The sequence below is a fragment of the Vallitalea okinawensis genome, assembly GCF_002964605.1.
Taxonomy (GTDB): domain Bacteria; phylum Bacillota; class Clostridia; order Lachnospirales; family PQDH01; genus Vallitalea_A; species Vallitalea_A okinawensis.
The window spans coordinates 576713-634383 of record NZ_PQDH01000003.1 but is presented as its reverse complement, the minus strand read 5'-3'; the positions used below and the strand labels follow the sequence as shown (position 1 = coordinate 634383).

Below are 57671 nucleotides of genomic sequence, written 5' to 3'. Positions count from 1 at the left end.
GAATATTGGAAAGGTATCAATGATGATATATTGCCAGAAGTCCTAGTGAATGGAAGGATAAAGGTTTTAGAAATTGTGGAAGACTTTACTGATAATTCGTCAAGCAAGAGATCCGTAGACACCATCTAACAATGTGTGTTTTCATGTAGTACATATCAAGGATCCAATGAATCATGAATATGGTAGTTATTATCTTGAAAAAGATATGGAGTGATAATATGGAATGGTCAGAACTGTACAATAGAAAAAGCAAGCCTCGGATAGCTGAGATAAAAGCTTACATGTCACCTGATGCCTTTGAAGCATTTGAAAGATTTAATGAAAAGCTTCTTAATGATTATAATCTTGGGTATGTCTTACCACGCTACAACAAGCAAAAGGGTTGGTTTTACTCATATGGACGCAGCGGATATATATTAATTAAGGAAGTTACTTTTAATAGCGATTATTTCTCTGTAGAAGATATACATATACATAATGTTGATAATTTGTCCAAGGCAATTGATTTAGTTGATACTAAGTTTCATGATGGTTTTCTTGTGAGATATGCAGAGTTTTGTGAAGCGCGTAGAAAGCGCATGAAAGAAAATAGGTTACAAAAATCAAAATCAACAGAATTGAAATACAAAAGGAATTGCAAATGGTGTCCAAAAGTATCTCGTTCAGATATTAAAAGGTTATACAATAGTGATACAAAAGGTATGCTTGACCAAGAATTATTAGAAGAAGTGGGACTAGCTATTTATGTTAGATGCAAAACTTCAAAAGAAATTTTCGACCTCATGGAGCAAGGGAAGATTAAGTGTTTGGCATGTGGTGAAATACTGAGTGGAGAAGGTGAGCTTACATGTAAATGTGGGCTAAAGTATACATATCATGCTTACAGAAAGTCATATAGAGAGAATAATATGCCAAGTGGTGCCGCTACACCAATATTCAATAAGTTTGTTAAAAATTGGGACATAGCAAGATCTTCGCAAGTCAAAATGTTATTAATAGATAATCTTATTCACGAATTTCATGTGTCTGAGATATCTGGAACTCGTGGCAGACCTGTAGGTGTTAATTTAATTCAAGGTACAAAATCGCAAATTGTGAAGTTGCTTTGTGATCTAGCTTCAGGAAATGTTTGAATTAGAGGTGACGTTGGGATATGAATAATACTCCAAAAACATCGAGGACATCTAAGGATGGGAAACGTCGCAAGTTATAAACATTAGAACAGACTATGTTAGAGATTTGATGAAATGAGGTTGTACATGAGAAAAATTAGATTGATGATAGTTTCAGCGATTTTAAATTTTGCTTTAGGATTTCTATTACTATTCGTTGCATTTTATTCCTTCATATTTATCACTGGTTATGGAGTTGATGTTGGCGAAGAAATGACTTACCTTTATATTCCATTGGGTATCTTAATCATAATAATATATATGCTTTTATTTATTTCATCAAACTATTATCTTATACGAAAATTACCAAAAATAAAAAACATATACATAATTATAAATCTAGTTAGCTTTTGTATTGGAGTTCTTTGGACTTTCATTATCTTTAAAAATTGGAATTAGAGGAATTAGCCATGAAAAACTTGAGAGTTATAAAGATATTTATACTAATGATTTTTATAGTATTAAGTGTAGTATGTCATAGTAAAGAAGCGTTGTACTCACAAATTGACGATACTAAATTGATAGAGGATGAGCAAAGCACTTACCCATAAGTGGTCCATCAAGATATTCATGTTTACTAGAGGTTGACGAAAATGGTTCTACTTATTATGAGTACTATGATAATTCAAAGTCTGAACAAATAAGGATGAATTTGATTTTTGAAGAGGGAACAGTAATTAAAGAGTATGTAGAATCAAAAAAATTGAATTAAAAGGACTATAAGTGCAACACTTCAGTAGGGTTATAAAGAAGGAGATAGTTATGAAGAGTTTTACTTTTAAAAAGATTGATGCATTTGCTACCAATAATTCAGATGGTAATCCAGCAGGATATATATCATTAAATTCATTTAATGATATTAATGATAATGAAATGTTAAAGATTGCTAGTCAATTAAGAGGATATGTTAATGAAGTAGGATATATCACTAAAAGTGATAATAGAAAATATACGTTACGATATTTTTCTGCTGAAAGAGAAGTAGAATTTTGTGGACATGCAACAATTGCAATCATGTATGACATAATAAAAAATGACAAAGAACTAATCAATACTTATGAGATTAATATTACTACTAATAAGGGGCAATTGATTGTTCAAAATAGAATCAAAGAAGAGAATGCAGTATTTATAATGTCACCTATTCCAAAATTTAATAAGACACAAATACCAATTGAGAAAATTGCAGAGGTTCTGAAAATCAAAATATCAGATATAAATATTAAACCTGAAATAATTAATGCGGGTTTGGAAACGTTAATTATTTCAATAAATTCTTTAGAAACAATATTAAGCATGAAACCTAATCTTGAAGAACTAAGAGAGTTTTGTTTTGGTTATAACATTGATATTATCGAGGTATTTTGTAATGAGGTTGAAAGTTCAGACACTGCTTATAGAACTAGGGTTTTTGCTCCCAAGTTTGGATATCTTGAAGATCCTGCAACGGGTTCAGGAAATTCAGCTTTAGGTTATTACTTGTTAAATCATAAAAGATGGGATGGAAATATTATATCAATTGAACAGAATGGATTTAAAGATAGGTATAATGTTGTTAAACTTAAAACTCAAGTAGATTCTAATGATGTCAATAGAGTCTTGTTTGGTGGTGGAGCAGTAACTAGAATTGAAGGGAAGTATAATTTATTATAAGAATCATAAGAGGGGGGAAGAGATTGGATTCTACTTTATTAGCAGGTATAATAATATTCAATTTGTTATATAGTTTTCTTCAAATTAAAAGAGCACATGAAAGTAATTATACTAATTGGGTTAAGTTTACAGGTGATAGCAGTACAAAAAAAGACAAACTATTAAGTTTTCTTTCTGTAGTGATGATAGTTCTTATAAGTGAAATTAAAATAAGGATTTATGCATTAGGTTTTCTATTTTTTATAACAATCGCTGGTATAAGTTATATAAATATTCAGTGTTATAAGAGGCTTAAAGAGATTAAAATTATTAGACATACCATATATAACGTTATACTCTGTACTGTGCTTATGATTTTGGTATACTTCATTACATATCCAAAGTAAGTATTATTAAGGTGCTATTTACGACTTATCCACATATCAAGTATAATTTGTAATAAGTGTAACGAGGCAATACCTAACCAAAGTGAGGTTCCCAATGGATATAAACTTAAGTAAAGATTGTACAAATGATTAAGGAGGAAAAAGTATATGGAAAACATTGTAAAAGAGAGTGTCGAACTTATTAATAATGTACCAAGTGTAATAATAAGCTCAATAGATGAGGATGGTTATCCTAATACAAAAGCGATGCTACCTCCACGTAAGAAGGATGGAATAAAACATATCTATTTTTCAACCAATACATCATCTATGAGAGTGGAGCAATATATCAAGAACCCTAAGGCATGTTTATATTTTTATGATAATAAACTTTTTAAAGGAGTAATGTTAAAAGGGGTTATGAAGGTTATACATGATGATAACATAAGAGAGATGATTTGGCTTGATGGGGATGAAAGATACTATCCTAAGGGTATTCACGATCCAGACTATTGTGTTCTTATGTTTACTGCTGAAAAAGGAAGATATTATCATAAGTTTAATTCTAATGACTTTATTATCAAGTAATATACATAACTTTATAGGTAATGATGAATTCGGTGATATTTAGAGGAGCTATTAAAAGACATTATAAAATATAGAGAGGATGGAAAACGACCAAAAGGAGAAAGGATTATGAATAAAAAATCAAATGTCTGGATATCTGAAAATTAAAAACGATGGAATCTAGGCGTTTATATTGTCCTATGTTCTTATTGCTAATTTTATTAGCTTGATTTTGGGAGGATATCTGATTTCAATTTTACCAGTCTAAGCCAAACAGATACATAAGGAAAAAATGAATAATCAGAAGTTTTCAAAGATTAATTGCTGAGTTATAAAGAGGAGAAAGAGTAGGGTTAAGGAGGGGTGAGTACATGCAACTTATAAAAGTAAAAAGTAATGTAGTACGATATATAATTTTTACGTATGTTTTATGTTGGCTAATGATATTTTCGTTAGGAGGTATAGCAACACTAGTATTGGATGGAACACCATTGGTTATGCAGTTCTTGACAGCTATAGTCTCATGGTCTCCTACTATAGTACTTCTAGTTATGTTTAAAAAGCTCTACCCAAATAGTTCTGTAAATAATTTTTATAGAAAATGTTTTAGTGAGAAACTTAATCTTAGACTATTGCTGGTGACATTCCTTATTCAATTATTAATATTTATGTTCAGTATATACATTATAGCTATTCAACTAGATTTTACTGTTATGAGTTTATTGGATTTATCTATTTCTACAATCTTACCAGCTATTTTTTTTACTTTAATACAAGGAGCAGTTGGAGAAGAAAGTGGTTGGAGAGGATATTTGCAACCAGCTATTGAAGAAAAGTTTGGTGTAATTATCGGATCATTAGTAGTTGGTTTAATCTGGACCTTTTTTCATGCACCTTTGTGGTTTTTAACTACAGGGTATAATGGCGTTGAACTCATAAAGTATATAGTAATGTTTAGTATATGTATTACTTCAGTTGGGGTAATAATTGGTATTTGTTATCATCATTGCAAAAATTTATTTGTCCCTATTTGGATTCACTTTATGTTAAACTTCTATACAGAACTGTTTAAAGGTAACTTAATAGACCTAGTTTCAATATTTGCATTATGCTATTTGATTACAGCATTCGCATTATTATACTGGCATATAATATCACTTAGAAAACAACACAAATCAAGTAGATTATATAAAAGAAAAAGTTGAAGAGATTGAGGGAAGGGCTGTTTAGTACATCCAAAATGGAGGAAAAATATGAAGGATTTATTTTTAGTCAAGCCTAATAAAAGATATCAAAAAAGTTTTGAAAATTATGTCCTAGCATACAGAAAAATAGATGATGAACATTATTTTAATAAGTATAAAAAAGCATTAAAAAATTTCCAAGATTATTTAAACGACTTAAACAATTATTCAAAGGGAAACGACCTACCTCAAGGAGAAGTTATAACTTCAACATTCTGGTTAATTGATGAAAAAGAAACAGTTGTAGGTGTAGTGAGAATTAGACAACAAGAGGTAGAATGTGCTGGACATATAGGTTATGATATTTCACCAAATTGTAGAAATAAAGGATATGGCTATCAAATTTTAAAATTGGCATTGAGAAAGGTCATGAAATTAGGAATAGAAGAAGTAATTTTAACTTGTAACATAGACAATACTGCCTCAAAGAAAATTATAGAAAAGAACAACGGTGAATTTTTAGAAACCATTTTTGATAAGGAAGAAAATGAATATCTACATAAATATAGGATTACATTAACAACTAACTAACTTTCATTGGCAGAAATCATAAACATAATATTTGTTGAGGTCATGAATATGAATAATGATGGGTGATTCAGAGAAAAAAATCTAAAAATAGATGGATTTATACATAGTTCATCAGTTGAGTATTATTGTAAATTAAAATCAGAAAAGATAGGACGAGGTTCAATTATGAGTCAATTAAGGGTGGGTATAGCAACTAGTTTATTTTTCATTACTGTGATACTGGTAATAAATGTACTAGATATAGGGTGGCTGTGGGTTAATGGAAGTATTGCTTATGCAGCGGAAAAAGAAATTGAGTTTATTGATGAAGAGTTTAAAAAATCTATAATACTTCAGAGAAACATTGATTTACCACTTGATTCCGAACGAATTTGGGAACCGCTGAGTCAAGAAGATATTAATAATATGGAAACCGTAGTTATACATGAAGATTTTAACCCAGATACCTATGAGGATATATATTTGTTTCCTAACGTTAGAAGGTTTGTTTCTTGGGATTTAGATATGACTATGCAACAAATCATAGAAGTAGATAGGTATGTGAAGTCCATAAATCTAAAAGGAACTGTTGAATTTAGTTTAGAATCTATGATATCAAATAAGGAGCAATCAGTTATTTTTAGCAATTCATTAACAGAAGAAATACTAAAAGAATTAGATGGTACAGGAAACCTTAATGTAGAAGGGATGGCGAATTTACTATTTGAAGGCATAAAGCTTAAAGACTCTCATTTTAAAGGTGAATCCCAAGATCAAATGGTAAATGTTATTTGTGATTTAATAAGCAATGACTATGTAAATTTAATTGATTATTCAGAGCTTAATATAGACCCTATTCATATTGAACAACTTGAAAGTATCGATTTAGTGATAGGTAACGGAATAATTAGAAAAAGGGCTAAATATGAAAATGAAACTCAGATATCAGATATGGATTTAACCGACTCCACTAAGTGGTATAATAATGGCGTAATGTTCCTAACAGAAAATGAAGATGGAGAAGTTATCGATAATGATAAATCGACACATACAATGAGAATAGTAGCCACATTTATTCAAACATTAATACATGCAATAACAAAGTAATATTTTTGATTATATGTTTTACAAATTTAGTGAAAGGTTTAAGGAGGAGTATGTCGTGAAAACGCTTGATACTGACCGTTTAATACTTCGGGAATGGCATGAAAATGATGCTGTCGATTTGTTTGAGTTTGCTAAGAGTCCTAATGTAGTAGGTGCCAGTTGGCAACCCCATGAAAGTATCGATGAAAGTCTTGAAGCTATCCGCAGTTGGATTGAGTATCAAGAGATATGGGCGATTGTTTTAAAAGATAACAATAAACCAATTGGTACAATATCCTTAACTGATATAAACAGACATGACCGTTATAAAGAAATAGAATATGTTTTATCAGAGGATTACCAGAATAAAGGATATACATCTGAAGCTACAAAACGAGTGCTTGAATACGCTTTCCGCGAGCTTGATCTAATGGTTGTGGCAGTTTGCCATTATCCGTATAACATACAATCTAAACGTGTTATTGAAAAATGTGGTTTCACTTATGAAGGAACACTGCGTAAATACAGTAGGAATTTATGTGATAGTGTGCGGTATTCTATGACTAAAGAGGAATGGGAATGCAAATATGCTTAACGCACTAGATCATCCGACTACAGCTGAAAAAGCATATACGCATGTTCGGGTCTATATGAAATAGTTTTTAGGGACTGGAAATATCAACCTACAGTAGAATTATTCTTTGAAAAAATATACTCCGTTATATGGTTCAGAGTCTTGCTAGTGGTACTATAAAAAAAGATTGGAGAGATACTATATGAAGTATCAATTTTACAACCTTTAATTCATAGAGGCGATATAGAATATAACAAGACCAAGATTCAGAAATTGATACTGGAATCAGCAGGTGAACTCCTATTATTACCAGAGTATGCCTTGACAGGTTCGCTGATTTTAGAAAAAGAAGTGGATTTGGGTCTGTGGATTGAGGCAATAAAGATGGCTATAGGTGAATTAAGAATACCTGAAGGTAAAGAACTCTTGTTAAATTATATTATTAAACTAGAAGGTAATATGTATAATTGTAGCCAACTATTTCCGTCTGAAAAGAGGCAGTGTAAATTGCATCCTGATTCCATAGAATTAGAAAATGGATTAATTCCAGGTATGGTAGAAGAAGTCTTTGAACATAATGATAAAAATTACAAGGTGATAATATGTACGGATATGCGGTATATCGATTCATTTAATCTAATAGATGTTAAGTTTTTAGTTTTTGTCTATCATTTCTCAGAATACAGTCTAGAGCGAGTTTTGACAGATCTAAAGCAAATATCAAAAAAGTATAACATTCCAATTCTAGTGAGTAGTATTCTTAGTGATAAAAACGTAGGTTACAGCTCATATATTTACAAAGATACAGTAATTAGTTTACCAAAGATAGAAGGTGTACTTGAGATAGAATTTTAGTAAGTAAAGGAGATATGTATATGTTATATCATAAAGGAACACAAACGATAGAGACAGAAAGACTTAAACTCAGAAGGTTTACTGTGAAAGATGCAGAGGATATGTATAATAATTGGGCTAATGATGACAAAGTAACTGAATGCTTGTCTTGGCCAACACATAAGAGTATTGACACTACTAGAAAGATTTTAGAATCTTGGATGGAGAGTTACGATAAAGATGATACATATTCCTGGGCTATTACCTATAAAGAAGATAACATAGTTATTGGCTCTATTGGAGTAGTAAGTTTAAATAATCAACATGAGTCATGTAGTATTGGTTATTGTATTGGGAGGAATTTCTGGGGAAGAGGGATAACTACAGAAGCTTTTAAGGAAATTATCCAATTCCTTCTCTATGAAGTTGGATTTGAAAGAATTGAAGCATATCATCATACTGATAATCCGGCATCAGGAAACGTTATGAAAAAAGCTGGTTTGCTTTTTGAAGGAACATTACGCCATTATCGTAAGAATATTAGGGGAAAATTTGTAGATTGTGATCTATATGGAATAATCAAAAAATAGTTGTAAGATAAAAGATGGAGAAGGTCTGTTGACAGATTAAGATTTATAGTCTGAAACAAAAAAGGGCTATTTTATATAAAGTTGCAGCTATTACTATCTTGTCCCGGAGTTTAAAACTAAATTATGCAATAATAAGATATTGAATATATTATAAGATATGAAGTATAGTTGTTTCATAACTTTTGAGTTCTAAAGACATAAGTTGGAGGGATTTCTAATGAAAAAGAGAAATTTATTTATAGGTTTGACTATTTCACTTATGATATTAACAATAATAATCATGAAATACCTATATATATTTACACCATTTGATTATCCAAAAGGTAATTTGGAAATGTATGGTTATAAATGGTATGATTTTAAGAAACCTATAGATGTAGAATGCTTAAGCTGGTATAGAGATGAGCAAGTGATTTATGTTCCACAGATGAATAATGATAAAGAAACAAAGTACATACTAAATGAGTTTGCCTCATTAAGCCATCTAGAAAATTATACATATGAGCAATATATCGCTGACTTACCTAACGATCGTGGTAAAGAGTATAGAGTTAATTTAAGGTTAGTAAGGCATAGAGACGAAGGTTATGCTGTAGGGAGTATATTACTGCCTTTTAGTTTCTTTGAAAACGATAATAAGGCAAATATTGATGGTGCTAACTTCTTTATAATAACTCAAGATTTTAAGGAACATATAATAAGGACTTATAGCAATGAGTTTGATCTGATAAGTAAATAAGATTAAAGCCTTAAGAAATATTGAGGATTAATTTAGTTAAAAAGGAGGATTAAGAAATGAAGAAGATATTGAATCTCTTTGTAATTTGTTTAGTGAGTTTGTCTTTTGTTTCGTGCACACAATCTGATATAGAAAGTAGTAAAGAAGATTTGCTTATCGGGCACATAAGCATAGAGAGCCATACACTTTACTTAGATGAGATTGAATGGATAACAGATGAAGACAAAGACAGAATTGAAGAATTAGAATTATCTCAACAAAATGATATGCCGAATGGGTACTATATTCATAATCCAAGTACAGATACAGTTTCATTTGAGATAACTGATGAAACGATATACAATTTTATTGACTGGGGTAATGACTTTACTAGCCAAGAAGCTGATAGAAATTATAGTACAACTAATAAAAGTGATTTTATTAAGTATTTGAATACCTATTCCGATGATGCTGCAAAAGTACCTTTTTGGGTAGAGGTTAAAGATGGTTATATAATAAGCATTACTGAGCAATTTGTCAATTAATAACACTAGGTTACTAATTTCATAAATAGGTTTGAAGAATCAAATGAATTTATATAATGCATAGGAGGTAGATTTTGAATGGACATAATATTGAGCGAAGCAATAAGAATAGCGAAACTTGCTGGAACGAAAATTAAGGAATTACGAAAAGCAAAACAATACACTGAATCAGTAAAAAATGGCTATGAACTAGTTACAACCGCAGATTTAGTCTCAAATGATATCATTAAAGCAGAGATTAATAAGATATTTTGTAATCATGAAATTATATCCGAAGAAGATAATGGGAATAAAAATCAATCTTTGCAGCAGCCTACATGGATTATTGACCCTATCGATGGTACTGTTGGATATGCAAACGACCACTATCAAGTTGCTGTATCAATTGCTTATGCAGTTGATTGCAAAGTCCGCTATGGAGTTGTTTATAATCCATTCCTTGATGAGATGTATTATGCTTCAGAAAATTCAGGGGCGTTTCTCAATGGTAATAAGATTAGTGTTAAAGACGTTTCAGAATTAAAAAGTTGTGTGATTGGTACTGGTTTTCCACATAGGAAAGATGATATTCAAGATATAATAAGCAGATTAGGGCGTGTTCTACCTCATATAAGAGATTTGAGAAGATTAGGTTCACCTGCTTTAGATATATGTTGGGTAGCATGTGGAAGAATGCAAGGATTTTATGAGGGGAAATTATCTCCTTGGGATGTTGCTGCTGCAAAATTAATTGCTATTGAAGCTGGAGCTGAGGTAGGCTACTATAAAAAAGAAGATAATTACCCTGTTCTTGAATGTATTAATGGAAACAATATAATCGTATCAAGTCCTAAAGTGTTCGATGAACTGAAACACATTCTCGCATAACTCTCAGTATAATCATAGTATGATATTGTACTACTTCGTCATATTCATATTATGCTCATATAACAACGTTAGTTTAAAACGAGCCTAATATTTAATTGTGAAAAGGTGATATTATGAAGTCAATTGCCAATTACATAACAATGATAAGAATAATTCTATCGCTAACCTTATTTTTTATTGAGCCACTGAGTCAAGCATTTATCATAATATACCTTATTTGTGGAATTAGTGATATCCTCGATGGCTACATAGCAAGAAAGACCAATACCGTAAGTGAAGTTGGAGGAAAGCTTGATTCATTAGCAGATTTGATAATGTTTACAGTATTGATTATTCTATTTTATCCGATAATTCTTATACATTTTAATATAATTGTCTGGATTATAATTGTTACTACGATAAGATTGATATCAATGGTTATAGTATATATAAAATATAGAAAATTTGGTGTGATACATACATATGGAAATAAATTAACTGGCTTTGCTTTGTTTATGTTCCCGCTACTATTAGCATTTAACTTTAACGGATATGTACCTATAATGCTAATTTGCTTGATTGCATGCATCTCTTCAATTGAGGAACTTCTTATTCATTTGACCTCAACCGAATTGAAAATAAATAGAAGAAGTATCTTCGATAATTAGAAAATTTGACTATTAAATTATAGTATGAGATTAAGTTTGTAAATAAAGAAAAGTGAACATAGCGTGTTAAGTTGAAGGATGGAGAATACTTATGCCTTTATTATCTATAGGAGCAGTATGTTTTGTAGTTGGATTAATATTCAAGTTATTACCACCGAAAAAAATAAACTATATTTATGGATGGCGATCAAGGCTGGCAATGAAAAATAAAGAGACATGGGATGAAGCACAGAGATATGGAGCTAACCTACTTATTTTTGGAGGTATAATAGCTGTAGTCTCAGGTTATTTTATAACACTACTATTTCCTAAGATGCATTCAGTTGCTGGGAGTATATGTGCTTTTGTCTTACTAGTTGTTATCTTAATTCTTGGTGAAGTACATTTACGTAAAGTTTTTGATGAGGAAGGTAATAGAAAGAATATCTAATTAAGGGTTATGGTGTAATTTGAGTATGAGATAATGATATTATATTTGGAAGGAGCCGAATAGTTGAGAAAACATACGTTGCAGATATGTATATTTTTATGTGCTCTATTTTTAACAGGCTGCAGTTCTGACGAAGTTATAGATGCTGAAATGTTACTTAGTATGCAAAAAGAGAATGAGTCTTTGATACAGGAAAAAAAAGAGCTTGAAAATCAATTAAAGGAATTATCTAATAGTTATACTGAAATAAAGTTAGCAAATGAACGATTTGTAGAAGAAATAGAAAAATTGGAAGTAAAAATCGACGAAGAAAATAATATTATTTTAGAAATACGAAATGAAAATTTTATAATGCAAGAGCAATTAGCCGCAAAAAACTTAGTTGATAATTATGATAGTGCAGATAATACGGAAAATGAAGATAAATTAGTAAACGAAAAGTGGGAAGCAGTAACTAATGAACGCGTAAAATTGAGACTAGAACCTACTCAGGAGGCAGTGACAATAGATGTGAATTATTTGAATTTACATTTTAGTTCTTTTCTTAAAGGAACCAAACTTATGGTTTTAGGTAGAAGCCCACAGAAGGACAAGTTTAATAATATAGAGAACTATTGGTATTATGTCCAATATTCAAATGGTATAGTGACTCAATATGGCTGGGTATATGGTGAATTTATTCAGGAATTAAATATTGAATCTAATTATGTTAGTGATTTCAAGGAAGAAATCAATTGGCTTATAACTATTGGTGAGTTAAATGATGTTTCGTCGAGTGAAAATTTAGCTGACCTAGAAGAAGAGGTAAACAAACTAATTAAACGTAATGCAGAAGCTATTGATATTTTTAAAACTTCAACACTTATTTTCGATCCAGAACTACCTGATAGTGATGGTGTTAAACTAACTGGACCAGAATATCCAGTTATATCAAATAGATTTAAGTCGTTTGAAGATTTAGAGACTTTTCTTTACAGTACATATGTAAAAGAATATGCTGATCACATGTTATATACCTGGGAACAGGGGAATGAACCTTTGTATTTAAATGTAGATGGGCAGTTATATATTGATTCAACCTATGCAGGTGCTAGAGGTTATTATGTTGATTGGAATAATTACACTATTGAGATATCAAACATTAGTGAAAATCAGGTTGATGTAAAAATATTCTTAGTAAATTATGATCCAGGTTCATATGATTATTTAACTATAGAAGTGAAACTTATTAAGCAAAGTGGGGAATGGTTATTAGAAGAGATGGTATGGTAACTATTTTAATAATTAGTATTCTATACTGATACGCTCGCAACGAGATACTTGAGCTAAATCTTGAGCTAGACAAATAGGCTGGGAAATTAGTAATTCCTATTTGTCCAGCTCAAAGAAGTCTCAAAGACAAAAACATTATAAAATAAGCACTCTAGTTAGGAGCAAGAAATTGGGTTATAATACTTCAATAAGGGCGAAATGTATATGGTCAAATGAGTGGTATCCGCTATCGCAATTTAAGAAGAAGCGCTTTTCAATATCTACAGGTGTGAGTATCTCTTTTACTTTTAATCCTATTTGAGAGAGGGTATCTGGCAATTTTTTTGAGTCAATTCCAGAATTGATCGAATGTCCAGAACGTTCGGCTAATTTTATTAAATGTTGTACATTACTTGTAGTTTGAGAATCATTAAATGCATCTAAATCTAAATAATCGAAAATAATCAAACTGCCTGGAGCAGAAATGGTTGCAATGGATTGTAGAACTGTCAATATAGTTTCGTCTGATAAGTACATTGCTACACCTAACCAACTGAATAGACTCTGAGAATCCGTCTTAAAGTTTGAACCGCTTAATATTGTGTAAAGATTTTCTTTAGTAAAATCGATAGGTAAAAAGCATAAATTATTTGGGGTAGACCATCCTAATTCTTTTATTCGATTAAGTTTGTAAGATTGAGTTTGGGGTTGATCCAGTTCATAAATTTGAAGATTATTTGGTTGAGCAGGTTGTCGAAAGGCGTATGTATCAAGACCGGCACCAAGTATAACGTATTGAATAGACTCATTTTTTATAATGGAGTTTAAACAGTCTTCTGTATATTGGGAACGGCTGAGAGTAATAGGCGAGCTCTGGTTTTTCATAACCCAATCCAATTTCTTATTCTTATCATAAATAGGTACATTAGGATTGAGTAAATTGTATAGATTTGATAAACTATCTCTTAGAAACAAAAATGATTCTTCGCCTAATATATCATAAGCTAAGTAATCATCAAAAATTTTATTGACGCAATTAATTGAATGATATGCACGAGCGAAAGTAGTTATTAATGCTGTTAAATCTGGCTGATTAGTGTTCATTAAAAAACCTCCTAATTTTGATATGGCTGCTAGTTTTTAGCCTATATACAATTTATCATAATTAAGAATGGAATTAAACATAAACTTTTATTATATCATAAATCTCAATAAAAGTCAAGAAAAGCATGATAAATTGTGAGTGTTGTATAAAATTGGTTAGTTGGATTATAAAATACTTACCACAATAACAAAGTATATAGTATAAGTGGGTAAAAAGTTTATATCAATGTAATAAAAAACGAGTTGAAAATTTTACTACACAGAGAGTAGTATGATTGCGATATATTAACACATTAAAAAGGGGAATTAGTATATTATGTTAGATAAATCAATACCATATTATGATGTTATGATGAAAAGACTTAAAGGCAAACAAATAGGTAATAGTGATTTGCATAGTGATTATAAATTTGTTTTATTCAAAGCTGGTGATGAAAAAGAATGGGCAGGAATTGAAACCTCAGTAGGAGAGTTTGATAGAGAAGTAGATGCATTAGTTTATTTTCAGAGAGAATACTTGCCTTATATAAAAGAACTTGAAAGAAGATGCATTTTTATAGAAAACAATGAAGGGCTAAAAGTGGCTACACTTACTATCTGGTGGTGTTATACAGGGTTAAGAAGAGATCCATGGATACATTGGGTAGCTGTTAGACCTGAGTTTCAAGGATTAGGATTAGGCAAAGCTATAGTATCTGAAGGTATGAAAATGCTTATAGATATTGAAGGGGATAGGACAACGTATCTGCATACTCAAACGTGGAGTTATAAGGCTATAGGAATTTATAAGAAAGCTGGATTTGCGATAACACAAGAAAAAGGTCTTGCTGGCTACAATAATGATGATTATGAAAATGCAGTTAATCTACTAGATAAATATATTGAATAAATATGATTTAGCCTATGACTATTGGTTTCATCTGTTTTGGTAGATTCAGATAGATCATACTTTTTAATTGCTAACGTTATAATAGATATGAGGTGATAGTATGTTTAGTACTTTAAGTAATATTGGTAGGGAATTAAATGAAAATGGTATTTTATGGGGTGTTGGTGCATCTGTTTTATTAAATCATTATGGGCTTATTGAAAAACCGAATGATATCGATATTCTAATCAATTTAGATGATATACAAGAAGCAGATATGACTCTTAGGAGTTTAGGAGAAAAAAGGATCTTTGAAAAGACAAGTACCTACTCAACTGAATATTTTTATGAATATATTATTAACGATATTGATATTGATGTAATGGCAGGACTGAGCATAAATCATGAAAAAGGAATATATAGACATGTCTTTGATTGCCAGTCAATCGTAAAGACAGCTAAAATTAATGATATCGATATTCCATTGACATCACTAGAAGATTGGTATGTTATATATCAATTGATTCCCAATAGAAAAGCAAAAGTGAAAATGATAGAAAACTATCTTCATTCTAATGGTGTACAGAAACCTGAATTACTAAAAAGAGCGCTAAAAGGAAATTTACCAAATAATATTAGATTTAATATAAAAAAAATGCTACGAGAAGAGTTGGAACTTTAAAATGAGTTGATTTCTTAAAAAGTATTATATCTGTTTCCTTCACATCAATAACTCATGATATTTGATGTAAATATTAAATGATTAGTTTAGATTGTTACATATAGTATTTGCATAGCAATCATTTGTGTTATTTTGAACTAATTAATAATACAAATAGTAATATCAATTAGTTTTTATGGGGGAAAGAGAAATTTGAAAAAGAAGAAGATAGGAGTAATTATTTTATTGATTGTATTAATATCAACGATTACAACAATAATGGTGTTAGCATCTATACATTCTAAGGAGACAGATATTAAGGATAGCTTTTATAACTCGGTTAATTATGATCCAATTAAAGATTTATTAAGCTTCACCGTGCCTAAAACCATACCAGAAGGCTATAAATTCTATCTTCATATTAGTGGGCTAAGATTCATGGGAGAAAATAATCCTCAATGGGCTTTTCATGTCTTTGATGAGGAAAGTATAAATTATACTTGGGAGCATGGGAAAACTTATAATCATTTTGAGTGCTCAGGCGGGTTTGAGTATATCAGCTTAAATTTTGGCTTATTGGATAAGAATACAAAGAAATTGCTATATAGCTATACAATTACTGTATTTCCTACTGGAACAAAAACTATTGAAAAGGATTAATAGTATTAATATTATATTATATCCATTTAGTATAAAGAATGAATGATATCCAAGAGCAAATTACTAAAGATAAGAAAGGTGGTGTAGTTATTGCCATTTACATTTGCACATCCTTCAGTAGTAATTCCATTGATGAAAAGAAGTAAATATTTTAATGCAACTTCTTTAGTTATTGGTTCAATGGCTCCTGACTTTGAGTATTTTATTCATTTCAAACCATTTGGATTGCATGGTCATACCTTACTGGGGCAGTTATATTTTAATTTACCACTAGTTTTAATAATAACATGCTTATTTCACAATTTGTTAAAAGAAGAAATCATATTTAATTTACCAAAATCATTTTCAACTAAGTATAGTTCTTTTGCTAGACAAAGGTGGAGGATTGGATCATTTAAAGAATTAGTTATTTTTATCTACTCTGCTTTGCTAGGGATGGCAACGCACATTCTATGGGATAGTTTTACGCACGAGGGGGCATATTTTGTGACGGTGTTCTCAGTTTTAAATAAGAGGATTAGTCTTTTAAACTTTAACGTTCCCGTATATAAATTATTACAACATGGAAGTACAATAGTTGGATTAGTGACACTATTACTGATTTTTATATTTTGGAGAAATGATAGTGCCTATATTGATTCAGCAGAACGAGATAGATGTTCAAAACTATTTTTTTGGTGCAGTAATATTATTTTAAGTGGGTTGATCTTCATCATGTTTATTATAGTATGGAATGATTTTTCTATAGGTAGACTTATAATTACAGGTATAAATAGTTGTTTTATCAGTATTTGTATAATATCATTAAGATATAAGATTAATAAAAAATCGTTCATTTTATCGAAGAAATAGAAGAAGTATCAAGGAAACTGAAGAGAAATATTGTTTATAATAGGGGGTACTATGAAAAAAAGAAGTCAGGAAGTAACAGAGTATATTGCAAAATATGATTCAGAAAAGATAAAACGATTAGAAATAATTCGAACATTAATTCACGATAGCGTTTCAGAGATTGATGAAAAAATGTGGACAAAAGTTCCTTGTTTTTATACTGATGACTTTTCGATCGTAATTCGTGTTTTTGGTGACCATATGAACTTCATTGCAGATACAGTAGTTCAGTATAAAGATGAATTGTTAGACTATAAAATAACACCAAAAGGGATGCTGCAGATATTTGATAATCAAGAATTGCCACTGGATACTTTGAAAAAAATAATCTGTTCATGTCATCAATCTAACTAATAGTGCAGGGGGAAATATGAACAATAACATTGATGTAATATTTTTTGATTTATTTTATACACTTACAAATCCTCAATATTCTAATGAGAGTAATGAGTATGATGTTTTAGGAATCACTCAGATAGAATGGGAAAAGTACTCAGAAGATATTGAGTTATATAATGAGAGAGCTGTAGGTAAAGTAAGAAACTCAAGAAAAATAATAGAAAGAATCCTTGATAGTATAGGCATTAACCTTGATGAATATAAAATACAATTAATTCAGAATTTAAGAGAAGAACGATTCAAAGGAGCTATCATGAATATAGAGGATACAATACTTGACGTACTTTTGTATCTAAAAGATAAAGGAAAAAGGCTATGCATAATAAGCAATGCAGATATTATTGATGTCATGTTTTGGAAAGAGTCTCCACTGGATTACATTTTTGAAACTGCAATATTTTCATACGAAGTTGGGTATTTAAAACCACATCCAAAAATCTATGAAATTGCATTAGATAAGATGAATGTTAAGCCAGAAAATTGTATGTTCATAGGAGATGGTGGCTCAGAAGAACTTAGTGGAGCAAAGAATATGGGGATGAAGACAATACAGGCAGGACATTTTATTAAAAGAGACATAGAGCAGTTGAATACATTTAATGAATATGCTGATTACTACATAGAAAATTTTGAAGAGATAAAAAACATTTTATAGATAGGTGTGAGATTTATATATAAAGTAGATCAGAAAAATATGGGTAAAATAGTATCGTTATTTGAAAATTGGAATGAAACACTTATATGGTCTTGTTTAGAAGGCTATATGGGGAATGCATGGGCTGATAGTATTGAGCATCCACAGTCAGCTCAGATCATTATTGGAGACTTTTGCTTTTTTGGTGGTGTTCCAAATAAAGATCTAGTAAAAAATTTTCCTAGTAAGTATACACCAGAATGTATATTAGTTATACCACAGAATGAAGAGTGGGAGACGTTAATTGAATCTGTACATAAGGATAATCTGAAGAAGTTTATGCGTTATGCTATAAAAAAAGAAGATAATGTATTTGATAAAGAGCTCTTAGTTTCTAATATTCAACAACTATCTGATTCATATCAAATTAGAAAAATAGATGAACAGATTTATAGTATGGTTAAGTCTGAAGAGTGGTCTGAATCATTATGTTCTAATTTTGCCACATATGATGACTTTAACAATATTGGAGTAGGGTATGTCATAGTGCATGATGAACAGGTAGTTTGCGGTGCATCATCATATACAGTATATAGTAAAGGAATCGAAATTGAGATCGATACAAAAAAGGAGTATCGTAGGAAAGGATTGGCATATATCTGTGCGTCGAAGTTAATCTTGGATTGCTTAGATAAAGGGTTATATCCAAGTTGGGATGCAGCTAATAGAGAATCTGTATCTTTAGCCGAAAAGTTAGGATATCATTTTGATAAAGAGTATGTAACGTATTCTTTAGTTATCAAATAATAGATAATATATCTCAGTTATTAAAATAAAGAAAATTTTAATCTACAAGAGAGAAGGGAGATATGGCCAATGCCTTTTGCTATGACGCACCTTCATATAGCATACAATATTTTGACTAGTACACCGCAAATAAAAAATCCTTATGATTTTTTATTGGGTTCTATAGCACCTGATTCAGTCCATTTTAGAGATAACTATAATAGTAACATGAAATTTGATAGTCATCTGTGTATTGGTAATGAAAGATGGGGTAGAGTTACAAATAATACTGAATGGTTAGAAAATGTATTAAGCTTTTTAAGTAAATATAGCGATACTGAAGCAGTTGATTTCATCTATGGGTATTGCTGCCACATACTTGCGGATATACAAAATAATATAAAAGTATGGATGCCATTCTTCTCAAAGAATAAGGAAAAGTTAAAAAACGGTATGGGGAGTCTCTATCACCAAGAATCTTTTGCTATTGATTATGAGTTATATTTATTCCCGAACCGAGAAATAATGTGGAGTATGTTGAAAGAATCCACGGCGTATGATATACCTGGTTTTGTTAATAGCCATGAGGTCAATGAAATGAAACAGTCTCTATTAAACGATCAATTTACAGATAGAGAAACGATAGATGTAACCCATAATAAATATGTAACACTTTTAAATATACAGGAATTTATATCTGAAGAGTCACTGTACATAAAAAATATATTATATAGTAAATAGAGTATTAGCCTATAATGTAAAGAAGAAATAGAGGGATACTTATGAAAGAAGATATTATAAAAAGCTTTAATAGAATTGCTTTATTAGAGGATAATTGGGATCATAATCAACACTATAAAAAATTACTAATTAAAGAAGTAGACAATATAAAAGGAATAGGTTTGGATATAGGCTGTGGAACTGGTGAATTTACTGAAAAATTCGCTAATAAAGTTTCGATGGTTTATGGTATTGATCTATCTCCCATAATGATTGAAGAAGCAAAAAAGAGACATTCAAGTAAGAATATCAAATATGTAGTGCAAGATTTTGATGAACTAGATGAAGAAATAAGATATGATTATATTGTTAGCATTGCGACATTTCATCATCTAGAATTACAGTCTGCTTTACCAAAAGTAAAAAGATTATTAAAGGATAATGGCGTATTAATTGTACTAGATTTGTATGAAAGAAAAGGATTAATCGATAGTATCCTAGATTTTATAGCAGTTCCTACTAACTTAATAGTTAAAAGAATTAAATGTGGCAGATTTAAAGACAATAGAGAAGAAATAGAGGCATGGGAAGAACATAGTCATATTGATAACTATATGGAATATGGTGTACTTAAGAAAATTTATCGACAATATTTAAGCGGGAATATAAAAATAAAAAGACTTTTGTACTGGCGGTATCTTATGGTATATAGAAAAGAAGGATAAGCTAAAAAATGAGAAACATCTTCTAACTTTTAGCTGATAAGGCTATTAATGGAGGCAATTATGATGTATACTAGATGTAGCAATAAATCAATACAAGACTTTACTAAAATTAATACGTATTAGATTATAAGATTTAAATGAATTGAGACAAAAAAAGTAAATATAATTTGACATTAAAGAGATAGATTAATGACCACAATGTATAGCAAACTAAGTGGTTATTTTTTATAGTGTAGAAAGTACTGCGTTTTGCTCGCAAGGAACCATACTTTCTTGCACATACTTGAAGCGTGACGTTAGTCACTTCTCTTGTAGGGTAGAGCTTATAAGATCATATTAAAGATGTAAACGGGGGGAGTTCTATGATTGCAATATGGAATCAAAAAGAGATCTATATGGGTTATTCAATGAAAGATTATGACGAAATTATCAGTAAATTAGGTTTGAATGGTATAAAATTCAAGACAAAAGTAATTAATAGGAATAATTCTGTAGTCCTAGGTTCATTTAGATGTAAAACTCGTACTTGTGCACAAAACTTAGAATATACATATCAATATTATATTTATGTACATAAAGATAACTATGAATTAGCATGTAGAATTGTTAAGTAAAGATAAATGAGCATTAAAGTTACTAAAGGGGATTATTCTAATGAAATATGTCAAAAAATTCAGCCTACTGATAATAACTTAAGTCATGAACTTTTGGCAAAGAGGTGGAAAAAACTAAAAGAGCCATCTGGCTTAGGAGTTGCCACATTATTTTTATATTGAAGGAGGGTCAACATGGAAACAAATAGGTTATCTATTAGAAGGTTTTTGCCAAATGATGGGGAAGATCTAAAAGAATATACTATCTACAAGGAAAGTACGGGTTTTGATGCTTGGGAAAAATGGCCAACTGATTCAGAGGGGTGTCGTAGCGTAGCAGAATTTTTTGCTGGAAACGATAAGTATTGGGCTGTGTGTAGAAAAGTTGATGGCAAAATGATTGGTTTTATTTCATTCAATAATATAAATGAAGATAAACATCTTGATTTAGGTCATGGGTTTACATTAGCCCATAATCAGGACGATGAAGATATTGAAGCCTTAGAATTAATGATTCAATATGCATTTAACAACTTTGATATAGTAGCTATTGATACGCATAATGTTTTGGAATGGAAAGAGCAAGTTGCTCCGCTATTCAAACTTGGATTAAAAGAAATTGATGATAGAATGCAAATTACTAAAGAAGAATGGAATAAGCGTATATTATGAGCTTAGTATGCTGACAACCAAATTAGTAGGGAGATGCTATAATGATTGAAATTAGAAATTTGACAAAAGACGATGCTGTTCAAATATCAAAAGCATTCGTAGAACAAGGGTGGAATAAACCAATTGAGCAATATATTAATTATTATGAAGAGCAAGAATTGGGTAAGAGATATATTTTAGTAGCTGAATATAATAATGAATTTGCTGGATATATAACTATTGTGTGGAATTCGGATTATATCGTATTTAAAAAAAGAAATCTACCAGAATTAATGGATTTTAATGTATTAGAAAAATTCCAAAGAAAAGGTATTGGCAGGAAGCTTCTACTAATAGCTGAAGAAGTAGTTAAGAAAAAAAGTAAAGAAGTTGGTATTAGAGTCGGTGTTTTGAAAGGGTATGGGCAAGCTCAAAGACTTTATGTGAAATTAGGATATATCCCAGATGGAGAAGGTATTTCAAAAGATAATCATTTCTATAAGTATTTTGAGAAAACTGAAATAGATGATGATTTAGCAATAGGTTTTACTAAAGTTTTATAGGAAGTATCTTGTACATAAAGCAATTGATCAAGCATGAAAGGATACATAATAAAACTTTACGACTTAGATCCAGATAGTATGTACAGCTGGCATTATCATAAAGTTGAAGCACTACAAAAAAACTAGAATGATAATAATAAAAGTTAGTATGTTATAAAATTATAAAAGGAGAAATTATGAGACGTGTTTTAAAAGTTTTTATAATAGTATGTTCATTATTTGTTCTATCCGCCTGTGAGAGCAACGATAATAATGCTGCTAGACTAGAACTCTATATTCTAAGACATGTTAAGGGAACTCACAATTTTATAATTGATGAAAAACCTATATTTACTGGTGAAGATATTTTGAATTATGAGTGGGATACCCATACCATTACTTTTAAAGATGAGTTGATTTCATCACGTGAAATTAATGAAAAGGAAGATGATCTATTCATGGGTGGTTCTAAAATTCTTGGTATCTATTATCCTGACCAATTTGCATTATATTTGGATGGTCAAGAATTATACAGAGGTTATATGAGACCGCAAATGCATGTATCATTCATGCCAATGGGACCAACCATTTCAAATTCTGAAAATGGAATAATGATTAGTTGTCTAGATCAAAATGAGGACACTCGGAATAACGATAGTTTACATGAAATGCTTAAGAATAGTGGCTTATTGAGATAAACAGTTTATCGTTGAAGATTATGATATACCTCTTAAAAGTAATGTATGAGGCTGACTGAGTCCATATGAAATTAAGTGATAATGATGTTGACGGATGGGGGGGATTCAAATGGGTAGAGTATGCATTATTAGGCATGGTGAAACTGAATGGAATAAACTTACTAAATTACAGGGCAGAGAAGATATAGATCTCAACGAAACTGGACTAGAGCAAGCTAGAATGGTTGGTGAACACCTGAAGCAGTATGATTGGGATCATATCATTTCTAGTCCATTAAAAAGAGCTCAGAGTACTGCGACCATTATAGCTAGAACTATTGGAATAGAAGAGGTTATTCTAGAAGAAAACCTGATTGAACGTGATTATGGTGAAGCCTCTGGAATGACTCTGAAAGAGAGGCTAATAAAGTATCCTGATAGGGATTATGATAATATGGAAGATTGGTTTCATCTGAGAGATAGAGTACATAAAGTAGTTCTGGAGTTAGCTCAAAAATATGAAGATAAAAACATACTAATTGTTTCCCATGGTGGTGCAATTAATTCGCTATTATATACGCTGTCAAATGGACAATATGGGTCAGGAATTACTAAATTACATATGGGAAGTATTAATATGTTGCAGCATAAGGATGAAAAACTGAAAGTTGATTATTATAATCGTAAGATATATTAAGATATCCATATACTAGAACTTTAAGCCTGGAATCTACAAGAAAAAACAAGTAAATAACTATTATCAATACGGAGGAATTTATGAAAAAGATTAAAATTCTATCTATAGTTGTAGTTCTATCATTATCTTTATTTGGATGTAGTGAAGATACTGATATAAAAGAGGAATATAATAAGAAAATATCTGACTTGGAAGATAAGAATAAAGAATTAATGGATAGAAATAGAGAGATTGAAGAGGCTAATGAGACTTTATTAAAGAATATTGATCTATTAGAAGACAATATTGAAAACCTCCAGCTAGAAATTGAGGAAACAGCGTATAGTCAATTTAGGGGAGGATTACTTTATGTCGGATATGAAGACAATGAATTATTAAGGGTTGTAGATCATCAAGGTTCAATAAAGGCATTACCAGTTGAATATGCAGAAGATATTAATGTTATAGAAGCTAATACGCTAATTCAGGTGCTTGATAAAGTTGAAGTACATACAGATAGTGAGTTAGGTAATGAATGGTATTATGTTGCTATACCTGTATATGATACTCCGATGGATTACAAAGGATGGATAAGAGTTTCTGAAACGATACCCTACTCTAAAGAAAACCAAAAGCAAATAACTAATGTCAGTATTACAAATGGAGAGAAAATAGTAGAAAGTTATGAATTCCCAAATTTTGAGGGTGAAGTGAATTATGAAATCGCGGATAATATTAGTGGTAAAATAGAGGAATTTAGAAATGGTTATGTAAGACTAAGTTGTGTAGGAGGAAGAGCTATTTGGGTTAAAGAGGATTCGCTAATATACCCAGAGCTTCCATAATTGGGATGAGCTTTGTTTTGTCATTAGTTAAAGGAATAAAAGCTTGATCATAAGAACGATATATAACTAAAATATTTTATTCGGATGAAAAGTGAATGTTGCTAAATATACAATGAGATTAAGTAATAGTTTCTTAATCACTATATTAAATGAGGTGTTAGTACATGTTTGGTGATGGAATTCCTTTTACAGAGCGAGCAAAATTTTTGCTTAACAATGTGCGTGATTTGCCTAATGATCTTATTACTGCATGTGACAATGAGACAGTCATTGGGTTAGCAGATTTACGTGATTTGCTATTAGAAATATATAGGGATGTCGATACATATATAGTTTCTGATCATTTAGAAAGTTATCATAATATAACGTATACTGCCAATTTATTTCTATATGCTATTTCACTTACTGGTGAAATCAAGAAAAAGGATGATGAATACTATTTATCTGTACCAAAGGACGTATTTAAGAAAGTATATAAAAAGAGCGTTTTTTTTCCGCTTGTAGCACTTGAACATTATGGAATTTACTTTGAATATTTTAAGGAAGATAAAATAGTTAATAACTACAAACGTTGTAATTGGTTTGATATTCATTTCAAGGATTCAAATAATCTAGCACTTGCATTAAACTTTTTATCAAATTCATTTGATAGTGTGGATAATAAGACTGAATATGGTGATGCCATAAGTATGCTTGCTAAAGCAGATTATAGTCGGCTTGTTATGAAAATTAGCGCGAACCGTGAAAGAGTTAGCCCAATGAGATCTGATATTGTGAATTCAGTTTTGAATAAAAGTGTCTATATCAGGTTTGTAACAAGGCTTTTAGATATAGGATTGTCAACATCTATTTATTATCAACGTTATTGTTGTCCATTTTGGAATATAAGTTTTCTAAAAGATAAAAAGAAACTTATATGTAGAGTACAAATATTTAGTAATTGTATACGGCTTTTTTTTCCTATTCCCCAAAATACTTTAGAGAACTTAGTTATCAATCGTAAGAAATATCCCCAATCAATCATGTCGGCTATCGAAAAGTTTGGTTGTGTATCTTGTGGAAAATGTAAAAGAAAAGGTGAATCATACTTAAAAGTAATTGACGGTGTAAATTGTTGCTATGGTCATGCTGATGCTAGAACGATATACCTATCTCTAGAAAATGAGGAAGAAGTGCATGCAATTCTAGAAATAATAGGGGAGTTTACTTAAGTAATGATTATAATATTGGAGCAATAATTAGAAGTTATAGGTGATTGGAGCATGATTGATAAAGATATTAATTTCCTAAGAATAGCAATAGACATGGCTTTTGAAGCACGGAGTAAAGGTGAAGATCCTTTTGGTGCCTTATTAGTCTATAATATAATAATAGGATAGTTCATAAGGTACATGATGGCGATAGAATTGATGTCTGGTTCGCCCACTCAAATCGTGAAGATATTATCCTTATTTGACTAGATAAAGGAGAAGATAAATGAGAGAGCAAATGAAAATTAGCTTGATTATTATAATATCAGTATTTAGTATAGTATTGTTAGCAGGTTATAGAGATTACAGGAGTGAGTTGAGATTTAAAAATATAGTCTTACCTGAGTTTCAAGAACAGTTAGGGGATGATAGTTTAATGGATTTTTTAGTCACTATTCATCAAGATGATGTAAAGGCATCAGAACCTAATTATTTCAAGTCCTTATTTAAAGTTATTACTATTGATACATTAATTTTTGGTATTTTAGTCGGATGGTTAATGTCTACTAAGATACTTAAGAAGGAGAGAGATTCAGAAAGAAATCAAGAAATTAGTAATTACCAATGGAAGAATAAAACATTTAAATTATCTTTACTATGGTTTGATGCTTTAAATTTACTTTTATGTATCATGATGATACTTTTAGGATTTCGGTTCTCATATTATGCTGAATGGTCTTATGGTATAAATTATTACATTCAAATCTTAATCTTTTTGGTTAACTTGTTTCTAAATATCTATGCTATATTAGTTTTCAAAAAGGAAGATAATAATTTTTGGTACATGAATACATTTATATTGTTTCAGATATTAATACTTAAGATTTATACTATTCTTTCTGTATATGATATCAGTGACATAGATTTATATGATATAACATCAAACGGAATTATTGTAACATCAATTTTATTATTTTATTGCATTACCTACATAAGAAAGCTGATAACCAGTGAGCAGAAAAAGACTATAAGAACCATATGTGGTTTTATAGTTTGTGGTCTGATTCTATTGATGTTTTTAGAAGTTATTGGTTAAGTCACCTCTGATTTATCATTATTTTTACAAGGTAAGATGACTGGTAGGAAGTTTATGATGGATCATATTGATTATCAATGCAAATAGATCTTGCTGCATGATAAATAATTTAAAATCTAAGTTATACGAGGGGGATGCTAATGGCGGAAGGTATAGAAAAAATATTTAATGAATTAGTAAAGCAAGTAGCAGGCATTAATACAGTGAATGCTATAGGTTTAAGTGGAAAGCTAAAACCTTATCCAAAACCTGGAGAAGGTGATTTTGATATTTTTATATATTGCGATATTGTTCCGAATGAGCAGATCAGAAAGAAATATCTCGAGACATTAGGGGATGAGATAAAAGATATAAAGCTAAGCGTATTTAATAATGAAGCATGGGGCTTATCCGATTATTGCACTATTAATGGAATTGATACATGGTTAATGTTTTTTAATAAGAACCACGTAATAAGAAATGTGCAAGAAATTCTAACCGGTAAGTATCTTGAAAGAGCTGATAATTATTTCTTTCCAATTGGACGTTTGGGTATGTTAGAGAGTTTAACAGTTTTATATGACAAAGATAAATTTCTTGAAGAACTAAAAAGAGCTTTAAGTTTATATCCAAAGACTTTAAAAGAGAAAATGATTGCTTACAATCTTGAAGTACTTAATGATGTTGAGGATTTACTAAGGGCTGTAAAACGCAAAGATGTACTCTTCTATCATTTTGCATTAGATATAGCATTGGATCACTTTTTACTTGCACTATTTGCAATGAACGAAACATACTTTCCTAGTAGAAAAAGATCACTTCAGTACATAGACAAGTTTGAAATTAAACCTAGTAGATGTACAGAAAGACTATTGTCAATACTCCAAGATGGCGCAAATGCTAATACATTGATAAATTCTTATGAAGAGTTCAGACAGTTGTGTAAAGAGCTCTTAGAATTGATCCGAAAATGAATAGTAATTATTTGTACTACCAGAGGAGGATTTAATGGATCTTTTGGATATACAACAAAGGATTAATTGGAAAAATTAAAGGAGAAAGACCAAATGGAAACATTGGATGCTATAACAAAACGAAGAAGTATACGAAAATTTCAAAATAAAGTGGTACCAAAAGAAATCATAGAACAATTAATCGATTTATCTACTAAAGCGCCATCAGGTAAAAATCGCCAACCATGGAGATTTCTTATCTTGCAACGAAACAAAAAAGAAGAACTGGTTAATCTTATAACTAGAAATATTCAAAATCGTAAAGAGAAAGGTTTAGACGTAGGAAGTTGCCAAACAAGCGCGAAAGCGATGAATGAAGCACCCGTAGTAATCTTGGTATTCAATCCTTTTTCTAGAAACGAAGAAGATTACAATCATTATCGGCTCCTTACTGATACTCAATCAATAGGTGCTGCTATACAAACAATGTTACTAGCTGCTAAGGATCTTGGACTTGGGTCTCTTTGGATTTGTGATATATTTTATATGCATTATGAAATATGCTCTTGGCTAAATCGAGATGATGAACTCGTAGCAGCAGTTGCATTAGGATATGGGTGTGAAGAACCATACCCACGACCACGCAAGTCAAGGAGAGAAGTTGCTGAATGGATGGGGTAGTTACTATCCACTTTATGAAAGAATAATAAGATATTTGGAGTAACTAAATGTCAAAGGAGAATTACTATGAGAAGATTAAGAAAGGGAGATAATATTGGTATATTTTCCCCATCATCACCTATAACAAATACTGTTCCTACAAGATTTGAAAGGGCAAAGAAGTATCTAGAAAACAAAGGCTATAATATAATAGAAGGTAATTTAACTGGCAAAGAAGACTATTATAGGTCTGGAACAATAAAAGAGCGAGCTGAAGAATTGAACCAATTAATAAGGGATCCAAATGTTCATTGTATAATGTCAACGATTGGTGGTATGAATTCCAACTCTATACTCCCCTATATAGACTATACAGCATTTAAGAGTAATCCTAAAATCGTTATAGGTTATTCTGATGTAACTGCAATTTTACTTGCCCTGTATGCACAGACTGAAATTCCAACCTTCTATGGTCCAGCATTGGTAGCATCCTTTGGCGAATTTCCGCCTTTTGTTGATGAAACATACAAGAGCTTTATTGAAATAGTAGATAATAAGGAAGATCATTATGAATATACAATGCCAAAATATTGGACAGAAGAGTACATAAAGTGGGTGGAACAGAATAGAGGGAAAAGTAAAAGCCTCAATAATTGGATAACTGTATATGGTGGTAGTACTAAAGGAAGAGTTATTGGGGGGAATTTGAATACAATTACAGGAATATGGGGCAGCAAGTATATGCCTATAATTGAAAAAGGAGATATTCTTTTTATAGAAGACTCTCTAAAAGATGCAGCTACGATTGAGAGGAGCTTTTCACTCTTAAAGATTAATGGGATATTTGATAAAGTTTCAGGTATTATATTGGGTAAACATGAGTTGTTTGATGATAAGGGTACTGGAAGAAAGCCCTATGAGATCCTTTTAGAAGTACTGAATGGGCAGGAATTACCTTTTATTGCTGATTTTGATTGTTGCCATACACATCCAATGCTTACATTACCATTGGGAAGTCAAATATACTTAGATGCTACCAATCAGAAAATAGTATTAGAGAGTAATATTTTTGATAGATATAAAGATGGATGATAGGAGAATCCTCGAATGATAATAGATCGAGTTCTAGAGAATATAGAACAATTAAAATATGAGCTCCAAATAATCCATACATTAATTAAGAATGAAGTTGTTAGTGTGATGATAGATGGAAGTATTATAAGGGGAGACTTCGTCGAAGATTCCAGTGATATTGATATTACAATCACAACATTACATAAAAATATAGATTTAGAAGTTAAGAAGCATATCGAAGGAGTAATAGGGAATGTTCAAAGTAATTTACCTAAAAGAGCCCAACATAGAAAACCGCTAATCTATGATATTCAATGGCAAGACATTAATACCGTAAAAGAATGTGGAAATAGAGCTATAGATGAATGGAGTTTGAAGAACATTCCAAATGGATATCCTAAGCTGTGGTTTTATGCTTTTGATAGTATCAAACATCATGATGTTATATATGGTAAAGACATTACATGCTATTATACGAAAATTAAGCCTCAATATTTTGTTACTATTCGAATAAAAAGACTACAAAATTCAGTTATTGATTTAGGGGATAGGGTTTCTGCTTATGATATGACCAATGGGACTATAACTCAAATTAAAAATGCATGGGAAACAATTAGATGTCTATGCATCGAAAAAGGACTATCAAGTATTGATAAAAGAGATGTATATCTATTCAGTAAGAAAAACTTATCAGACACAAGAGAATTAGAAATAATCGATGATTTATATTATTTTTACATAAATGAAGCTAAAACACAACTTCTTGATGGCGATGTGCGAAAGAGGTTATATGATTTTACTCTTAACATGATTCAAAGGTATTATTTAGAAAGCGAAATATGACCTCTTAAATATTATAGGAATTAGTTCTATCAAGGGCGTGGATGTGAGTTGGAGCTAAACAATCAGAAGTACAGCACATTATGGACAGTATAGTAATTATGAGGTAAAATAGAGAAAGATTGTTGTTGTGGTAGTTGTAGTTCGAATATATCAAGAACTACAACTTTGTTTATAATAAATGACATTGCATTGCTATCGTAAGAATATAACAAAGAAAAACTTGGCTATAAGGAGTCAAACCCAAGGTTTGTGTCTTATGCTGATGCTCTAAAAGAGCGAGAAGATAATAAAAGGGGAATGGGGGCTTTGTACTTGAATATTGGAATGCCAACACTTATTGAATTAAATACTATAGAGGAAAATATTAAACTATGTAAAGACCTAGGTTTAAATTTTATTGAAATAAATCTAAACCTACCTCAGTATCAGGTAGATCGATTGAAAGCCAGTGAGCTACTTTTATTACAGCAGAAACACGACATTTTCTTTACTTTCCATTTGCCAGAAGATTTAGAAATTGCGCATTTCAACAAAATGATAAGAGATGCTCACTGGAAAACTGTTTTTGAAGTAATAGACATCATGAAAAGAATTGGCAGTAAAATAATGAATATGCACATGAGTAAAGGGATTCATTTTACACTACCATCAAAGAAAGTATTTTTATATGAGAAATATAATATGGAATACTGCCAAACCTTTAAGTCATTTGCAAAACAAGTCATTGAAAGAATTGGCCAATACCCCATTAAGGTTGCTATTGAAAATACAGGAGTATATGATAAACAATTCATCACTTCAATAATGGATGAACTTTTAAAAGACGATGGATTTGCGCTCACTTGGGATATAGGACATGACTACTCAAGTGGAAATCTAGATAAAGATTACATACTTAAGAATATAAATAAACTTAAACATATGCATCTACATGATGCTCGTGGTCAGCAAAATCATATGGTCTTATATGATGGGGATCTTGATATTAATAAATACATAGATTTAGCTTATAAAGAAGAGTATTCGGTAGTTATCGAAACTAAAACAATTGAAGCTTTAAAAGAATCTATATGTAGATTAAGACAATCAGGATATTCGTTTTAGAAAGTATATTATTGGATTTAAGGAAAGATTGGTTGATAAAGATTTTAGAATGTGTGACATTAATAATAGTGGAGGATGAGATATGAATACATACATACTTATTTATGAAGGGTTCGCAAATTTTGAAGTAGTTATAGCAAGCTTATTATTGAAGAGTAAAGGTGATATTATTACAATAGCAGTTGATGATAATCCTATAACATCGTGTGAGGGATTTAAATATGTTCCACATAAATTGGTAAAGGATATCGATATCAATGATGTGGGTGTTCTATTAATACCTGGTGGAGATCCAAATGAGTTATATGATAAGAAAGAGGTATATGATTTAGTGCGAAGAGCAAATAACGAGAAAGCAATTATTGGAGCTATATGTGCTGGTCCTGTACATTTAGCTAAAGCAGGAATAATACAAGATGTAAAATATACTGTTAGTAAAGATGAGAGATCTCTAAAGTATTTTAATAAAGATAATTATGAAGGCTCCAATGTCGTAGTGGATGGAAATATTGTAACTGCAAAACCAACAGGATATGTGGATTTTGGTATAGAACTAGGTAAGTTGATATCCATATATGATAATGAAGAGGATTTAAAAGGGACAATAAATTTCTTCAAGTATTTTAAGGAATAGTCATGACTAATAACAAAAACCTTAAAATAGAAATACAATGGAAAAGTAACTGTTGATTAATAAGGTGTGCTAGGCGATATAAACAAGTTAATTGAAAAAGTTGATTATTTGTTAAGAGAGCAGGATAGGAGTAGAGAATGAAGGTCAATATTAGAAAGCTAAATAAAATATTAGTAAATAGTTGTGATGAAAAGAAAGTCTTTAATGCTACAGTAAAAATAGCTAATGAGAATGACGAGTTGATTTGGAGGGGAGAGGCCGGATCAGCTAAAGAGCTAAAGACTTTTGCAATCGCTAGTATAACTAAAATGTTTACCGCAGCTGTTATATTTAACTTAGTAGAAAAGAAAAAGATGTCACTGGATGATCCCATTGGTAAATATGTAAGTGCTGATATACTGAAAGGTATTCATATTGTCAAAGGTAAAGATTATAGTGGATTCATTACCATTAAGCAACTCTTATGTCAAACAAGTGGGCTAGCAGACTATTATACTGAAAAAAGTAAAGACCATAATTCTTTTTTAAAAGATGTATATGAAAAAGATTATGAAATTACTTTACAAGAAATATTAGATAGAACTAGAAAGCTTAGACCTCATTTTATAAATGGTACGCAAGAAAAAGCCTACTATTCTGATTTGAATTTTGAATTATTAGGAGAGCTATCAAAAACAGTGACGGGACAATCATTAACAAGTCTCTATAGTGAATACATAATAAAACCTTTAGAGTTAAAGTCGACATACTTATGTACAGGAAATGATGAAATATATACACCAATATACTGGGGAAAGAAGAAACTGGACCGTCCTTTGGTATTATCTAGTCAACCTGCATCAGGTGGCATAATTTCAGATGCAGATGACTTAATAAGATTCTTAAAAGCGTTTTATCGAGGTAATCTTTTTCCGAGAAAGTATATTACTGATAATAATTGGCATAGAATTCAGTGGTTTCCTCTGGAATATAGTATGGGTATGATGAGATGTAAAATGTCAAGAGTGATGTCACCTTTTATTCCTGCACCTGAAATACTAGGGCATTCAGGATCTACAGGGAGTTTTGCGTTTTATTGTCCATCTAAAAAAGTTTATATAGCTGGCACGCTGAATCAGGTGAAGAAGAATCCTTTTCAATTAATCTATAGGATGTTAAATTGTTTAGATTAGTTGGAATAAGAATTAAGTTATGTATTAGTTAATAAGCTAGAAGCTATAATATGAGGTGGGAATATGATTAGATTTATTGAAGAGTTATCTATGAATGCGTGGCCATCTTTACAAACTTATTTATATGATGGATGGGTTCTAAGAGTTTCTAATGGTTATACAAAGAGAGCAAATTCAGTTAACCCTATCTATAGCTCAAAGATTGACATAATTCAGAAAATAGAATGCTGTAGGGCATTCTATGAAAAATTTGGACTTCCAACCATATATAAAATAACTTCTGATGGTGTTTCATTGACTCTAGATAATAAGCTTCATGACTTAGGATATAAAAGAATTGATGAAACATCTGTAAGAGTTATTAATTTGAAGATGCATAATTTAATTCATGAAACATCTGCTGAAGTAAGGTATGAATACAGTGAAGAATGGTTAGACGAATATATTGCAAGTACAAAGATGGATATTAATAATGCTAAAACATTAAGATCAATGTTGAAGTGTATAATTGGAAAGACTATTTGGATTACTCAAAGAGAATGCTGCAAAGCGGTGGGCTTTGGATATGGTGTTATTGATAAAGGCTATGTAGGTATATTTGATATATATGTAGATGAGTCTTATAGAGGAAAAGGATACGGAAAGGATGTAATGAATAGTATTCTTTCAGAAGCCAGTAAATTAGGAGCTAATAAAGCATATTTGCAGGTTGTAGTTAGTAATACTGTAGCAGATAATCTGTATCGCAAATTGGGATTTGAAGAGGTCTACAGGTACTGGTATAGAAAATTATAGAAATTCGTGACTTAAAATATTTTTCTCATAAGAATTCATTTTTGTTAAGAAGAAAGGAATAAGTTTAATGAATGATAAAATACGATATGTCCATACTAACTTAATTGCAGAAGATTGGAAAAGATTAGCTAGTTTTTATATTAACATTTTCGGTTGTAAACCCATTCCACCTGAGAGAAATCTGTCAGGAAAATGGTTAGACGATTTAACAGGAATATCAGAAGTGTCTATAAAGGGTATCCATCTAAGCTTACCTGGTTATGAAAATGGCCCAACCTTAGAAATTTTTGAGTATTCTCCAACAGATAAAGTGTATGCAGAGAAACATATTAATCAAATGGGGTTCGGTCATCTTGCCTTTCATGTTGACTCTGTTGAAGTAGTACTGAAAAAGATATTAAAAAATGGTGGAGGACAGTTAGGGGAAATGGTTAGAAAAGAATATGAAGGTATCGGAGTCTTGACAGCAGTATATGCATCTGACCCAGAAGGTAATTTTATTGAAATTCAAAATTGGAGTAAATAACAATGAAGAAAATACATTATCCAACAAAGCATTGGAAGAAATCTACTCCTGAATCAAAAAGTATTAATCAAGAAATAATCGATAATTTAAATGAAATGATCATTAATGAATTCCCACAGATAAAAAGTATTGTTGTGGTTAAAGAAGATGCTATTATATATGAAAAATTTTTTAAAGGTTATTCAAAACACTCTTTACATGAAAGTGCATGCATGTTTAAAAGTTTTCTATCTACTGTAATAGGTGTAGCTCTAAAAAATGAACTAATCGAAAGTGTTGACCAGAATGTAACAGATATTTTTAGTGAAGAAATTCCTGATGATCTAGATGTAAATTTTAAAAGGATTACGATTAAGCATCTTTTAACAAAGACATCAGGAATAATTTAGCCAGCCCCTGATTATGAGTTTGCTAATAATGAAAAATACAATGATATTAGGCTTCCATTATCATTAAGGGTTGCTAATGAGCCTGGCCTGGTATTTGAGTATAAACCAGACCCACATATTTTATATTACATAATTGAAAAACTCTCAGGAGTAGATTTTGTATCCTATACTGATGAAAAGTTGTTGTCCCATCTTGGGATTGATGACTATGTATGGAACACTGATTTCTATGACACTGAGTGTTTACTCATGAAGACTAGGGATATAGCAAAATTAGGTTATCTTTACTTGAAAAATGGTCAATGGGATGGAAAACAAATCATTTCACCGAAATATATAGATGAAGCAACAACAATTCAAGTAGATGGTACTCATCCTGAAAATAAGCCTTATGGTTATTTGTGGTGGCTTACAGAATATAGTCATTATCAATGTTACTATGCAGGAGGTTTCGGAGGTCAGTATCTATTTGTGATACCAGAATTAGAGCTTATATTTGTCATTACGTCGGATATGGATAGACCACATCCTGAAAATAAACTTTTAGTTAAAGAATTTTTGGGAATGATTAGATCAAGTGATACAGTTCTTAGTGGAGGTTGTCTTGATAAAAAGGTGCTTAACCTACAACAAGAAGAGCGTATTAAGTTATTAAGAGAGATACAAACATTTTTTGAACAAGAGCGAGATGATGAAATTGGAACAATGGAGGCAGGTAAGGTCTTAGATTTCTTCCTCGATAATCTAGCAACATCAATCTATAATAAATCATTAGATGATGCCAGGTTTTGGACTTCTAAAAGGTTAGAAGATATTGACTTTGATTATGATATACTATTTAAGTAGATCTACAAAGATTAACATGTGATAGGATATTGAGAAAGGATGCTATGATTCATCCTGTGTTAATTGATCAATAAATATTAACAAGGATTTGACCAGTCTAAAAAAAGGCTGGTTCTTTTTGAGGGTAGAAAATGGTTATAAACATTTTCTATAAACCATACATAATCACATCAGCTAAATATTGTGATATAATAGTTGAAATTGAATGAACGTATAAAGTTATATACTTAATACATTACCAATATTTTTGGAGGTGAGCCCTTTGGTAACACAATAGTAGCTTGAGGAAGTTAAAATGTTTCCTAAAAAAATAAAGTTTAATAGAATGGAGGGAGCATGAATGTTTGAATTAGTACAAAAGGAATATAAAAGAATTACTCCACTTATTAAAGATATACAGTATAGTGAAGTCTTAATTCATTCGGTAATTGAAGGGAATTCACCAGGGAAAATCTTTGTTGATAATACAGACAATCCGAGATCAGCTTACATAGAGAGTGACTTTTCTTTTTTAATTGGTTGTGAAGATAACAAAGATTTCAATGAGAGTATATGTAAATATATAATGGAGTATAGGATAAACGATTCACAAGGTGATGAATTGATTCTTTTTTTAGGTTCATCAAATTGGAAGGTTGTAGAACAGTTTCTCCTAAATAGCGGTTGTATAAAAATCCAACGTAAAACATTTGGCTTTAATAAAAGCAAATATAGGGAAGCTGTATTAAGTGAGATGAGTAGATCAAAAAAAATTGAATTAAGAAAGATTAATCAAAAGATTATTGATAGTCATAAAAAGTTTAAAACCATTGAGCAGTATCCATCCAATTTTGGCTTCTGTATTTTCTGCGATGATGTTGTTGTAAGTGAATGCATATCCGTAGCTGTAGGATGTGGACAGGCAGAAATAAGTATCAGTACGAGAGAACACTATAGAGGGAAGGGATACGCAACAATAGCTATTATTGCATTCATCGATTATTGCCTAGAAAATAATCTACTACCTAGTTGGTCATGTTGGCCCTTTAGAGAAGAGTCCATACACCTTGCAAATAAGCTTGGATTTGAAGAAGAACATGGGGTACCGGCTATATATTGGTCAAGAGATATATAGCAAGGAAAAGTTAATGATCGTGTATTTTTAAAGTTTGACCAACCTATTTTAACTAAGGTTGGTTTTTAATTAGTTATTATAGTGATGGTAATTACATTATTGCTATAATGTGGTATAATGAAGGAATATGTTTTTTACAATAATAGATGATATTGACTGGAAGAGAGTTGGTGAATATGAGTAGTAAACATATAAAACGGATTAGCATATTTGTTTTCATCATTTTAACTGTAGCGATATTACCCTTTACTATATACAGACTTGATCGAAATAATAAGCTGGATAACAATGATTTGCTAATAGCATATGAATCATTAATACCTATCAATAAAGAAGTTTCAGAAATTAATGGCGTGTATTATGAAGATTATTTTTATGGAAAAGATGTTGGAAGAGTAATATTAACATACCATGATGAAAATTTGACAAGAGTCACTATCCGAGATGAGAAAAATGGATATATCAGTGAATATATTGGAAATGTTTTATATAATCAATATGATTTTAAAAGGTCAGAATTATCAGCAGAAATCAAATCTTATATTAGTCCTAAATTCTGGTTGACTGGTTATCAGGAAGTTAAGGAGATCTATGACCCTGTACAAATTAGGACTGAGGAAGAATGCGATATAATCAATAAGCTTTTGGAACAAGGTGAATTAGATTCTATTGAAAAGAATAGGAACAACAAAGTAATACAAGCTACATCTGGTACTTATTTTGTTAATTGACATAGAAGATTCGAATTATCTACTGCATTAAAAGTAATCTTAATTTAAGGAGTGGGGATATGTGTAACACTAAGGTTAATAGGTCAATGTTTATTCTTTATGTCAAAGATCAGGAAAAGAGTAAAGTGTTTTATGAAGCTGTATTAGAATACGAGCCATTATTACATGTTCCTGGGATGACAGAGTTCAAACTATCTGACAGTTCACATTTAGGTCTTATGCCAGATGAAGGAATTAGAAGAATACTGGGTGAAGGTGTACCTAATCCTAGCGATGGAAGTGGTATCCCAAGATGTGAATTATATCTCTTTGTTGATAATCCAGATGAAAGCTATAATAGATTGATTATGGCTGGTGGAAAGGGAATCAGTAAAACAGAATTAAGAACATGGGGTGATTATGTATCTTATGGAATCGATCTTGATGGACATATTATTGCATTTGCTAAAAGTAATGGATAAATAATCAAGAGGTAAAATAAAGGGGGGGCGCTATGTTAATTAGGTTTGCATTAGAAAAAGACAAAGAGGATTGGATAAAACTAGCTGAAGATGTTGCAGATGTTTTTCGGGCACCAGATATGGCTAATGACCCTGAATTTCATGCATATATGGATAGTAAGTTAAGCAAAAATGAAGCTATAATTGCAACAGACAGAATGACAAATGCATGTTTTGGTATTATCGGATTTTCAAGAACACATAATAGAATTACATGGTTTGGAGTATTTGAAAAATACCGCAGTAATGGAATAGGTGAAAAATTACTTAAATGCGCTATTAATCAGCTAGATTGGGGCAAAGACATAACTGTTGAAACATACCCAGATGACTATCCACCAGGAATTCCGGCTAAAAAAGTTTATAGAAAATTTGGCTTCATTGATATTGATAAAACACTAACAGATAAACTTAATAATCCAATTTGGAAAATGGCTATACCTACTACATATAAGAAGAAGGGTGCTAGTTTTCACTATAATTTTAATAGATATTCTAAATGGGCTGAAAAGAATAGCTGCCCTGTTTGTCAAGGTCAAGAAGCGCCGTACCCACCCATATTAATAAAAGAACTAGCCAACTCGTGGGTGGAGTGTTATGAAGAAGCTCAGGGGAGACTCTTTGGTAAATGTCATGTGCTTAGTAAGAAGCATTCAGAGCATTTTTATGATTTACCAAGAGATGATATGGCAAATTTTATGGCAGATGTTCAGAAGGTGGCTAAAGCTTTACATCAAGTAACTGGGGCTATAAAAATCAATTATGAAATCCACGGGAATTCAATGCCTCATCTTCATGCTCATCTATTTCCAAGGTATTTAAATGACGATTTTCCTAGCGCTCCCATCGATTATCGCATAACAGAGCCATCACCCTATGAATCAGTAGAGGAATTTAACTGGTTTGTAGAAAAAATGAGAGGACTATTATAATAAAGAGAACCGAGAGGATAACAATGGAGAACTTAGCATATAATTTGAATTTTAATGAGTTAAGTAACAAACTTTCATTAGGAAGTATAATAGATGAACCTAAACAGATTTCAGGCGGTTTATTGCACTTAATGTTTCAGTTGAAAACGGATAGAGGATGTTATGCAGTAAAAGCTTTAAACCCACAAATCATGCAAAGAGAAACTGCAATGGGTAACTATATTTTCTCTGAAAAAGTAGTAAATAAAGTTGCAGATAGTGGTATTAACGCGCTTCCGGCAATAAGTGTCAATGGGAATAGCATTCATAAAGTTGATGGTCAATACTACTTAGTTTTTTCATGGGTTGATGGAAAAGCGCTGAAAGTTGAGAGTGTAGATAGAGATAAGTGCAGAATGATTGGTGAATTACTAGCAAGAATTCACCAATTGGACTTCTCATCAATCTCAAGTAATCATGAAAATAAGATGAATCTTAATACTACAAATTGGAATATGTTATTCGAAAAGGCAAGAAAACTCGATTTGATTTGGGCTAATGAATTTAAAGAAAACCCAGATACACTGTATAAACTTGAGAATCAAGCAAATGCAGCTATACTAAATAGTTTCAATGAGGTAGTCATCTGTCATAGAGATTTAGACCCTAAAAATGTTTTATGGGATGATGCTGGTAAGCCTATGATTATTGATTGGGAAGCAGCGGGTTATATGAATCCTTCGCTGGAACTCTTAGAAGTCGCTTTATATTGGTCAGGTGATGAAAAGCATGATAAAGAATTATTTTGTGCAGTTATTGATGCATATATTGAAAATGGTGGAACCATGAACAGTAACAAAGAAGATACTATATATAGTGTGTTTAAAGGAAAACTCCAATGGCTTGAATACAATATGAAACGTTCACTAAGAATAGAGTGCAGCAGTGAAGAGGAGCAAAAATTAGGTACAAAAGAAGTTGTTAGTACCATGCAATCAATTAATGCTTATTCAAGATTAATTCCTGACTTATTATATTGGTTAAGATAGAAAAAATCATCATGAGGAGATGTATACATGGCTACGTGGAATCCGTGGCGGGGCTGCCACAAATATAGCGAGGGCTGTAAATACTGTTATATCCACAAAGGGGATCGTAGAAAAAATATTGATACAAATCTTATTACTCGAACTGACAAATTTAATGCTCCCATTGCTAAAAACAAATCTGGAGAATATAAAATTAAAGCGGGGCAGACGTTGTTTCTGTGTTTTTCTAGTGACTTTCTCATTGAAGAAGCCGATCCTTGGCGTCAAGAATGCTGGGAAATGATCAAGGAGCGTTCTGATTTGCATTTTGTTTTTCTTACTAAAAGAATTGAACGGTTTATGAAATGCATCCCACAGGACTGGAAAAATGGATATGACAATGTAACTGTAGGTTGTACAATTGAAAATCAAGATAGAGCAGATTACCGACTTTCATTGTTTTCTACGTTGCCGATCAAACATAAAAATATTATCTGCCAACCATTAATTGAAAAAGTAGATATAGGAAAGTATTTGGATGAAGTAGAATTAGTTGTAGTAGGTGGCGAGTCAGATAGAAATGCACGTACGCTGAACTATGACTGGGTGCTTGACATTAGAGAGCAATGTATCCATAAAAATGTACACTTTGAGTTTAGGCAATGTGGCTCACATTTTATTAAGGATGGAAGAGAATATCATTTAGCTGTTAAAGATTTGTGTAAACAAGCAAGGAAAGCAAATATAAATTGCTAATCTCCTTTTGAAATTTATGCTCTGTAGTTTGTGCATGAAGAAAAGAGAAGTTAAGCTAGCTGAGATTGTTATGTGAAAAAAGAGCATTGTTTCGGTAGGTCCAATTAGTTAGAAGTTAAAGGGGAATTAAAATGAAAGAAATAATACTCATTCAGCATTGCCAATCAGAACATCATATTAATAATTTGTCAGGGGGGTGGACAGATACACCTCTGACTGATTTAGGTAGAAATCAAGCTGATTTAGTCGGTAAGGCTTTAAAAGAAAAAATAGACTCTAAAGAATATACATTAATTTCTTCCGATCTATTGAGAGCTAGTCAAACAGCAGAAATAGTTGGACAACATTTAAACTTAAAAGTTAAAACAGAGTTCGACTTAAGAGAAATTAATACAGGTATCGCAGCTTGGAAAACCAAAGATTGGGTAAGTGAAAATGCTGCACCTATGTTAGAGGGTAGTTTTGATATAGATCACAGAGCTTTTGAAGAGGGAGAAACTTCAAGAGAATTATACATAAGAATTGTTAAATGCATGGAAAGAATATATCATAAGAACGAAAAGAATTTAGTTATAGTTACACATGGATGTGCATTATCTTACATCATAGGTTGGTGGCTAAAGTTTACTCCAGAAATGTTTAAGGAAGCTATATTTACTGCTTCTCCAGCAAGCATATCCATATTAAGAAGTAGCAGATATAATCAAAATGCTTTATGTCTACTAAATGATAGGTCACATTTAATGGGATTGAACCACAATGGTTAGTCACTATTAAAACTCTGATATTTATACGAGGTGGTAGGAAGTGAGCGTATATTTCATAGCACAGATTAAAATTAATGATATGGTTGAATATAATCGCTATCTAGAAAAATGCGATGAGGTATTTTCAAAGTATAATGGTGAATACCTTGCTGTAGATTCAAACCCTGAAATTTTAGAAGGAGAATGGGATTATAGCAGAAGTATAATTATTAAGTTTCCAAATGAAAGAGAGTTAGAAAATTGGTATAAGTCAAGTGAATATCAGCAAATATTAAAACATCGTTTAAAAGCTGCTATTTGCGACACAATAATTGTGCATGGTAAATAAATTATTTTTTGATTGTCTAAATGATAACTCATATTAACCTTAACTTTTAAGTTTTACTTGGTACTTGACAACGAATGTATGTTCTATTAGAATATAATGGTAAGTATGCGAAATAAGAGGAGGATGAGTCATGTTACAATTGAAAAGAGTACAAGATGAAGATTTAGTATTGCTAACAAATATCAAAAAAAGAGCTTTTGCAGAAGAATTTAAGAAATATGGCTTTATACCTGAAGATATGATTAGTTTGGAATGGCATAAAGAAATGTCACATAAGAGTATATATTATTCCATATATAATGGGGAGACGATTATTGGCGGCGTTAATATTTTTAAAGGAAATAAGAACCAATACTATCTTTGTAGTCTATTTATTGATGCTGAACATCAGAACAGAGGGCTTGGAAAACAAGTAATGACTTTATTAGAGGAAATGCATGATGACAGTAAGAAATGGGGATTAGAAACGCCATCAATGAGTACACAAAATCATCACTTTTATGAAAAGTGTGGCTATAAACATGTCAGTGATATGACTCCAAATGGAGCACCAGAAGGTTTTTCATTAAGAGTCTATGAGAAGTTAATGGATTAAAACCAATAAAATTAAGGTAATAGTTGACCATATGTAGTATAAAAGTTTAATTAAAGGAAATCATTAGAGATTTCCTTTTTCATATTTAAAGATTAATTAGTTTTTAATATTGTTATAGTAATCTTTATATATTGAGATTGATTGATAGATAAATGATTGTTAAAATATAGCTATAATGGATTTAGCTGATAACTGAAGGGGAGATTACATGAATTATGATTTATCGTTTTTAGAGGAAGACAATCAATATATTTCAAGAATTATTGATAAGTATTATGGCTGTGATGTAATATTTACAAAAAAAATAGGTGAGGGCTTTTATGGGGGAGTTTATATTGTAGATATAGGTAAGGAGCCTTCTAGAGTTGTTGTTAAATGGTACAAGCAAAGTGGAAGAAACATCCAGGAAGAAAAACAGTTAAAATTATTGAGAAAGCACTCTCTAATCAAGGTTCCAGAAGTATACTTTGTACATAGTCATAGTGAAGATATTCCCTTTGAAGCATTACTAATGGAGTATGTAGAAGGGGTTAATGCAGCAAGTCTTCCAACAGATCATATTAACAGAGATAAGTTTGTTGAAGAAATGGTGGGAAATCTTATTCATTTGCATAGTATATCAAATAATAATGGTTTTGGAGATGGAGTAAAGATGTTCTCAGATTGGAGAACTTGCTATGGTGAAAGAATCAACAATTTACATCAGATATTACACCTAGATTTTAAGGATACTATATCACCCTACTTAATGAAAGTCGTAGATGAATCATGGGATTCATTCGATAAGATTTTTGTGGAGCCAGTAGAGAAATCTTCTTTGATTCATAGTGATTATAACCTTTGGAATATACTAGTTGATAAGAATAGTGCAAAGATAACAGCGATTATTGACCCACTAGATGCTGGATGGGGTGATAAAGAAATTGATCTCTTCCATCTTCAAAATGCTGATGGAGACCGTTTTGGATTACTTCAGTATTATCAACGTAATAGTGAACTTTCAGAGCTATTTATAGTTAAAAATGCATTCTATTGGTTTTGGGATGATATAAAGCATATGATTAATATGGGATGGTACGATGAGGAGAGTTTCACGTCATCTGGAAAAAAATTATTATCACTAAAACATGAGTACATAGGTGGCTAGAGGTCTAAATATTCACATTAGTTATCTGTTTTTATTTATTTAAGAGAGATTTAAGTGTCATATGATGGACAATTATGGAATAATGAGGTAAAATTATTAAATAGACTCGAACAATGATTTTATTATACGCGATGTTTGAAGTTCCCTTAGTTATTGGGAACTTCAGTTTTATATAAACATGTATTGTGAAAATAGTATAGTTAAGTAGATTGATGATATAGGAAATGAGGATAGGATGGAAAAGAATGTTTTATGGTATAGAGATGAGCAAGTTAAAAGAACAATAGAGAATTTGAGTAAACATAATATGGATGGGTATTATGCAGATGATGAAAAACAATTGTTAGTCTTATTAAAAGAACTCATCAACGAGGATTCAGTAGTAGGTGTAGGAGACTCGATGACACTTTTTCAAACAGGAATTATAGAATTTCTTCGTTCATGGAACATTACTTTTCTTGATAAGTATAGAGAAGGAATAACAAGTGATGAAAAGAAGGAAATATATATTAAGAACTTTTCTGCTGATACCTTTATGAGTGGTACAAATGCATTAACAGAACAAGGAGAACTATACAATATTGATGGTAATGGAAGTAGAGTTGCGCCGATGCTATATGGGCCTAAACAAGTAATCATCGTTGTCGGAGTAAATAAAATTGTAAGAGATATTGATGAGGCAGAGAAACGGGTAAGAAATTATGCAGCACCAATTGACGCTAAGAGATTAAAAAAGAATACACCTTGCACTAAGTTAGGGTATTGTATTGATTGTAAAAGTCCTGAGCGAATATGCAATGACTTTGTAATAATAAAAGGTCAGTTTAATAAAGATAGAATCAAAGTGATTATTGTTGGTAAAGAGTTAGGATATTGAAGCTACGAGTTCGAGACGTTGCAAGAACAAAAAAGCTAAAGGATTGTCCTAGTAGAGGGATAAATCATTATTGGAGGGTAACTATGCAAATAGGTAAATTAATTGGACAAGGTAGAACTGCTGAAATTTATGAGGTAGGAAATGATAAGATCATAAAGCTATTTAAATCAGGCATCTCAAAACAAGCAATAGAGTATGAGTATAACATTTCAAAAGAAATTAGTGATAGCGGGTTTCCTGTAGTTAAAACATACGAGCTAGTAGAACAGGATAATAAAATAGGTGTGGTTTATGATAAAGTGAATGGTAGAACGATGATGGAAAAAATGGCAACTGAACCATTCAAGATATATCAACATGCAAAGAATTTTGCAGAACTTCATCATAGTATGCATAAGGGAATAGAAGGTAATATTTCAAGTATTAAAGATAGACTGATTGATTGCATTAATGCAACTGATTTACTTGATAGTAGCTGTAAGGAGAGGTTAACAACATATACGAAAAAACTTCCTGATGGAAATAACCTTTGTCATGGCGACTTTCATCCTGATAACATACTTAATGAAGGAGAAAAATACTATATAATTGATTGGATGACAGCTACAAAGGGAGATTCATTAGCTGATGTGGCTAGAACTATAATAATGTTGAAGTATGGTGTTCTTCCAGATAACATGTCAAGAGGACAAAAAATAACTATTAATATATTCAGAAAAGTGCTTCTGAAGCAGTACATAAAACATTATATGAAAATTTCTGGCATTAGTATGCAAGCAATCGAAAAGTGGCAATTACCAGTTGCAGCAGCTAGATTAATAGAATGGGTTCCAGAACATGAAAAGAAGAAGTTATTGGAGTTCATTCAAGATGAAATAGAGAAGCTATAAATATTAAACTATTTGACCTATTTTTGCATGGACTAAAGTTCATACAAAGTAATAGATATTAAATCAGGAAGTGACGTTTGTATGAGGATTAATAAAGTAATAATATACCCATTTAGTATTCTAATAATCACAGTTATTGTTATTTATATATTTAATGCAGTGGAAGATAAAAGGTTTATGGAAGAACTATCTCTTTTACATCCGAAACAGATAGAAAATTATATAAGACTGTCAGAATCTATAAAAATCAATGACCTAGAATTTGGAGGCGATATATTTCAAAATAGTAAAGAGGATCTGTTAAGTAGCTTAAGCCTAGATGAGTGGAAAAAGAAGAGAGTATCTAGTCCAAATGAACTAAGTGCTGATATACGAATTGAAATTGATGAGAATTATCGAGTTTATTTGTATGAAACAGTGCCATTAGCCATGGTACTCTATAAAGATGAATGGCGATATTATAAAATATCTCAGTCGATCCACAGAAATGTAAGTGATTGGTTATATAGTGTAACTAAATAAATCTGTTGTCTAATAAAATCATATTGAGGGGATAGGTATATGGAAATTGTACTCGTAGTGATTTTTTTTATCATTATTGTATTTGTACATTTTTTGCAAGGTGAAAACCATCAGGGTAGAATAAATGAGAAGGTTAATTCACTTGGAGGAAATGTAATAAGTACAGAGAGATGTAATCTATTAACTGGAACAGGTCCATTTATTATGAATGGTAAAGGTAGAACGATTTACAGAGTTGAATATGAGATTAATGGAATAAGTAAAGAAGGATGGGTAAGATTTGGGGGAATAACTGGACCTGATTGGAGACTGTAGCATATCAAGGAGGTTTATTGTATGGTTAAATTAGAAGAAATCATCAGATTTATAGACTCTAAGTTTAAGACAAGTACTTTTGATAATTATAAGGAAGAGTCAGGAATTACATATAATGCTGGTAGGAGTATTAAAAAAATTGGATATGCAACAAACCTAACACCTGAAGTTATTAGACTTGGAAGGGATCAAAAGGTTGATTTAATTATGACTCATCATGATGCATGGAAATTTATATACGGTTTAAAAGATGAATGTAAAAGATTACTAAATGAAAATGGAATATCTCATTACTATAATCATCTACCGCTAGATGACTGTGAATTTGGTACAAACAGCAGTCTTGCCCTTGAATTAGGCTTAGATGAAGTTAAGAAAACATGTGATGAAGATGGTTATAAGTGTGGCGTTATTGGTGAATATAAAGAAGAAAAAGATATTGAAGGTTTTATTGATTTAGTAGAAAGCAAGTTAGAAGAAAAAGTTCAATTTTGGAAGTTCAATAACAAGCCAATAAAAAGAGTATTCATATTATGTGGGGCTGGACATTTAACCTCTGATATGAAAGAGGCAGTGGATGAGAAGTGTGATCTATATTTAACAGGTGAAAAGATATTATACACTGTGGAATATGCGAAGCTACACCAAATGAATCTAGTAGTGGGAAGCCACACATTTATAGAATTATTTGGAGTTAAGAGTATGGCTAATATAGTAAATGATGAATTCAAAGATGTAGAAGTTGTATTACTTAAAGAACAACATCTGGAGGCAAATGGATACGAGTAAAGTATAATATGAATTTATTATCTACGATTAACTGGAGGTATATGATGTTCAAGAATAACATGATTGAGGTTCATAAAAAAATTCAAAGTATTATTGGTAATGTCGTTGAAATAAAACCAATCGGCAATCATGATTTGAAACGCCATCTAGTATTTTTAGTAGAGACATTTGAAAAGTCATATGTTATTAAGTTTTATTATGTCAAGAATAGATGGAATAGAGAAGTAGCTGCATTGAAATTATTAGAGGATACAGATATTCTTGTACCACATTTAGTTGACTATGGTAAGTTAGATGAGGTTGAATGGATATTATATGAGTATGTTAATGGAGCTTTGCTAGATACGATACAAGAAGAAATTCCCACCAGTAATCTGAAAGATATTTACTTTAAAGCTGGTGAACAATTAGGACTGCTTCATTCATTGAAGTATTTCGAACACTATGGAATATTAAACGAAGACTTAGAGTTTAAAAATAGTTATCATACCTTTAAGAGTTATTTTCAAAATGAAGTTGAAAGAATATTCACCAATCTAAATAAGTTTACACATGAAGAAATTGACTTAATTAATAAAGCTAAGAAAACTCTAATGAAGACTTTAGAGTTCTTGAATGATAACGATATTCAAGCAAGACTTTGCCATAACGATTTTGGAGCTAGGAATCTAATAGTAAGTAAAGATAGTGGTGCATACAAGTTAGTATGTGTGATTGACTTTGAACATAGCGTAATAGCAGATGCAGATCGAGAACTAGTTTTATTTTATTATAGTTTAAAAGACTCCAATGAACCACTATGGAAAGCTTTTGAAAGAGGTTATGAAGGTCATTTAGCAATCAATCAGGATAGCATTCATGATAAGAAACTCTTGTATAGGTTGTATAGAGGGTTATCTATTTGTAGTTGGTCACAGAATGTGGACAAAGATCATTATGATGAAGGAATAAAAATACTGAAAGAAACATTAATAAGCTATTCTGAAAGATAAATTATAAAATAGATTCAAGAATAAGATTGAATGAAATAATAGGAGGAGTTTAGATGAAGCATCCATTTGAGAATGTTGAGAATAAGACATTAAAAGGTACATTTTATACGTTTCTAGGGTTGACAATCTTATGTATTATTTGCTCAATAATAATTATGAGGACAGGACCATCTTGGAGTGATTTTGGAAGACTATCTATTGCGTTGAGTGTTGAAAATGCTGAGAAGATTATAACAAACTGGACGAATCAACAGAAAGCAACACTAGCCTTTTTATCTGGATTTGATTTTTTGTTTGGATTTATCTGGGCAAATTGTTTAGCAGTAGGTATGGTGTTAGCGATTGGTGATGCAAAATCAAATAAATTAAAGTCACTATATAGGATTCTTGCATGGGGGGCATGGGGAGCCATTATTCTTGATATACCTGAAAATTTATCCTATTACATAATGACCGTATTTAAGGTTTATCCGGTATTACCATTAACGTTTACAGTCTTAATGTCTTTAAGATGGATATTTGCAATGGTAGCCTTATTCCTCTTAATTATGTCTCATTTTAAAATGAGAGACCGACTAGGCAATAATAATAAAAGGAGGGACAGTGTTGAAAATTAATGATCATGTTTATAGGCTTGATAGTACAAAAAGCTCAAATTGCTTCCTAGTGTTTGATGAAGAGCTTGTCTTAATCGATACTGGACATGCTTTTGTAGGAAAGAGGATGTTAAAAGAAATTCAGGAGATGAATATTGCTCCAACTGATATTAAACATATTCTCCTTACCCATCATGACATTGATCATATAGGCAATGTGAGATGGCTTCAAGAAATAACAGGAGCCACAGTATGGGCACATGAAGAAGACATTCCATATATCACAGGAACAAAGGACAGACCTGGGTTTAAAAAGTATATCGGGAAATTGGCTGCTAAAAAGTACATAAAAGATATAGAGCCATATGGAAGTAACATGAAGGTAGGAAATATACAAATAATTTATACACCAGGTCATACACCAGGGCATGTCTGTATGCTCTATAATGACGTGTTATTCGCAGGAGATTTAGTTGAACATAAAAGAAACAAATTAACCCCTTTTCCCAACGCATGGAACTGGGATACTCAAAAACTTCAACAATCTATTGATAGTTTAAAAAACACTGAGTACGAATGGGTATGTATGGCTCACGGAAAGCCATGCCAACAAAGGATAACAATCGATTAGTTATCTGCCCAAAAAGGGGAGGGTGCAGATGATACATGAAATTCATCAAAACGATTACTATAAAGTAAAAATGTTATTGGAAGGTGTAAGAAATTTTCCTGAAGTTCATGCAGTTATAGACCAAAATAACCCTGGAAAGATATATACTGATAATAGGAATGCCCCTCAAACAGCGTTAGTATGGAGTCAAGGTATGCAGGGATTTTACTTTATAGGTGATGACAAAAATGATAGCTTTTTAAAAGATATTAAAGAGTTTATTAATCAAGTCATAATAAGAGATTTAATACAAAAAGAAATCAATTGGTTTGAAATATCAGGAGCAAATACTAGATGGGATCATAGAATTGAAGAGTTGTTCGAAGAGCGAGATATTCAATATGGTATACAATTAACATATTTATGGAATAAAAGTACAGATGAATATAAACATCAACTTAATTGTTACGACATTAGAAAAGTTGATCAAGATATATTAGGATTAGAGGTAGAAAATCTAGATTTTATAATTAAAGAATTGGAGTTGTTTTGGGGGACGTTGAGTAATTTCTTTAAAAATGGAATCTGTTATTATACCATTGAAGATAACAAAATAGTAAGTATATGTTATTCAGGCTTTAAAACTGACAATACTTTTACAATTGGTATTGAGACATTAAAAGAGTATAGAAAGAAAGGATACGCTCATATTTTGGCTAGTCATTTCATTCAAGACTGTTTAGAACATGCTATTCTGCCTTATTGGGATTGTAGTGACGATAATATTGCATCTAGAAAGTTAGCAGAAAAACTAGGATTTGAAAAGGATAGTCAGTATAGATGTTATTGGTTTAATTTTTAAAAGAAAAGGGGATAGAGATGGCTCATATATTTAATAAAGAAGAACTTAGCTTTGAATATAAGGAATCACCAATTAAAGAATTTGCTTGGTATAGAAGTGAAAAACTTCATGAACTAGTAAACGCAAAACAAGTCATATTTGATATTAAATCATTAGATGCAGGTAAGTACTCATATCCATATCACTTTCATAGAAATGCTGAAGAGGTCTTCGTCATTCTTAGTGGAAATGTCATGCTTAGAACGCCAGAAGGATTTAGAGAACTTAAAGATGGAGATATCGTCTTCTTTGAAATAGGTTCAAAAGGTGCTCACCAACTATATAATCACACTGAAACACCATGTACATATTTAGATTTAAGAATAAATCCAGAGCTTGATATATGTGAATACCCTGATTCAGGAAAAATAAATATTTTACCTAACAAAGAGATATTCTATAATCAAGACAAAGTTGATTATTTTGCTGGAGAAGACACTGTAAAGAATAAATGGAATAAATATCATCAGCACCAATTATAGTATAAACTAAGGAGAAGAAGCTATGCTCAATAAATATGAATTTGAATCAGAAAGACTAGGATTTAGACAATGGGATGAAAAAGATAAAGAGCCCTTTTATATGATGAATAGTAATAATGAAGTTATGAGATTCTTTCCCAATACTTTGTTAAGAGAAGAATCTAATAAGTTTGTAGATAAAATCATGAAACATTTCGAAGAAAAGGGATATGGATTATGGGCTGTTGAAGTTAAAAAGACCAATGAGTTCATTGGTTTTATAGGTTTTAAAGAAGCAACATTTGAGGCAGCATTTACCCCATGTATTGAGATTGGATGGCGTTTAGATAATAAACATTGGAATAGAGGGTATGCCACTGAAGGGGCTAGAGCATGTCTTAAATATGCCTTCAATCAACTGAAGTTAAATGATATCTATTCTTTCACTGCTCAGATAAATCACCCATCAATTAATGTTATGAGCAAAATAGGACTAAGAGAGGTAGGGACATTTAACCATCCTAAAGTTGCAGAAGATAGTCCACTTAGACCTCATGTTTTATATAAGATTGATAGAGCAATGTATAAGCATAATTAAAGCTCTTGCTACAGGATTAAAATCAATATGCAAATTAGAAAGATATTTTTATTGGGCTATACAGCATTAATGAGACTTAGGGTAGATAAGGAGTGTTTAATATTACTTTAAGAAGTTACGAGTCAAAGGATAAACTCAAATTACAAGAGATGATACCAGCTCTATATGATGAGAACCCTGAGGGAGAAGCTATAGACATAATAATAATAAGTAAAACTATTGAAACTCTAAGCATGTACCCTCAAAAAGGGGAAATTATTATTATGGAAGAACAAGAAGATATTATTGGATATTCCTTAATAATATTATATTGGAGTAATGAATATGGAGGAGACCTCGTTAACATTGATGAATTATATGTTAAACCTAAATATAGGGGAAACGGATATGCTACATATTTTATGGAATATGTATTCAGCCATTATAGCGATAATACTATTATTCTGGAAGTTACTCCATCAAACATAAAAGCATATAATTACTATAAAAAATTAGGGTTTAAAGATATAGAAAATAGACACATGATTAAGAAGAACTAAATGATAATAGGAGTACTAAAATACCATATTTCAAACTAGTGTTGGGTAAAAGTGAGACTATACATCAGAATAGTGTGTTGTTTGATAAGTATAAGAGAGGCACAAATTAATGATGCGTTAGCAATTGCTAAAGTTCATGTAGATACGCGAAAAGATACATACAATGGAATTATTCCGGATTCATATCTTTCCAAAAGAACTTACGAAACTGCCACAAAGAATTGGACAAATAGAATAGGTAATCCTCAATCAAATGAACTCATATTTGTAGCTGAGAATAATGAAGGAGATTTAGTAGGCTTCACATCAGCTTCAACAATAAGTGGTGATGATTCGTTTGAAGGTCTATTGTCTACGCTTTACATATCAAAATATCATCAACGACAAGGGATTGGTCAATTACTCGTTCAAGCAGCTATAAAGAAATTGATTGAAAAGAACATTAAGAGCTTAATGGTATGGGTATATGCAGAAAATCCATCAAGAAATTTCTATGAGCGTTTAGGTGGGAGACCAGTTAAAGAGAAGATTGTGAACCGTGGCAAGAAAGTATCAGAAGTTGCCTATGGTTGGGACGATATCACAAAACTTGTATGAACACTGGATTTGTAGTCTGAAATTTATTGATTTTAGCAATACAGGTCAAGAAAGAATAGTTATTTTTTGCTATCCTTTATATTGGAGGTGATGAGATGGAAAGTTGGGAAAAAATCGATGCTGTACAGCGAATGCAAGACTATATAGAGGAATATCTTGCAGAACCAATAACATTAAAAAAGTTGGCTCAAGCAGCTGGGTATTCTCCATGGCATTCAACAAGAATATTTAAGGAGTTACTTGGAAAAACACCTTTTGAGTATATAAGGAGTCTAAGACTTTCACAAGCTGCGATTAAACTTAGAGATGAGGATGCTAAAGTTATTGATGTTGCTTTTGACTTTGTTTTTAACTCCCATGAAGGTTTTACAAGAGCATTTTCTAAGCAGTTTGGTATGAGACCTTCACAATACAGTAAAAATACACCCCCTCTTCAACTCTTCATGCCCAATAGTATCCGTGATTATTACCTTAGTTTGCAAAAAGGAGCAGGTGAAAATATGTGTAAAAAGTCAAAGCCTAATGCTGTGTTTGTTCAAGTAGTTGATCGTCCAGGAAGGAAATTAATAGTAAAAAGAGGTACAAATGCTACACACTATTTTGAGTACTGTGATGAAGTTGGATGCGACGTGTGGGGAATACTCTCTAGTATCAAAGAAGCATTGTATGAACCAATTGGCATGTGGATGCCCGAAAATTTACGTAGTCCAGGAACATCCCTATATACCCAAGGAGTAGAAGTGCCTGCTGATTATAACGGGATAGTACCTGAGGGATTCGAATTGGTTGATCTTCAGCCTTGTAAGATGATGGTCTTTCAAGGGCGACCTTATGATGATGAAAATTTTCAGGAAGCAATAGGTGAGGTTGGAGAAGTTATGAAAGATTATGATCCAGAAATCTATGGTTTTACATGGGCTGATGAAGATGGACCAAGATTCCAACTTGCACCCATGGGATATAGGGGATATATAGAGGCAAGACCTGTTAGGCAAATTAATATAAGATAATTTATTTATGGGGACTTGTTACTAAAACAGTCCTCATTTTATGGAATAGGAAAGTTCGTGTTTTGCTCGCAAGGTACCATACTTTCCTATTCCAGTTTTTTATTACTTTTAATCACTTTACTTCGTAGAAACGATCTAGCAAGTAATCATACTCTCCTACACAAACTTGAAACGTACGTTAGTCACTTTTCTAGTTATATAATTGGAAAAGAATATACCTAACTCAAGATAGAAGTCAATTAACAATGTAATCTTAATATTATAGACAGTATTGTAATAATGAGGTAAAATAGAGCTTGGATAATGTTATATTATTCCTTATGATAAGATAGTATCCGAGTCTTATTTGTAGATAGAGAAAAGCTTGGTTAAATACATAGAAAATATGAGGAGGCAGAAAAATGTTACAATTAGGTTCTACATATTTATTAGTTAAAGACATGGAAAAGTCAATTGATTTTTATGAACGACTACTAGAGATGAAAGTTACATCTCAAAACTTTGATAGATGGGCACAGTTTAACTTTGGAGGGAATTGTATAGCTCTCTTTAATCAAAAATATGATGATAAACGCTTCAAGAAAAATGAAAATCTAAAAGAAGCTTATAGTAAAGAATACATAGAGCGGTTTAAAGATCGCAAAATAACCTACGGAAATAACTTTGTTCTTAACTTTTATATTGATGATTTAAATGCTGAGTATAAGAGACTTCAGAACTTGAAGATTGGTAAGCTTTCTCCAATAATGTTCTTAAATGTAGCTTTACCTTATCACTTCTTTTTAATTGAAGACCCAGATGGTAATCAGGTTGAGATCACTGGGAATTGGCGAGTAGATAATGAGTAGAAATAAATGATTAGCTATTAAGGGGTGGTTATAATGAAGGAGATGGAAACAAACAGATTGAAATTGCGTAGGTTTGTACCACAGGACTGGGAAGATTTATATGAGTATTTATCAGACCCTGATGTTGTATTATTTGAACCTTACGATGTTTTTACAAAGGAAGAATGTATTGATGAAGCTATAAGGAGATCAGAGGGTGAACCAAATCATTTTTGGGCCGTTTGTTTAAAAGAGAATGAAAAGATGATTGGGCATGTTTATTTTGCCCAAAAAGAACCCTATGAATTTAAAACATGGATGATAGGGTATGTATTTAATCCTAGCTTTTATGGTCATGGATATGCTACAGAAGCAAGTAAAAGGATATTGGAATATGGATTTAATGATAAGAAAGCTCATAGAATTATTGCAGGTGCTAATGTTAAGAATCCAGCTTCATGGAGACTTTTAGAGCGACTATCAATGCGAAGAGAAGCACATATGATAGAAAATGCTTTCTTTACAACTACAACTGAAGGACATCCTATTTGGCATGACTCTTATCATTATGCGATACTTTCTTCAGAATATAATAAGATAAATGATAAGCTCTAAGGTCATTTAACTTTATAATTCAATTTAGGTGAAAGAGGTGTCTTAATGAAAAAGGCTTTAATAACTGGTCTGATTATTACATTAATCAGTTATTTAACATTATTGATACATCCTATAGTGACAGCAGGATTCATTCTCTTTGTGTTGATGGTTATTCTAACACTAATTCTGGATAAGAATTCCACTGATAATAGAATTAGCTTTGTTAAAATAAGCGTTAAGATTAACGATGATGAAGGTATGAAAGAATTAGAGGGAGCTTTATATCAATTAAGATATCATACTATTAAGGAAATTAAATTTGTTGATTCAACAGATAATGACGGTTACAAAGATGTTTTCATTTTCTATTTTGATTAGGAGATTAGCATGGGAGATGACTTAAAATGTTAGATAAAATTAAAAGTGCAGAAGTAGCATATATAACTCAATTTACAGAAAATGACGTAGGTCATGAAGTAATAAGGTACTATGATGACAAGCTGCCTGATATGTATATGCATAATTTCACCTTTATAAAAGAAGGTGTTAGTAAAGAGAGTATTAGAAACATTATTTTAGATGAACTAAATAGAAGAAAAACTGAAAAAGCAGATTTTTTAAGAGTAGACTGTAATTTCTCTATAGATGCTGAAATCATTGAAAGTTTACCTCAAGCTCCTGATGTAGAGATATATGACTTTATGTATATTGAGCCGAAAATGGGTGAGCATTTACATGGGAATGAAGGAGCCATTATTAAGAAAGCAATATCAGAGAAGGTTTTAAAAGAGGGGAAAGACGTGGATATTCTAGCCAATCAATCTAACATGGGAACTGAATTTGCCCATAGGAGAATTGAGAGGAAATCAGAAATATATAATCAGCAAGATTCAGGTATTGATTTATTTGTTTGCTATGATAATGATATACCGGTAGGAAACTGTGAACTAATGTTGCATAATGATATTGCTAAAATAGAGGATTTTGATATATTGGAAAGTCATCAAAGAAAAGGATTCGGAACTTCTGTACTTAAGCATTTATTAAAAGAAGCTCATCAGCACGGTGTTAGGTATGCTTATCTACTAACTGATAGTGGCGATAGCGCAAAAGAAATGTATAAAAAGTGTGGATTTAAAAAAGTAGGAGTAAAAACGGAGCTCTTCTTTGAATTAAATCAATAGAATAAGGGGTTAGATGGAAATACGAAGTTCAGTATGTACTTTAATTAGGCAAAACGGTAAAAGATAGAAGGTGAAAAGGTTAATGAGGTATAGTTGGGATCATATGAAATTATACCATTATTATGATTTAAAGACAGGACCGTTTAAAAACTTATCGGATTTATCAATTATTGAGGCAAAGAAAGTTCAAGAGAGGTTAAGGCAAGATAATATTGGTTTTGCTAGTAAACGGTTTGATGGATATATGGATATTCGTAGAGATTTAGAACAAAAGACAAGAAAGCTTTTTATTGACAAAGGTGGTAAACCTGAACGACATGTACCTCATTACATGACATTAGGTAAATGTGATTGGTTGTTAGAATGGTATAGGCATCCTAAGTCACTTACTATTGATATATGCTCTTGTGATCCTCGGGCTATTAGCTTTACATATGGAGACTTGTTTCCAACGATGAGATATGTTGATGGCAAAGTATATAGAAAACAGGTATATACACTATCGGAGATTAAGAAAATTGTTGAGGAGTATGGGCTACCACAAGAATGGAATAAAGATGGCAAACTAGCGCCAGAAAGATATGTTGAGGTACAAGTATGGAGTAATAGAATATTAAGAAAAGCTATGAATGATAATAACATTAAATAAGTTCTAGATTATAGGAGAGATCTATATGGATATCCAATATAAAAAGTTAGCAGATTACTTGAATATGGTGATTAAAGAAAGAGGTTTAATTATAATAGCTATTGATGGTCCAGGTGGTTCAGGTAAATCGTATTTCTCTGATAATTTAAATAGGCATCTTCATAAATGTCAAATCATACATTTTGATGATTTTTATCTGGAAAGCGATAGTGAATGTCATACTAGTTCTGAGATTGGCAGTAGTTTTGACTGGACTAGATTGGAAAGTGAAGTATTAATTCCGTTGAAAAAGGAGAAAAAAGCATTCTATAGGAAGTATGACTGGATAGAGGATAAGGTAATTGGAAATTATGAAGTTATTCCTGAAGGTATTATAATAATTGAAGGTGTATATTCAAGTAGAATTGAATTGAGAGATTATTATGATTATAAGATTTGGGTAGAAGCCGACTATCAACTAAGACTCAATAGAGGTATAGAAAGAGACGGGGACGAGATGAGAGAAAAGTGGGAAGAGGAATGGATGCCCAAAGAAATAAAATATATTGCTAGTAAGATTCATAATCCACGAGAAAATGCAGACATAATTATTCATGGTAATTCAGGTGATTGTAAAAGTTTTAATATGCTTAAAACTAAGATATGCTTTTAAAGTAGATGAACGTGTTGCCTAAATTTTTTATCTGTATAATTAAGTTACTTATATTTGAATCGAAGGAAAGAGGATCACATGAATATAGATTACACACTTAGAATTGCTATTAAAAATGATATTTATGATATAATGGAAATCGAGAAATCGTCCTTTAATTTGGAAATCTGTGAACCTAAATCAATCTTTTTAGAGAGAATTGATGTCTTTCCAGAAGGATTTTATGTAATTGAATCTAATAAGAAAGTCATTGGTTATATCAGTACAGAACTCTGGGATTATAAAGAAGAAATCGATACTGACCAATTTACTTTAGGACATTCTATTAAAGACTTACATAATGCTGAGGGTAATGAACTATATATATCATCTATGGGAATATTACCTATATACAGAGGAATAGGATTAGGAAAGATTTTATTTAATGACGCAATCAGTAAAA

Annotated in this window: 77 protein-coding genes and 1 pseudogene (2 of these 78 running past the window's edge); 77 read left to right on the top strand and 1 reads right to left on the bottom strand. The window is 31.3% G+C overall.

Features of this window, described 5'->3' with window-relative positions; all coding sequences use genetic code 11:
- The 18 genes from C1Y58_RS12520 to C1Y58_RS12435 form a co-directional block, all read left to right on the top strand.
- Positions 1–129, top strand: the end of a protein-coding gene (locus C1Y58_RS12520) for a DUF2441 domain-containing protein (RefSeq protein WP_105616383.1). Its footprint begins 498 nt before the window's first position; 129 of the gene's 627 nt are visible here — the last part of the coding sequence; its start codon lies beyond the left edge, outside the window; its stop codon occupies positions 127–129.
- Positions 130–194: 65 nt separating this feature from the next.
- A complete protein-coding gene (locus C1Y58_RS12515) occupies positions 195–1133 on the top strand; it encodes a hypothetical protein (RefSeq protein WP_157950072.1) in 939 nt (312 codons plus the stop codon).
- Positions 1134–1259: 126 nt separating this feature from the next.
- A complete protein-coding gene (locus C1Y58_RS12510; RefSeq protein WP_105616381.1) occupies positions 1260–1571 on the top strand; it encodes a hypothetical protein in 312 nt (103 codons plus the stop codon).
- Positions 1572–1934: 363 nt separating this feature from the next.
- The gene (locus C1Y58_RS12505; RefSeq protein ID WP_105616380.1) at positions 1935–2825 is read left to right on the top strand and encodes a PhzF family phenazine biosynthesis protein; all 891 of its coding nucleotides are present in this window, start codon (positions 1935–1937) and stop codon (positions 2823–2825) included.
- Positions 2826–2848: 23 nt separating this feature from the next.
- Positions 2849–3211: a hypothetical protein gene (locus C1Y58_RS12500; RefSeq protein WP_105616379.1), complete on the top strand. Its 363-nt coding sequence runs from the start codon at positions 2849–2851 to the stop codon at positions 3209–3211.
- Positions 3212–3358: 147 nt separating this feature from the next.
- Positions 3359–3778, top strand: a complete 420-nt coding sequence (locus C1Y58_RS12495; protein WP_105616378.1) for a pyridoxamine 5'-phosphate oxidase family protein — start codon at positions 3359–3361, stop codon at positions 3776–3778.
- A 350-nt stretch (positions 3779–4128) separates the two neighbouring features.
- Positions 4129–4962 carry a CPBP family intramembrane glutamic endopeptidase gene (locus C1Y58_RS12490; RefSeq protein WP_105616377.1) on the top strand — a complete coding sequence of 278 codons (834 nt, stop codon included), beginning with the start codon at positions 4129–4131 and terminating at the stop codon, positions 4960–4962.
- Positions 4963–5010: 48 nt separating this feature from the next.
- On the top strand, positions 5011–5532 hold the full coding sequence (locus C1Y58_RS12485) for a GNAT family N-acetyltransferase (RefSeq protein WP_105616376.1): 522 nt from the start codon (positions 5011–5013) through the stop codon (positions 5530–5532).
- 165 nt (positions 5533–5697) lie between these two features.
- Positions 5698–6618, top strand: coding sequence for a hypothetical protein (locus C1Y58_RS12480; protein ID WP_105616375.1), 921 nt, complete (start codon positions 5698–5700; stop codon positions 6616–6618).
- A 55-nt stretch (positions 6619–6673) separates the two neighbouring features.
- Positions 6674–7192: a GNAT family N-acetyltransferase gene (locus C1Y58_RS12475; protein WP_157950071.1), complete on the top strand. Its 519-nt coding sequence runs from the start codon at positions 6674–6676 to the stop codon at positions 7190–7192.
- Between the two features lie 252 nt (positions 7193–7444).
- Positions 7445–8026, top strand: coding sequence for a carbon-nitrogen hydrolase family protein (locus C1Y58_RS12470; RefSeq protein WP_105616373.1), 582 nt, complete (start codon positions 7445–7447; stop codon positions 8024–8026).
- Positions 8027–8046: 20 nt separating this feature from the next.
- Complete coding sequence (locus tag C1Y58_RS12465; RefSeq protein ID WP_105616372.1) at positions 8047–8595, top strand: GNAT family N-acetyltransferase; 549 nt, start codon at positions 8047–8049, stop codon at positions 8593–8595.
- Between the two features lie 217 nt (positions 8596–8812).
- A complete protein-coding gene (locus C1Y58_RS12460) occupies positions 8813–9334 on the top strand; it encodes a hypothetical protein (protein WP_105616371.1) in 522 nt (173 codons plus the stop codon).
- Between the two features lie 56 nt (positions 9335–9390).
- On the top strand, positions 9391–9858 hold the full coding sequence (locus tag C1Y58_RS12455) for a hypothetical protein (RefSeq protein ID WP_105616370.1): 468 nt from the start codon (positions 9391–9393) through the stop codon (positions 9856–9858).
- Positions 9859–9936: 78 nt separating this feature from the next.
- Positions 9937–10725 (top strand): inositol monophosphatase family protein, encoded by a 789-nt coding sequence (locus C1Y58_RS12450; RefSeq protein ID WP_105616369.1) that lies wholly within the window; start codon positions 9937–9939, stop codon positions 10723–10725.
- A gap of 113 nt (positions 10726–10838) precedes the next feature.
- Positions 10839–11372: a CDP-alcohol phosphatidyltransferase family protein gene (locus tag C1Y58_RS12445; RefSeq protein WP_105616368.1), complete on the top strand. Its 534-nt coding sequence runs from the start codon at positions 10839–10841 to the stop codon at positions 11370–11372.
- A 91-nt stretch (positions 11373–11463) separates the two neighbouring features.
- Entirely contained in the window at positions 11464–11802 is a 339-nt protein-coding gene (locus tag C1Y58_RS12440; RefSeq protein WP_105616367.1) for an SdpI family protein, read from the top strand.
- 63 nt (positions 11803–11865) lie between these two features.
- Positions 11866–13074, top strand: a complete 1209-nt coding sequence (locus C1Y58_RS12435) for a hypothetical protein (protein ID WP_105616366.1) — start codon at positions 11866–11868, stop codon at positions 13072–13074.
- 174 nt (positions 13075–13248) lie between these two features.
- On the opposite strand, the gene C1Y58_RS12430 is transcribed toward C1Y58_RS12435, so the two are convergent.
- Positions 13249–14157, bottom strand: a complete 909-nt coding sequence (locus C1Y58_RS12430; RefSeq protein WP_105616365.1) for a class I SAM-dependent methyltransferase — start codon at positions 14155–14157, stop codon at positions 13249–13251.
- A gap of 316 nt (positions 14158–14473) precedes the next feature.
- Here C1Y58_RS12430 and C1Y58_RS12425 point away from each other — a divergent pair, with 316 nt between their 5' ends.
- From C1Y58_RS12425 to C1Y58_RS12135, 59 genes and pseudogenes are all read left to right on the top strand, one after another.
- Positions 14474–15046, top strand: a complete 573-nt coding sequence (locus C1Y58_RS12425) for a GNAT family N-acetyltransferase (protein WP_105616364.1) — start codon at positions 14474–14476, stop codon at positions 15044–15046.
- 100 nt (positions 15047–15146) lie between these two features.
- A complete protein-coding gene (locus C1Y58_RS12420; protein WP_105616363.1) occupies positions 15147–15707 on the top strand; it encodes a nucleotidyltransferase family protein in 561 nt (186 codons plus the stop codon).
- A 192-nt stretch (positions 15708–15899) separates the two neighbouring features.
- Positions 15900–16346, top strand: a complete 447-nt coding sequence (locus tag C1Y58_RS12415; protein WP_105616362.1) for a Csa1 family protein — start codon at positions 15900–15902, stop codon at positions 16344–16346.
- 90 nt (positions 16347–16436) lie between these two features.
- On the top strand, positions 16437–17198 hold the full coding sequence (locus C1Y58_RS12410; RefSeq protein WP_105616361.1) for a DUF4184 family protein: 762 nt from the start codon (positions 16437–16439) through the stop codon (positions 17196–17198).
- Positions 17199–17249: 51 nt separating this feature from the next.
- On the top strand, positions 17250–17591 hold the full coding sequence (locus C1Y58_RS12405; RefSeq protein WP_105616360.1) for a DUF1801 domain-containing protein: 342 nt from the start codon (positions 17250–17252) through the stop codon (positions 17589–17591).
- Positions 17592–17607: 16 nt separating this feature from the next.
- Entirely contained in the window at positions 17608–18291 is a 684-nt protein-coding gene (locus tag C1Y58_RS12400) for an HAD family hydrolase (RefSeq protein ID WP_105616359.1), read from the top strand.
- A gap of 39 nt (positions 18292–18330) precedes the next feature.
- Positions 18331–19077, top strand: coding sequence for a GNAT family N-acetyltransferase (locus C1Y58_RS12395; protein ID WP_105616358.1), 747 nt, complete (start codon positions 18331–18333; stop codon positions 19075–19077).
- A gap of 69 nt (positions 19078–19146) precedes the next feature.
- Positions 19147–19797, top strand: coding sequence for a zinc dependent phospholipase C family protein (locus C1Y58_RS12390; protein WP_105616357.1), 651 nt, complete (start codon positions 19147–19149; stop codon positions 19795–19797).
- A 41-nt stretch (positions 19798–19838) separates the two neighbouring features.
- A complete protein-coding gene (locus C1Y58_RS12385; RefSeq protein WP_105616356.1) occupies positions 19839–20501 on the top strand; it encodes a class I SAM-dependent methyltransferase in 663 nt (220 codons plus the stop codon).
- Positions 20502–20863: 362 nt separating this feature from the next.
- Positions 20864–21115, top strand: coding sequence for a hypothetical protein (locus C1Y58_RS12380; RefSeq protein ID WP_105616355.1), 252 nt, complete (start codon positions 20864–20866; stop codon positions 21113–21115).
- A 174-nt stretch (positions 21116–21289) separates the two neighbouring features.
- Positions 21290–21766, top strand: coding sequence for a GNAT family N-acetyltransferase (locus C1Y58_RS12375; RefSeq protein ID WP_105616354.1), 477 nt, complete (start codon positions 21290–21292; stop codon positions 21764–21766).
- 41 nt (positions 21767–21807) lie between these two features.
- A complete protein-coding gene (locus tag C1Y58_RS12370) occupies positions 21808–22308 on the top strand; it encodes a GNAT family N-acetyltransferase (protein ID WP_207655743.1) in 501 nt (166 codons plus the stop codon).
- A gap of 176 nt (positions 22309–22484) precedes the next feature.
- A complete protein-coding gene (locus C1Y58_RS12365; RefSeq protein ID WP_105616352.1) occupies positions 22485–22985 on the top strand; it encodes a hypothetical protein in 501 nt (166 codons plus the stop codon).
- Positions 22986–23094: 109 nt separating this feature from the next.
- A complete protein-coding gene (locus tag C1Y58_RS12360) occupies positions 23095–23661 on the top strand; it encodes a histidine phosphatase family protein (RefSeq protein ID WP_157950068.1) in 567 nt (188 codons plus the stop codon).
- A gap of 80 nt (positions 23662–23741) precedes the next feature.
- The gene (locus C1Y58_RS12355; protein ID WP_105616350.1) at positions 23742–24485 is read left to right on the top strand and encodes a hypothetical protein; all 744 of its coding nucleotides are present in this window, start codon (positions 23742–23744) and stop codon (positions 24483–24485) included.
- 164 nt (positions 24486–24649) lie between these two features.
- A complete protein-coding gene (locus C1Y58_RS12350; protein WP_105616349.1) occupies positions 24650–25696 on the top strand; it encodes a hypothetical protein in 1047 nt (348 codons plus the stop codon).
- Between the two features lie 265 nt (positions 25697–25961).
- Complete coding sequence (locus C1Y58_RS12345) at positions 25962–26771, top strand: hypothetical protein (RefSeq protein ID WP_105616348.1); 810 nt, start codon at positions 25962–25964, stop codon at positions 26769–26771.
- 140 nt (positions 26772–26911) lie between these two features.
- Entirely contained in the window at positions 26912–27724 is an 813-nt protein-coding gene (locus C1Y58_RS12340; protein ID WP_157950067.1) for a DUF4037 domain-containing protein, read from the top strand.
- Positions 27725–27817: 93 nt separating this feature from the next.
- Positions 27818–28384 carry a nitroreductase family protein gene (locus C1Y58_RS12335; protein ID WP_105616346.1) on the top strand — a complete coding sequence of 189 codons (567 nt, stop codon included), beginning with the start codon at positions 27818–27820 and terminating at the stop codon, positions 28382–28384.
- A gap of 66 nt (positions 28385–28450) precedes the next feature.
- On the top strand, positions 28451–29455 hold the full coding sequence (locus tag C1Y58_RS12330; protein WP_105616345.1) for a S66 family peptidase: 1005 nt from the start codon (positions 28451–28453) through the stop codon (positions 29453–29455).
- Positions 29456–29470: 15 nt separating this feature from the next.
- Complete coding sequence (locus tag C1Y58_RS12325) at positions 29471–30280, top strand: hypothetical protein (RefSeq protein ID WP_105616344.1); 810 nt, start codon at positions 29471–29473, stop codon at positions 30278–30280.
- A 249-nt stretch (positions 30281–30529) separates the two neighbouring features.
- The gene (locus C1Y58_RS12320) at positions 30530–31384 is read left to right on the top strand and encodes a sugar phosphate isomerase/epimerase family protein (RefSeq protein WP_105616343.1); all 855 of its coding nucleotides are present in this window, start codon (positions 30530–30532) and stop codon (positions 31382–31384) included.
- An 82-nt stretch (positions 31385–31466) separates the two neighbouring features.
- Positions 31467–32018, top strand: coding sequence for a DJ-1/PfpI family protein (locus C1Y58_RS12315; protein WP_105616342.1), 552 nt, complete (start codon positions 31467–31469; stop codon positions 32016–32018).
- A gap of 137 nt (positions 32019–32155) precedes the next feature.
- Positions 32156–33190, top strand: coding sequence for a serine hydrolase domain-containing protein (locus C1Y58_RS12310; protein WP_105616341.1), 1035 nt, complete (start codon positions 32156–32158; stop codon positions 33188–33190).
- Positions 33191–33253: 63 nt separating this feature from the next.
- On the top strand, positions 33254–33985 hold the full coding sequence (locus tag C1Y58_RS12305; protein WP_105616340.1) for a GNAT family N-acetyltransferase: 732 nt from the start codon (positions 33254–33256) through the stop codon (positions 33983–33985).
- A gap of 67 nt (positions 33986–34052) precedes the next feature.
- The gene (locus tag C1Y58_RS12300) at positions 34053–34511 is read left to right on the top strand and encodes a VOC family protein (RefSeq protein ID WP_105616339.1); all 459 of its coding nucleotides are present in this window, start codon (positions 34053–34055) and stop codon (positions 34509–34511) included.
- A 2-nt stretch (positions 34512–34513) separates the two neighbouring features.
- Positions 34514–35422, top strand: a pseudogene (locus C1Y58_RS26895) (serine hydrolase domain-containing protein); the annotation flags it as partial.
- Positions 35414–35746: a DUF2164 domain-containing protein gene (locus tag C1Y58_RS12290; protein ID WP_330404425.1), complete on the top strand. Its 333-nt coding sequence runs from the start codon at positions 35414–35416 to the stop codon at positions 35744–35746. The pseudogene C1Y58_RS26895 and the gene C1Y58_RS12290, both read left to right, overlap by 9 nt.
- Positions 35747–36086: 340 nt before the next feature.
- Positions 36087–36860 (top strand): GNAT family N-acetyltransferase, encoded by a 774-nt coding sequence (locus tag C1Y58_RS12285; RefSeq protein ID WP_105616337.1) that lies wholly within the window; start codon positions 36087–36089, stop codon positions 36858–36860.
- A 176-nt stretch (positions 36861–37036) separates the two neighbouring features.
- Entirely contained in the window at positions 37037–37591 is a 555-nt protein-coding gene (locus C1Y58_RS12280) for a hypothetical protein (RefSeq protein ID WP_157950066.1), read from the top strand.
- 59 nt (positions 37592–37650) lie between these two features.
- Complete coding sequence (locus tag C1Y58_RS12275) at positions 37651–38052, top strand: VOC family protein (RefSeq protein ID WP_105616335.1); 402 nt, start codon at positions 37651–37653, stop codon at positions 38050–38052.
- A gap of 32 nt (positions 38053–38084) precedes the next feature.
- Positions 38085–39023 carry a GNAT family N-acetyltransferase gene (locus C1Y58_RS12270; RefSeq protein ID WP_105616334.1) on the top strand — a complete coding sequence of 313 codons (939 nt, stop codon included), beginning with the start codon at positions 38085–38087 and terminating at the stop codon, positions 39021–39023.
- A 23-nt stretch (positions 39024–39046) separates the two neighbouring features.
- Positions 39047–40051: a phosphotransferase enzyme family protein gene (locus C1Y58_RS12265; protein ID WP_105616333.1), complete on the top strand. Its 1005-nt coding sequence runs from the start codon at positions 39047–39049 to the stop codon at positions 40049–40051.
- Between the two features lie 27 nt (positions 40052–40078).
- Complete coding sequence (locus C1Y58_RS12260) at positions 40079–40786, top strand: DUF5131 family protein (RefSeq protein ID WP_105616332.1); 708 nt, start codon at positions 40079–40081, stop codon at positions 40784–40786.
- A gap of 131 nt (positions 40787–40917) precedes the next feature.
- Positions 40918–41553, top strand: coding sequence for a histidine phosphatase family protein (locus C1Y58_RS12255; protein ID WP_105616331.1), 636 nt, complete (start codon positions 40918–40920; stop codon positions 41551–41553).
- Positions 41554–41593: 40 nt separating this feature from the next.
- Entirely contained in the window at positions 41594–41881 is a 288-nt protein-coding gene (locus C1Y58_RS12250; RefSeq protein ID WP_105616330.1) for a DUF1330 domain-containing protein, read from the top strand.
- Positions 41882–42011: 130 nt separating this feature from the next.
- Complete coding sequence (locus C1Y58_RS12245; protein WP_105616329.1) at positions 42012–42476, top strand: GNAT family N-acetyltransferase; 465 nt, start codon at positions 42012–42014, stop codon at positions 42474–42476.
- Positions 42477–42684: 208 nt separating this feature from the next.
- Positions 42685–43623: a phosphotransferase gene (locus tag C1Y58_RS12240; protein ID WP_105616328.1), complete on the top strand. Its 939-nt coding sequence runs from the start codon at positions 42685–42687 to the stop codon at positions 43621–43623.
- Between the two features lie 235 nt (positions 43624–43858).
- A complete protein-coding gene (locus C1Y58_RS12235) occupies positions 43859–44500 on the top strand; it encodes a lactate utilization protein (RefSeq protein WP_105616327.1) in 642 nt (213 codons plus the stop codon).
- A gap of 83 nt (positions 44501–44583) precedes the next feature.
- Positions 44584–45390: a phosphotransferase family protein gene (locus tag C1Y58_RS12230; protein WP_105616326.1), complete on the top strand. Its 807-nt coding sequence runs from the start codon at positions 44584–44586 to the stop codon at positions 45388–45390.
- A gap of 81 nt (positions 45391–45471) precedes the next feature.
- Entirely contained in the window at positions 45472–45912 is a 441-nt protein-coding gene (locus C1Y58_RS12225; protein WP_105616325.1) for a hypothetical protein, read from the top strand.
- Positions 45913–45951: 39 nt separating this feature from the next.
- A complete protein-coding gene (locus tag C1Y58_RS12220) occupies positions 45952–46227 on the top strand; it encodes a hypothetical protein (protein ID WP_105616324.1) in 276 nt (91 codons plus the stop codon).
- 21 nt (positions 46228–46248) lie between these two features.
- Positions 46249–47016, top strand: coding sequence for a Nif3-like dinuclear metal center hexameric protein (locus C1Y58_RS12215; RefSeq protein WP_105616323.1), 768 nt, complete (start codon positions 46249–46251; stop codon positions 47014–47016).
- Positions 47017–47060: 44 nt separating this feature from the next.
- Entirely contained in the window at positions 47061–48008 is a 948-nt protein-coding gene (locus C1Y58_RS12210) for an aminoglycoside phosphotransferase family protein (RefSeq protein WP_157950065.1), read from the top strand.
- A 53-nt stretch (positions 48009–48061) separates the two neighbouring features.
- The gene (locus C1Y58_RS12205; protein WP_105616321.1) at positions 48062–48625 is read left to right on the top strand and encodes a hypothetical protein; all 564 of its coding nucleotides are present in this window, start codon (positions 48062–48064) and stop codon (positions 48623–48625) included.
- A complete protein-coding gene (locus C1Y58_RS12200) occupies positions 48615–49235 on the top strand; it encodes an MBL fold metallo-hydrolase (RefSeq protein ID WP_105616320.1) in 621 nt (206 codons plus the stop codon). The genes C1Y58_RS12205 and C1Y58_RS12200 overlap by 11 nt, the downstream gene beginning before the upstream one ends.
- 28 nt (positions 49236–49263) lie before the next feature.
- Positions 49264–50076 carry a GNAT family N-acetyltransferase gene (locus C1Y58_RS12195; RefSeq protein ID WP_105616319.1) on the top strand — a complete coding sequence of 271 codons (813 nt, stop codon included), beginning with the start codon at positions 49264–49266 and terminating at the stop codon, positions 50074–50076.
- 17 nt (positions 50077–50093) lie between these two features.
- Positions 50094–50597 carry a cupin domain-containing protein gene (locus C1Y58_RS12190; RefSeq protein ID WP_105616318.1) on the top strand — a complete coding sequence of 168 codons (504 nt, stop codon included), beginning with the start codon at positions 50094–50096 and terminating at the stop codon, positions 50595–50597.
- A gap of 22 nt (positions 50598–50619) precedes the next feature.
- On the top strand, positions 50620–51174 hold the full coding sequence (locus tag C1Y58_RS12185) for a GNAT family N-acetyltransferase (protein WP_105616317.1): 555 nt from the start codon (positions 50620–50622) through the stop codon (positions 51172–51174).
- Between the two features lie 92 nt (positions 51175–51266).
- Positions 51267–51713, top strand: a complete 447-nt coding sequence (locus C1Y58_RS12180) for a GNAT family N-acetyltransferase (RefSeq protein ID WP_105616316.1) — start codon at positions 51267–51269, stop codon at positions 51711–51713.
- Between the two features lie 81 nt (positions 51714–51794).
- Positions 51795–52310 carry a GNAT family N-acetyltransferase gene (locus C1Y58_RS12175; protein ID WP_157950064.1) on the top strand — a complete coding sequence of 172 codons (516 nt, stop codon included), beginning with the start codon at positions 51795–51797 and terminating at the stop codon, positions 52308–52310.
- 95 nt (positions 52311–52405) lie between these two features.
- Complete coding sequence (locus C1Y58_RS12170; protein ID WP_105616314.1) at positions 52406–53320, top strand: helix-turn-helix transcriptional regulator; 915 nt, start codon at positions 52406–52408, stop codon at positions 53318–53320.
- Between the two features lie 401 nt (positions 53321–53721).
- Complete coding sequence (locus C1Y58_RS12165; RefSeq protein ID WP_105616313.1) at positions 53722–54168, top strand: VOC family protein; 447 nt, start codon at positions 53722–53724, stop codon at positions 54166–54168.
- Positions 54169–54201: 33 nt separating this feature from the next.
- On the top strand, positions 54202–54762 hold the full coding sequence (locus C1Y58_RS12160; protein WP_170311582.1) for a GNAT family N-acetyltransferase: 561 nt from the start codon (positions 54202–54204) through the stop codon (positions 54760–54762).
- A 45-nt stretch (positions 54763–54807) separates the two neighbouring features.
- Positions 54808–55122, top strand: coding sequence for a hypothetical protein (locus tag C1Y58_RS12155; protein WP_105616312.1), 315 nt, complete (start codon positions 54808–54810; stop codon positions 55120–55122).
- Positions 55123–55148: 26 nt separating this feature from the next.
- Positions 55149–55928 (top strand): GNAT family N-acetyltransferase, encoded by a 780-nt coding sequence (locus C1Y58_RS12150; protein WP_105616311.1) that lies wholly within the window; start codon positions 55149–55151, stop codon positions 55926–55928.
- 82 nt (positions 55929–56010) lie between these two features.
- Positions 56011–56577, top strand: coding sequence for a hypothetical protein (locus C1Y58_RS12145; protein WP_242985385.1), 567 nt, complete (start codon positions 56011–56013; stop codon positions 56575–56577).
- A 25-nt stretch (positions 56578–56602) separates the two neighbouring features.
- On the top strand, positions 56603–57229 hold the full coding sequence (locus C1Y58_RS12140) for a uridine kinase family protein (RefSeq protein WP_105616310.1): 627 nt from the start codon (positions 56603–56605) through the stop codon (positions 57227–57229).
- A gap of 78 nt (positions 57230–57307) precedes the next feature.
- A protein-coding gene (locus C1Y58_RS12135; RefSeq protein ID WP_105616309.1) for a GNAT family N-acetyltransferase crosses the window boundary here: on the top strand, positions 57308–57671 show its 5' portion. The gene runs 194 nt beyond the window's last position; only the first 364 of its 558 coding nucleotides appear in the window; it begins with the start codon at positions 57308–57310; its stop codon lies beyond the right edge, outside the window.

What these genes read in the sequence shown, in the direction of transcription:
- C1Y58_RS12510 (WP_105616381.1), top strand. Translation starts at nt 1,260, where the DNA reads ATGAGAAAAATTAGATTGATGATAGTTTCAGCGATTTTAAATTTTGCT.
- C1Y58_RS12505 (WP_105616380.1), top strand. Translation starts at nt 1,935, where the DNA reads ATGAAGAGTTTTACTTTTAAAAAGATTGATGCATTTGCTACCAATAAT.
- C1Y58_RS12495 (WP_105616378.1), top strand. Translation starts at nt 3,359, where the DNA reads ATGGAAAACATTGTAAAAGAGAGTGTCGAACTTATTAATAATGTACCA.
- C1Y58_RS12490 (WP_105616377.1), top strand. Translation starts at nt 4,129, where the DNA reads ATGCAACTTATAAAAGTAAAAAGTAATGTAGTACGATATATAATTTTT.
- C1Y58_RS12485 (WP_105616376.1), top strand. Translation starts at nt 5,011, where the DNA reads ATGAAGGATTTATTTTTAGTCAAGCCTAATAAAAGATATCAAAAAAGT.
- C1Y58_RS12480 (WP_105616375.1), top strand. Translation starts at nt 5,698, where the DNA reads ATGAGTCAATTAAGGGTGGGTATAGCAACTAGTTTATTTTTCATTACT.
- C1Y58_RS12465 (WP_105616372.1), top strand. Translation starts at nt 8,047, where the DNA reads ATGTTATATCATAAAGGAACACAAACGATAGAGACAGAAAGACTTAAA.
- C1Y58_RS12460 (WP_105616371.1), top strand. Translation starts at nt 8,813, where the DNA reads ATGAAAAAGAGAAATTTATTTATAGGTTTGACTATTTCACTTATGATA.
- C1Y58_RS12455 (WP_105616370.1), top strand. Translation starts at nt 9,391, where the DNA reads ATGAAGAAGATATTGAATCTCTTTGTAATTTGTTTAGTGAGTTTGTCT.
- C1Y58_RS12450 (WP_105616369.1), top strand. Translation starts at nt 9,937, where the DNA reads ATGGACATAATATTGAGCGAAGCAATAAGAATAGCGAAACTTGCTGGA.
- C1Y58_RS12445 (WP_105616368.1), top strand. Translation starts at nt 10,839, where the DNA reads ATGAAGTCAATTGCCAATTACATAACAATGATAAGAATAATTCTATCG.
- C1Y58_RS12440 (WP_105616367.1), top strand. Translation starts at nt 11,464, where the DNA reads ATGCCTTTATTATCTATAGGAGCAGTATGTTTTGTAGTTGGATTAATA.
- C1Y58_RS12430 (WP_105616365.1), bottom strand. Translation starts at nt 14,157, where the DNA reads ATGAACACTAATCAGCCAGATTTAACAGCATTAATAACTACTTTCGCT.
- C1Y58_RS12425 (WP_105616364.1), top strand. Translation starts at nt 14,474, where the DNA reads ATGTTAGATAAATCAATACCATATTATGATGTTATGATGAAAAGACTT.
- C1Y58_RS12420 (WP_105616363.1), top strand. Translation starts at nt 15,147, where the DNA reads ATGTTTAGTACTTTAAGTAATATTGGTAGGGAATTAAATGAAAATGGT.
- C1Y58_RS12405 (WP_105616360.1), top strand. Translation starts at nt 17,250, where the DNA reads ATGAAAAAAAGAAGTCAGGAAGTAACAGAGTATATTGCAAAATATGAT.
- C1Y58_RS12400 (WP_105616359.1), top strand. Translation starts at nt 17,608, where the DNA reads ATGAACAATAACATTGATGTAATATTTTTTGATTTATTTTATACACTT.
- C1Y58_RS12395 (WP_105616358.1), top strand. Translation starts at nt 18,331, where the DNA reads ATGGGTAAAATAGTATCGTTATTTGAAAATTGGAATGAAACACTTATA.
- C1Y58_RS12390 (WP_105616357.1), top strand. Translation starts at nt 19,147, where the DNA reads ATGCCTTTTGCTATGACGCACCTTCATATAGCATACAATATTTTGACT.
- C1Y58_RS12385 (WP_105616356.1), top strand. Translation starts at nt 19,839, where the DNA reads ATGAAAGAAGATATTATAAAAAGCTTTAATAGAATTGCTTTATTAGAG.
- C1Y58_RS12380 (WP_105616355.1), top strand. Translation starts at nt 20,864, where the DNA reads ATGATTGCAATATGGAATCAAAAAGAGATCTATATGGGTTATTCAATG.
- C1Y58_RS12375 (WP_105616354.1), top strand. Translation starts at nt 21,290, where the DNA reads ATGGAAACAAATAGGTTATCTATTAGAAGGTTTTTGCCAAATGATGGG.
- C1Y58_RS12370 (WP_207655743.1), top strand. Translation starts at nt 21,808, where the DNA reads ATGATTGAAATTAGAAATTTGACAAAAGACGATGCTGTTCAAATATCA.
- C1Y58_RS12365 (WP_105616352.1), top strand. Translation starts at nt 22,485, where the DNA reads ATGAGACGTGTTTTAAAAGTTTTTATAATAGTATGTTCATTATTTGTT.
- C1Y58_RS12360 (WP_157950068.1), top strand. Translation starts at nt 23,095, where the DNA reads ATGGGTAGAGTATGCATTATTAGGCATGGTGAAACTGAATGGAATAAA.
- C1Y58_RS12355 (WP_105616350.1), top strand. Translation starts at nt 23,742, where the DNA reads ATGAAAAAGATTAAAATTCTATCTATAGTTGTAGTTCTATCATTATCT.
- C1Y58_RS12350 (WP_105616349.1), top strand. Translation starts at nt 24,650, where the DNA reads ATGTTTGGTGATGGAATTCCTTTTACAGAGCGAGCAAAATTTTTGCTT.
- C1Y58_RS12345 (WP_105616348.1), top strand. Translation starts at nt 25,962, where the DNA reads ATGAGAGAGCAAATGAAAATTAGCTTGATTATTATAATATCAGTATTT.
- C1Y58_RS12340 (WP_157950067.1), top strand. Translation starts at nt 26,912, where the DNA reads ATGGCGGAAGGTATAGAAAAAATATTTAATGAATTAGTAAAGCAAGTA.
- C1Y58_RS12335 (WP_105616346.1), top strand. Translation starts at nt 27,818, where the DNA reads ATGGAAACATTGGATGCTATAACAAAACGAAGAAGTATACGAAAATTT.
- C1Y58_RS12330 (WP_105616345.1), top strand. Translation starts at nt 28,451, where the DNA reads ATGAGAAGATTAAGAAAGGGAGATAATATTGGTATATTTTCCCCATCA.
- C1Y58_RS12325 (WP_105616344.1), top strand. Translation starts at nt 29,471, where the DNA reads ATGATAATAGATCGAGTTCTAGAGAATATAGAACAATTAAAATATGAG.
- C1Y58_RS12315 (WP_105616342.1), top strand. Translation starts at nt 31,467, where the DNA reads ATGAATACATACATACTTATTTATGAAGGGTTCGCAAATTTTGAAGTA.
- C1Y58_RS12310 (WP_105616341.1), top strand. Translation starts at nt 32,156, where the DNA reads ATGAAGGTCAATATTAGAAAGCTAAATAAAATATTAGTAAATAGTTGT.
- C1Y58_RS12305 (WP_105616340.1), top strand. Translation starts at nt 33,254, where the DNA reads ATGATTAGATTTATTGAAGAGTTATCTATGAATGCGTGGCCATCTTTA.
- C1Y58_RS12300 (WP_105616339.1), top strand. Translation starts at nt 34,053, where the DNA reads ATGAATGATAAAATACGATATGTCCATACTAACTTAATTGCAGAAGAT.
- C1Y58_RS12290 (WP_330404425.1), top strand. Translation starts at nt 35,414, where the DNA reads ATGGATAGACCACATCCTGAAAATAAACTTTTAGTTAAAGAATTTTTG.
- C1Y58_RS12285 (WP_105616337.1), top strand. Translation starts at nt 36,087, where the DNA reads ATGTTTGAATTAGTACAAAAGGAATATAAAAGAATTACTCCACTTATT.
- C1Y58_RS12280 (WP_157950066.1), top strand. Translation starts at nt 37,037, where the DNA reads ATGAGTAGTAAACATATAAAACGGATTAGCATATTTGTTTTCATCATT.
- C1Y58_RS12275 (WP_105616335.1), top strand. Translation starts at nt 37,651, where the DNA reads ATGTGTAACACTAAGGTTAATAGGTCAATGTTTATTCTTTATGTCAAA.
- C1Y58_RS12270 (WP_105616334.1), top strand. Translation starts at nt 38,085, where the DNA reads ATGTTAATTAGGTTTGCATTAGAAAAAGACAAAGAGGATTGGATAAAA.
- C1Y58_RS12265 (WP_105616333.1), top strand. Translation starts at nt 39,047, where the DNA reads ATGGAGAACTTAGCATATAATTTGAATTTTAATGAGTTAAGTAACAAA.
- C1Y58_RS12260 (WP_105616332.1), top strand. Translation starts at nt 40,079, where the DNA reads ATGGCTACGTGGAATCCGTGGCGGGGCTGCCACAAATATAGCGAGGGC.
- C1Y58_RS12255 (WP_105616331.1), top strand. Translation starts at nt 40,918, where the DNA reads ATGAAAGAAATAATACTCATTCAGCATTGCCAATCAGAACATCATATT.
- C1Y58_RS12245 (WP_105616329.1), top strand. Translation starts at nt 42,012, where the DNA reads ATGTTACAATTGAAAAGAGTACAAGATGAAGATTTAGTATTGCTAACA.
- C1Y58_RS12240 (WP_105616328.1), top strand. Translation starts at nt 42,685, where the DNA reads ATGAATTATGATTTATCGTTTTTAGAGGAAGACAATCAATATATTTCA.
- C1Y58_RS12235 (WP_105616327.1), top strand. Translation starts at nt 43,859, where the DNA reads ATGGAAAAGAATGTTTTATGGTATAGAGATGAGCAAGTTAAAAGAACA.
- C1Y58_RS12230 (WP_105616326.1), top strand. Translation starts at nt 44,584, where the DNA reads ATGCAAATAGGTAAATTAATTGGACAAGGTAGAACTGCTGAAATTTAT.
- C1Y58_RS12225 (WP_105616325.1), top strand. Translation starts at nt 45,472, where the DNA reads ATGAGGATTAATAAAGTAATAATATACCCATTTAGTATTCTAATAATC.
- C1Y58_RS12220 (WP_105616324.1), top strand. Translation starts at nt 45,952, where the DNA reads ATGGAAATTGTACTCGTAGTGATTTTTTTTATCATTATTGTATTTGTA.
- C1Y58_RS12215 (WP_105616323.1), top strand. Translation starts at nt 46,249, where the DNA reads ATGGTTAAATTAGAAGAAATCATCAGATTTATAGACTCTAAGTTTAAG.
- C1Y58_RS12210 (WP_157950065.1), top strand. Translation starts at nt 47,061, where the DNA reads ATGTTCAAGAATAACATGATTGAGGTTCATAAAAAAATTCAAAGTATT.
- C1Y58_RS12205 (WP_105616321.1), top strand. Translation starts at nt 48,062, where the DNA reads ATGAAGCATCCATTTGAGAATGTTGAGAATAAGACATTAAAAGGTACA.
- C1Y58_RS12195 (WP_105616319.1), top strand. Translation starts at nt 49,264, where the DNA reads ATGATACATGAAATTCATCAAAACGATTACTATAAAGTAAAAATGTTA.
- C1Y58_RS12190 (WP_105616318.1), top strand. Translation starts at nt 50,094, where the DNA reads ATGGCTCATATATTTAATAAAGAAGAACTTAGCTTTGAATATAAGGAA.
- C1Y58_RS12185 (WP_105616317.1), top strand. Translation starts at nt 50,620, where the DNA reads ATGCTCAATAAATATGAATTTGAATCAGAAAGACTAGGATTTAGACAA.
- C1Y58_RS12170 (WP_105616314.1), top strand. Translation starts at nt 52,406, where the DNA reads ATGGAAAGTTGGGAAAAAATCGATGCTGTACAGCGAATGCAAGACTAT.
- C1Y58_RS12165 (WP_105616313.1), top strand. Translation starts at nt 53,722, where the DNA reads ATGTTACAATTAGGTTCTACATATTTATTAGTTAAAGACATGGAAAAG.
- C1Y58_RS12160 (WP_170311582.1), top strand. Translation starts at nt 54,202, where the DNA reads ATGAAGGAGATGGAAACAAACAGATTGAAATTGCGTAGGTTTGTACCA.
- C1Y58_RS12155 (WP_105616312.1), top strand. Translation starts at nt 54,808, where the DNA reads ATGAAAAAGGCTTTAATAACTGGTCTGATTATTACATTAATCAGTTAT.
- C1Y58_RS12150 (WP_105616311.1), top strand. Translation starts at nt 55,149, where the DNA reads ATGTTAGATAAAATTAAAAGTGCAGAAGTAGCATATATAACTCAATTT.
- C1Y58_RS12145 (WP_242985385.1), top strand. Translation starts at nt 56,011, where the DNA reads ATGAGGTATAGTTGGGATCATATGAAATTATACCATTATTATGATTTA.
- C1Y58_RS12140 (WP_105616310.1), top strand. Translation starts at nt 56,603, where the DNA reads ATGGATATCCAATATAAAAAGTTAGCAGATTACTTGAATATGGTGATT.